Here is a 57,671-nt window from a genome sequence, read left to right on the forward strand (position 1 = left end):
AAGTTTGTTCTGCCAGCTACCCTTCATTGCCATGCTCAGAAGTTTGTTCTGCCAGCTACCCTTCATTGCCATGCTCAGAAGTTTGTTCTGCCAGCTACCCTTCATTGCCATGCTCAAGAGTTTGCTCTGCCAGCTCCCCTTGATTATCATGCTCAGAAGTTTGTTCTGCTAGTTACCCTTCCTTCCTATGCTTAGCAGACCAATCGTCGTGCTAAACATTACTTCTCAATCGGTAAATCGTCGCGGCTGCCCCATTCGCCCCATGAGCCGTCATACAGCGTGACGTCACGCACGCCCAGCGACGTTAGCGCCAGAATCACCACCACCGCCGTCACACCCGAACCACAGCTGGCGACAATGGGCTGATCCAGTTTAATACCTGCTTTTTCAAACAAATCGCGCAGTTCAGCCGCTGGTTTCAGTTCGCCGTTTACCACCAGATTATTCCACGGCATATTCAGGCTATTCGGAATATGTCCGCGCAGCAGACCGGGGCGAGGCTCATCCACTTCAGCATTGAAGCGATTGGCAGCACGGGCATCAACAATTTGTGCGCCGCCTTCATGGCTGATCAACAACACATCGGTCAGACGCTTCACCAGACCCTGGTCGTAATGGGCTTCAAATTCGCCCTCAGGCAGATCAACCGGGCCCGAAGCGTTCTCAAAACCTGCCGCTTTCCAGCCCTGTAAACCGCCCGCCAGAATCGACACATTGACGCAGCCAAAGGCGCGCAGCATCCACCATGCACGGGGCGCGGAGAACAGATTGCCCTCGTCATACACCACCAGATGTTTATCCTGATTGACCCCCAGTTCGCGCATCGCCACGGCAAAAGCTTCCGGGCGCGGCATCATATGTGGATATGCGCTGGTGTGATCGGACAAGCCTTCGATATTGAAGAACGGCGCATCCGGTAAATGCCCTGCCAGATATTCCGCCTGAATATCGCGAACCGCTTCCTGACCTGGCGGCAACATGCGCGCATCTAAAACCTGCAACGTTTCATCGGTGTAATGCTCTTTTAACCAATCGGCAGAGACAAACAGGGGAGCTGTCATCGCAACAACCTCTTCTCAATCATCAGAAAACGGAAAGACCCAGTGTCCGGGAATGTGAACGCTATCTCAAGGGTATCGTTGCTAAAGTGAGTAGGTTGATGTGAAATTGCGCAGCACACTACTTTTAACCTTTTGGGGCTGGTGAGGGACTTACCATGGTAAAACGTGTTGATCGACTGCTGCTCAGCGTGCTGTTCGGCGGGATACTTTTAGGCGGCACATTGCTGCCGGTGCAGGCGGTTGATGCGCCAGCGGTACAACGCGCGCCACAAGCGCTTTCCGTTATTGATCTCTCAGAGTTGCAACTGGATGGCGCTGCGGCGTTAGTGTTGACCTTCAACACCGCTATCGATAACAAGCAGGACTTCAATGCGTTAATCCACATCAGCGATGAAAAAAGCGGCAAAGTGGATGGCGGTTGGGAGCTGGCGCAAAACGGCAAGGCGCTGCGCTTCCGTCATCCTGAACCTGCGCGCAAGCTGACCCTCTCAATTGATTCAGACCTGAAAGCCGCTGATGGTCGCACCTTAGGCAGCCCTTTCAGCCAGACACTTACCACCCGCGATATCCAGCCGATGGTGGGCTTCGCCAGCCGCGGATCGCTGCTGCCGCTGCGCCTGACGCAGGGATTGCCGGTGCTGGCGCTCAATGTGAACAACATTGATGTCGATTTTTTCCGGGTAAAAAGTGCCGCCCTGGCCGATTTTCTCGCCCAGTGGAATTACGGCAACAATCTGTCGTACTGGGAATCACGCGACCTGCTAAAAAATGCCGATCTGGTCTACAGCGGACGTTTTGATCTCAATCCGGCCCGCAACACGCGTGAGAAGATGCAGTTGCCGCTCGGCGACGTTGATGCGCTTAAACAGCCTGGTGTTTATCTGGCGGTGATGAAACAGGCCGGCACTTATAACTACACCCAACCGGCAACCCTGTTCACGCTCAGTGACATTGGTTTATCACTGCACAGCTTTCCGGATCAACTGGAACTCTTTACGCAAAGTCTCGCCAATGGCGCACCGCTGGAAGATGTGAACGTGCGACTGCTGGACGAGAAAGGCCAGCAGCTGGCGAGTGGCGCCAGTGACAGCAATGGCCATCTGCGCCTGCCAGCTAACGCCAAAGGCAAACTGCTGCTGGCAACGCAGAAAGGGCAAACCTCGCTGATCGATCTCAATCGCCCGGCACTGGACCTGGCCGAATTCCCGATTGATGGTCCGCAGGGTTACGATAAACAGTTCTTCCTGTTCGGTCCGCGCGATCTCTATCGCCCTGGTGAAACGGTCATCGTTAATGCGCTGCTGCGTGATGCCGATGGCAAGCCGTTGCCGCCACAACCGGTCAAAGCCGAAGTGGTGCAACCCAATGGTGAAGTCACCCAGACCTTCGTATGGCAGCCAGAAAATGGGGTATACCAGCAGCGCTTTGCTCTTCCGGCTTCAGCCATGACCGGTGAATGGACGCTGCGCATCAACAGCGGTGATAACCAGCCGCGCAGCTGGTCGTTCCACGTAGAAGATTTTCTGCCTGAACGCATGGCGCTGGCGCTAAGCAACAGCGCACAGCCCGTGAAACCTGATGCAGCAGTGACCTTTGATGTTGAGGGTCGTTATCTGTATGGCGCACCGGCCGCCGGCAATGAGTTGCAAGGGCAGCTGTTCCTGCGCCCGGCGCGTGAAGCCGTGGCAGCGCTGCCCGGCTATCAATTTGGCGATATCACTGAAGAACTAAAACGCAGTCTCGATGACGTTGATGACAAGCTGGATGAGAGCGGCAAACTGCAGTTAAACGTGGAAAGCAGCTGGGCAGAAAGCCACTCGCCGCTCAACCTCATTCTGCAAGCCAGCCTGCTGGAAACGGGGGGCCGTCCGGTGACACGCCGCGCGACCCAATCGATCTGGCCCGCGCCCGCGTTGCCGGGGATTCGTCCGCTGTTCAATAGCGAATCGGTGTATGACTATCGCACCGATCGTTATCGTGACGAACCCACCGTCCCGGAGAACGGCCTCGCGGAATTCGATGTGGTGTATGCCAATCCGCAAGGTGAGAAGCTGGCTGCACAGGATCTGGATGTGCGTCTGATTCACGAACGTCGTGACTATTACTGGAGCTTCTCGGACAGCGAAGGCTGGCAGTCACGCTATGACCAAAAGGATCTGCAGGAAGATGAGCAGCGGATCAACATTGCGGCGGGGGGCAGCCAGAAAATCAGCTTCCCGGTGGAGTGGGGTACTTATCGTCTGGAAGTGCATGCGGGTGAGAATATCATTAGCAGCGTGCGCTTTAATGCGGGTTACTGGTGGCAGGACAACACTGATGGCACCGGTGCGTTACGTCCCGATCAGGTCAAACTGAAAATTGATAAAAGCGCCTACCAACCGGGTGATACTGCAAAAGTGCAGGTGGAATCACCGGCTGCCGGTAAAGGCTATTTAATGGTGGAGTCCAGCAGCGGCACGCTGTGGTGGCAGCCGCTCGACGTTCCTGCCGGTGGCACGACCATTGATGTTCCGATTAATGAGAGCTGGAAGCGTCACGATCTCTATCTCAGCGCCATCGTGGTGCGTGACGGCGATAAAGCCAACGGCACCACGCCGAAAAGGGCGGTGGGGCTGCTGCATTTGCCGATGGCGACCGAAGCGCGACGTCTCAATCTGGCGATGGATGCGCCTGAAAAAATCCGCCCTGAGCAGACGATAAAAGTGAAGGTGAAAGCCAGCCGTGAAGGCGGCGAGTTGCCTAAGCAGGTTCAGGTCTTGCTGTCAGCGGTGGACAGTGGCGTGTTGAGCATCACTGATTACCCAACGCCGGATCCGTGGGACGCCTTCTTTGGCCGTAAGCGTTACAACGCCGATCAATATGATGTGTATGGTCAGTTGATCGAAGGCGGCGGCAAGCTGGCGGCACTGCGTTTCGGTGGTGATGGCGACGATGCCGATGCATTGTCACGCGGCGGTAAAAAGCCGGTCACCGATGTGCAGATCGTTGCACAACAACTGCAGCCAGTCACGCTGGATGCCAACGGTGAAGGCACGATCGAACTCCCCATTCCGGCCTTTAATGGCGAGTTACGCTTGATGGCGCAAGTGTGGAGTGCAGACAGCTTCGGCTCAGCAGAACGCAAAATGGTGGTGGCCGCGCCGCTCATCAGTGAACTGGCGACGCCGCGCTTTATGGCCAGCGGTGACCAGTCGACGCTGGCGCTGGATCTCACCAACCTGACCGATCAGCTGCAGACGCTGAAAGTCGATGTGACCACACAGGGGCTGATCGCCCTGAACGGCACAGTCACCTCTAGCGTGCAACTGGCGAAGGGCGCACGCACGACCTTACCAATCCCGGTTAAAGCGCAGGGCGCCTTTGGTGAGGGGGCAGTGCAGGTCAAGGTCTCAGGTATGAGTCTGCCGGGTGAGACGCTGGCGTCGAGCGAGCGTAAATGGACCATCGGCGTGCGTCCGGCTTATCCCGCCCAAACCCTGAGTTTCGACAACGTGATGCAAACTGGCCAAAGCTGGCAGGTGGTGGCAAGTGCCTTTAACGGCCTGCAAAAGGATACGCTGACGGGACAGTTGTCGCTGAGTAATCGTCCACCTCTGAATATCGCCAGCTTTATCAGCCAGCTGTATGCCTATCCCTATGGCTGTCTGGAGCAGACCGCCAGCGGCATCTGGCCATCGGTGTTTACCAACAAAGCGCAGCTGGATGCGCTGGGTATCAAAACCAGCACCGATGAGGCACGCCGGGCATCGATTGCCACGGGTATTGCGCGCCTGGCGGGTATGCAGCGCGGCAATGGCAGCTTTGGTTTGTGGAGTAAAGAGAGTCAGGAAGAGTTCTGGCTGACAGCTTACGTCACCGATTTCCTGCTGCGTGCTAACGAAGCCGGTTACAGCGTGCCGGAAGGGGTAATCGGCCGTGCCGATGAGCGCTTGCTACGTTATCTGCAAGATCCGGCGCAAATCGAAACCAGCTGGAGCAGCGATGCTGATGGATTGCGCTTCAGTGTGCAGGCTTATGCGGGTCTGGTTTTGGCACGTCAGCAGCAGGCGCCGCTCGGTGCGTTGCGTGCGCTGTATGAAAAGCGTGAGCAGGCGAAGTCTGGCCTGGCGCTGGTGCAGTTGGGAGTGGCGCTGAAGCTCATGGGCGATCAGCAGCGTGCGCAGTCAGCGCTGGCGCAAGGCATCGGGCTTGAGCGCAAACCCAACAACTGGTTAGGCGATTACGGCAGCCCGGTGCGTGACCGTGCGTTGATTCTCGCACTCCTCACAGAAAATCAGTTGCTGCCCGATATGCAGGGGCCGCTGTTAATTGATTTGGCAAAAGCGGTGCATGGCCAGCGCTGGTTTTCCACCCAGGAAAACAATGCGCTGTTCCTCGCTGCACGTACCTTGCAGCAGCACAAAGGTGAACAATGGCAGGCCACGCTTCAGGGAAGAGGCGAGCCGCTGAGCAGCAATCAGACGCTCAATATGGGCATCAGCGAAGATCAGCTGCGACAGGGCTTGTTGGTGAAGAGTGACAATGCCTCACCGCTGTACGGCACGCTCAATGTCGTGGGCTATCCGCAAACGGCACCGTCGCCGATCAGCAACGTGCTGAAGATCACCCGTGAGTATTTCACCCTGGACGGTAAGCCTGCCGACCTCACCAACCTGAAAAGTGGTGAATTGCTGGTGGTGCGATTGAAAGTGGCGGCCAGCGAGCGGGTCAGTGATGCGCTGGTGGTGGATCTGCTGCCTGCAGGGCTGGAACTGGAAAACCAGAACCTGAGCGACAGCAGCGCCAGCCTGGGCGACAGTGCTGATGCGCTGAAGGAGAGCATGATGGATATGCAGCAGGCCAACATCAAACACATCGAGTTCCGCGATGACCGCTTTGTCGCCGCACTGGCGCTGGATGGCTACACGCCGGGCACGCTGCTGTATCTGGCGCGAGCCGTGACGCCGGGCAGCTATCGCCTGCCGCCACCGCAGGTTGAGTCAATGTATGTGCCAGAGTGGCGCGCGATTGGCACCACGCCGGAAAAATTAAATGTGCGCTAAGCGGTAATGAAAAAAGGTTACGCATGGAAGCGGTGGCGCTGGCTGCCGCTTTTTTTACTGCTGATGCTCGTCGGTATAGGGCTACTGGATCGACTCGATCCCCTGCCGCTGCAGGAAGTGCAGCCTGCGCGCGTGGTGGTCGCTGAGGATGGCACGCCGCTATGGCGTTTTGCCGACAAGCAAGGCATCTGGCGCTATCCGGTGACGCTTGAAGAGGTTTCGCCCGAGTATATTCAGGCGTTGCTGACTTACGAAGACCGTTGGTTCTGGCACCATCCCGGTATCAATCCGATGGCGATTGTGCGCGCCATCGGGCAAAACCTGTTGCATCACGGCATCGTCTCAGGTGGCAGTACGCTGACCATGCAGGTAGCGCGGTTGATCGATCCACAACCGCGTACGCTGCGTGGCAAGGTGGTGCAGGCCTGGCGAGCGCTACAGCTGGAGTGGCACTTATCCAAGCGCGACATTCTCACACTCTATCTCAATCGTGCGCCGTTTGGCGGCACGGTGGAAGGCATTGGCGCAGCAAGCTGGATGTGGCTGGGTAAGCCGCCATCTCAGCTCACCAAAGGTGAGGCAGCGTTGCTCGCCGTGTTGCCACAGGCACCGAGCCGTCTGCGCCCGGACCGCTGGCCGCAACGTGCGGAAGTGGCGCGCAATAAAGTGCTGGATCGACTGGCAGAGTATCAGGTGTGGTCAGCGCAGGATGTAGCGGAGATCAAACAGGAAGCGGTGTGGCTACCGCCGCGTCAGGTTCCGCAAATGGCACCGTTGCTGGCGCGTCGCCTGTTGTCGCTCTCACCCGACAACAAAATTAGTTCGACCATTGATGTGTCGCTGCAACGCGAGCTGGAAAGTCTGGCGTCATCGCTAAAAAACCAGCTGCCACCGCGCACCTCGCTGGCGTTGCTGGTGGTGGATCACCGCAGCATGAAAGTGCGCGGCTATGTAGGATCAGTGTCCTTCAATGACGACAGTCGCTTTGGGCATGTCGATATGATCTCCAGCGTGCGATCCCCCGGATCGGTGTTGAAACCTTTTGTTTACGGCATGGCGCTGGATGAGGGGCTGATCCACGGTGAATCACTGCTGCAGGATGTGCCACGCCGTTTTGGTGATTATCGTCCCGGTAATTTTGACGCCGGTTTTCACGGCCCGGTAAGTGCCAGCGAGGCGCTGGAGCGTTCACTGAATTTACCTGCAGTCCAACTTCTGGATGCGCTTGGCCCGAAAACGGTGGCGGCGCGTCTGCGTAACGTTGGATTGAATCTGCGCTTTCCGGCAGGGGCCGAACCCAATCTTTCATTGGTGCTCGGCGGCACGGGTGCGCGGCTGGATGAGATTGTCGCCGCATATAGCGCTTTTGCCCGTCAGGGGAGTGCCGCGCAGCTGCGCTGGCTGGCCAATCAGCCATTGCTTGAGCGGCCACTGCTTTCGCCGGGCGCAGCCTGGATTGTGCGGCGCATTCTGGCTGGAGAAGCTCAGCCATCAGGCGCCGTTCCGGATATTGCCCCTCTGGCCTGGAAAACCGGCACCAGTTATGGCTACCGCGATGCATGGACGATTGGCATTACGCCCCGCTATTTAATCGGCGTGTGGGTTGGCAGACCGGATGCCACACCGGTTGCCGGTCAGTTTGGTTTTGCCTCTGCGGTACCGGTGATGAACCAGGTCAATAATCTGCTGGCGGGGCATATGTCAGTGCGCGGTGCGCCGCGCGATCCGCAGCCGGATTCAGTCAGCGCCATGAGCATTTGCTGGCCCGGAGGCCAACCCTTGCCAGTGGGTGACGATAACTGTCGCCAGCGTCGCCAGAGCTGGATACTGAACCGAACCGTGCCACCCACACTGCTGGCACCCGGTCAGGAAGGTGTGAATGGTTTACGTCAACGTTATTGGGTCAACCTTCAGGGCTTACGTGTGGCGGCAGATTGCCCCGGCGCACAGAGCCAGGAGAGTCTGATGTGGCCACTGCCGCTGGAACCCTGGCTGCCGCTGTCTGAGCGCCGCGAGCAGCGCCTGCCGCCGGTCGATTCTCGCTGCCCACCCTTAAATCAGGGCAGCGCGCCACCTCTCTTAATCACGGGCGTGATTGAGGGGCAACGCGTGCAGCCGTTGCCGGGCAAAGTGGTATTGGTGCTGCCGGTTGCCGTACAGGGCGGAAGGGGATCGCAGCGCTGGTGGTTTTTGAACGGGCAGCCGGTCGAACAGCAAGCGGGGCAAAACAGTGCGGCGCTGGTGCTCAGTGAACCGGGCCAGTATCAACTGGTGGTCATGGATGAATCGGGTCAACTGGCATCCGTCTCATTTATTCGGGGGTAAATAGCCGCGTATGCCAGATTCTGCGCGTGTTCGCCCCGACAAAAATCAATTATTTTCGATAATTCCACCAATCGGCAATAGGCAACGCCCGATGATGTCCCTATAATCGGCGCGTTTTCTTACCGGGAGCGAGTTCCCGGTTTCTTCAGGATGCTAACTAGAGGTCATCATGGCAATCGAACGTACTTTCTCAATCGTTAAACCAAACGCCGTCGCTAAGAACGTGATTGGTGCTATCTACAACCGTTTTGAAAGCGCAGGCTTCAAAATCGTTGGCGCGAAAATGCTGCACCTGACCAAAGAGCAGGCTGAAGGTTTCTACGCTGAGCACAAAGGCCGTCCATTCTTCGATGGTCTGGTTGAGTTCATGACTTCTGGTCCCGTTGTTGTTTCTGTTCTGGAAGGCGAAAACGCCGTTCAGCGTCACCGTGACCTGATGGGTGCAACCAACCCAGACAACGCGCTGGCCGGTACTCTGCGTGCTGACTACGCTGACAGCTTCACCGAGAACGCGACCCACGGTTCTGACTCAGCTGAATCTGCTGCACGCGAAATCGCTTACTTCTTCGCTGAAAACGAAGTTTGCCCACGCACTCGCTAAGTGCGTTGCTGCCGATGCGGATAAACGTCTTTACACCTTTTCAACCTCGGTAAAGTCGTTCCCCTGGCATCATGCAGCAGATGTAGTACAATAATGCGCCCTTGTTGAGCCTGTCTCAGCGAGGGCGCTGTTTTTTTCCTATTCTTAACCAGAGCCGTAACGTGTAACAACGAGGCCAGAGAACATTATGTCCGAACAGATTGTGACGCCGTCGTCCGCTTCCCCCGTGGTTGTTTCCCCAAAAAACGAAAAAATTAACCTGCTGGATCTTAACCGTCAGCAGATGCGCGAATTCTTTTTAGAGATGGGTGAAAAGCCGTTCCGCGCCGATCAGGTCATGAAGTGGATGTACCACTACTGCTGTGATGATTTCGAGCAGATGACTGATATCAACAAAGTGCTGCGTGGCAAATTGATGCAACGCGCTGAAATTCGTGCGCCGGAAGTGGCGGAAGAGATGCGTTCCAGCGATGGCACCATCAAGTGGGCGATTCGCGTCGGCGATCAGCTGGTCGAAACCGTGTATATCCCGGAAGCTGACCGTGCAACACTGTGCGTCTCCTCACAGGTAGGCTGTGCGCTGGAGTGCAAATTCTGTTCGACTGCGCAGCAGGGCTTCAACCGTAACCTGCGCGTTTCCGAAATCATTGGTCAGGTATGGCGCGCGGCGAAAATTATCGGCGCGGCGAAAATTACCGGCCAGCGTCCGATCACCAACGTGGTGATGATGGGCATGGGCGAGCCATTGCTCAACCTCAACAACGTGGTGCCAGCGATGGACATCATGCTGGACGACTTCGGTTTTGGTTTGTCTAAACGTCGCGTGACGCTGTCAACCTCGGGTGTCGTGCCGGCGCTGGATAAACTGGGCGATATGATCGACGTGGCGCTGGCGATTTCACTGCATGCGCCGAACGATGCCATCCGTGACGAAATTGTGCCGATCAACAAAAAGTACAACATCGAGACCTTCCTCGGTGCGGTTAAACGTTATATCGGTAAGTCAAACGCCAATCAGGGCCGCGTGACCATTGAGTATGTGATGCTGGATCACATCAATGACAGCACCGACAATGCGCACGAGCTGGCTGCACTGCTGAAAGAAACGCCGTGCAAAATTAACCTGATTCCATGGAACCCGTTCCCAGGCGCGCCTTATGGCCGTAGCTCAAACAGCCGTATCGATCGCTTCTCCAAAGTGCTGATGGATTACGGTTTCACCACCATTGTGCGTAAAACGCGTGGCGACGATATTGATGCGGCTTGTGGTCAGTTAGCGGGTGATGTTATCGACCGTACCAAGCGTACCTTGCGTAAGAAGATGGCTGGTGAAGCCATCTCTGTGAAGGCGCTCTGAAACACAGTGCCTGGTGATACCCACCGGGCGTAAGCCATGCCAGTCTCTCCTCTCGATGTCAGAGGGAGAGACTGAAATGCATAAGGGATTATCGGCAGTGATGTTGGCGGGCTTTGTTGTAACCGGTTGTGTCAATACACCGGTTCAGCAAGGTGCTGCGGATATCAGGCTACAGCTAGGGTTGCACTACCTGGCGGTGAAAGATTTTGCTGCAGCACAGCGTAATTTATTACGCGCTGAGCGGGCAGCACCGCGAGATTATCGTGTGCCGCTGGCGCTTGCGCGGCTGGCACAGGCGCAGCAGAATAGCGCGCAGACCCATTGGCACTACCAACGCGCCCAGCAGTTAGCGCCAGCGAATGGCTACATCGCTAACAATTACGGTGCGTTTCTTTGCGGTTTAAGGCAGTATGGCGAAGCGCATCAACAGTTTAAGCTGGCGATGGCTGCACAGGAAATCGAAGCTCGTCAGGATGCATTTCTGTTTTCGGGCTATTGTTACCTGCAGGCTGGAGAGAGTGCCTCAGCGCGCGAGTCTTTAAGCAACGCGCTGATTGCCGCACCAGAGCAGGGCAGTCAACTGCTTTTGGAAGTGGAAAGGCGGCTTGAACAGCAGGATCGCATGGCGGTTCCGCTGCTATTAGAAGTGTACCACCAGCGTTTGCCCGCAACGGCAGAGAGCCAGTGGTTACAAATACGTTTCGCCGCGCAACAGGGAAACGCTGCTGACGTTACACGTTATGGCGACCGGTTGGCGCGAAGTTTTCCACAATCGATACAGTACCAGCGTTATTTAGCTAATGAATACTGAAGCCACTCAAGAGAATTCTGCAGTACATTCCACAGGTGAACGCCTGCGTCTGGCCCGTGAGCAGATGGGGCTGACTCAGCAAAATGTCGCTGAACGCCTGTGCCTGAAACTTTCTACCGTACGAGACATTGAAGAGGATAAGTCGCCAGCTGATTTAGCTTCGACGTTCTTGCGCGGTTACATTCGTTCTTATGCTCGTCTGGTGCATGTGCCGGAAGATGACCTGTTGCCGATGATGGCGAAGCAGGCTCCCGTGCGCGCGGCCAAAATTGAGCCAATGCAGAGCTTCTCGTTAGGTAAGCGCCGTAAAAAGCGTGATGGCTGGCTGATGATTTTCACCTGGTTGGTGATTTTTGTCGTCATCGGTCTGACCGGCGCGTGGTGGTGGCAAAATCATAAAGCCTCGCAGGCCGATCTGGTCTCAATGGCTGACCAGAATGGCAGCAGCAGCGATAACAGTCAGTCTATTCCGCTGGGTGAAAACAGCACTGACAGCGCGACTGACAGTGATACCAATGCCGCCGGTACGCCGGTGGATAACGGTGCCGGTGCGGTTGCGACACCGAGCACCAGCAACAACGCGATTTCGGCAGCCAACACCACTGCGCCTGCGACCAGCAGCGATAACGCCGTGGTTTCACCGAGCCAGGCACCGATCGATAACGCACCGCCAGCGGCCACCTCTCCGGCACCTGCCAACAGTGTACCGGCAGGTCAAATGCCGACCAGCAACGCGGCGGTCAGTCAGCCTGCGGGCGACCCAAATGCGGTTGTGATGAATTTCAAAGCCGATTGCTGGCTGGAAGTCACCGACGCCACTGGCAAGAAGCTGTTCAGCGGATTGCAACGTAGCGGCGGTAAGCTCAGCTTGTCCGGAACGGCTCCGTATCGTCTGAAAATTGGCGCACCGAGTGCGGTTGACGTGCAATATCAGAATCAGCCCGTTGATTTAAGTCGTTTTATCCGTAATAACCAGGTTGCCCGTCTGACGCTGGGTGCGCAATAACGCGCAGCGCGCTTTCCGGGTAATTGTGGAGAGAGAATATGCATAACGAAGCACCCATTATCCGTCGCAAATCAACACGGATTTACGTCGGCAAGGTGCCGGTTGGTGATGGTGCGCCCATTGCCGTTCAGTCAATGACCAACACCCGCACCACGGATGTGGACGCCACGGTTAACCAGATTCGCCAGCTTGAGCGTGTCGGTGTCGATATCGTGCGCGTCTCTGTTCCAACCATGGATGCGGCGGAAGCGTTCAAACTGATTAAGCAACAGGTCAATGTGCCGCTGGTGGCGGACATTCATTTTGACTATCGTATCGCACTGAAAGTCGCCGAATATGGCGTCGATTGCCTGCGCATCAACCCCGGCAATATCGGCAACAATGAGCGTATCCGCCAGGTAGTGGATTGTGCCCGCCATTACAACATTCCTATCCGTATCGGCGTGAATGCCGGTTCACTGGAAAAAGATCTGCAGGAAAAATACGGTGAGCCAACGCCACAGGCGCTGCTCGAATCCGCGATGCGCCATGTTGATCACCTTGATCGCCTCAACTTTGATCAGTTCAAAGTGAGTGTAAAAGCCTCTGACGTATTCCTTGCCGTTGAATCCTATCGTCTGCTGGCAAAAGCTATCGATCAGCCACTGCATCTCGGTATTACCGAAGCGGGTGGCGCGCGCGCCGGTTCAGTAAAATCAGCGATCGGCCTGGGCTTGCTGCTGGCGGAAGGGATCGGCGATACGCTGCGCATCTCTCTGGCGGCGGATCCGGTGGAAGAAGTCAAGGTTGGTTACGACATTCTGAAATCACTGCGCATTCGCTCTCGCGGCATTAACTTTATTGCCTGCCCAACCTGTTCACGTCAGGAATTTGATGTGATCGGCACGGTGAATGCGCTGGAAGAACGCCTCGAAGACATCATCACGCCAATGGATATCTCGATTATCGGTTGTGTGGTGAACGGTCCTGGCGAAGCCACGGTTTCGACCATGGGCGTGACCGGCGGCAGCCGCAAAAGTGGTTTCTATGAAGACGGCGTGCGCCAGCGCGATCGCCTCGATAACGACAACATGATCGACCAGTTGGAAGCACGTATTCGTGCCAAGGCCAGCATGCTGGATGAAAGCCGCCGCATTAACGTGCAGCAGCTGGAAAAATAAAGGACGGTGCGCGCCCGCCGCGCGCCAGTTTGTGATTGAACCTGTGCGGTTTCATCCTCATAAGGTATGATGCCGGACAGGTTTTTTTGTATTAAGAGATTCTAACGTGGCGAAGAATATTCAAGCGATCCGTGGGATGAACGACTACCTGCCGGCGGATACCGCGATTTGGCAGCGTATTGAGGGCACCCTCAAGCAGGTGCTGGCCAGTTATGGCTTTAGTGAAATCCGTTTGCCGATTGTAGAGCAGACCCCGCTGTTTAAACGCGCTATCGGTGAAGTCACCGATGTGGTTGAAAAAGAGATGTACACCTTTGACGACCGCAACGGTGAAAGTCTGACCCTGCGTCCGGAAGGCACGGCGGGCTGTGTGCGCGCCGGTATTGAGCATGGTCTGCTGTACAATCAGGAACAGCGTCTGTGGTACATCGGTCCGATGTTCCGCTATGAGCGTCCGCAGAAAGGCCGTTACCGCCAGTTCCATCAGATTGGTGCGGAAGTGTTTGGTCTGCAAGGCCCGGACATCGATGCTGAACTGATTATGATGACCGCGCGCTGGTGGAAAGCGTTAGGTATCGCTGAACACGTGAGTCTCGAACTCAACTCTATTGGTTCACTGGAAGCACGCGCAAACTACCGCGATGCGCTGGTGTCCTTCCTTGAGCAGCACAAAGACAAACTGGATGAAGATTGCAAACGTCGTATGTATAGCAATCCGTTGCGTGTACTCGACAGCAAAAATCCTGACATCCAGCTGTTGCTGAACGATGCGCCGACGCTGAATGAATATCTCGATGAAGACTCACGCGCGCACTTCGACGGGCTGTGCAGCCTGCTGAATGACGCGGGTATTGCTTACACCGTGAACCAGCGTCTGGTGCGTGGCCTCGATTACTACAACCGCACCGTGTTTGAGTGGGTGACCAACAGCTTAGGTTCACAGGGCACCGTCTGTGCCGGTGGACGCTACGATGGTCTGGTTGAACAGCTGGGTGGTCGCGCTACGCCAGCGGTCGGTTTTGCAATGGGTCTTGAGCGTTTGGTATTGCTGGTTCAAGCGGTTAATCCAGAATTTGAACCGACGCGCATTGTTGATGTCTATGTTATCGCTTCGGGGCAGGGCGTTCAGTCCGCCGCGATGCAACTGGCGGAAAAACTGCGTGATGCAGATCCGGCGCTGAAGCTGATGACCAACTTCGGTGGTGGTAACTTCAAGAAGCAGTTTGGCCGTGCAGACAAGTGGGGCGCACGCATTGCGCTGGTGCTGGGCGAGGACGAAGTGAAAGCGGGCCAGGTGGTGATTAAAAACCTGAGCACTGGCGATCAACAAACCGTTGCCCAAAGCAAAGCCGCTGCGACATTGCGCACGCTGCTGCAGTAAACGCAGCACTGCAACAGCCATTTAAAGGAGAGGGATTGCGTGGAAGTTTACAGCAACGAAAACGAACAGGTTGACGCACTGCGTCAGTTCTTTGCGAACAACGGCAAAGCGCTGGCTGTGGGTGTGATCATCGGCATTGCTGCACTGGGTGGCTGGCGTTTCTGGACCAGTCATCAGGATGGTGCGGATAAAGCTGCGTCGGCACAGTATCAACAACTGACCACCGCGATGCAGGCGGACAAGCCGCAAACGCTGGAAGCGGTTGCCGCCTTTGCCAATGAAAATAACAACACTTATGGCGCACTGGCTTCGCTCGATTTAGCGAAACAGTACGTTGAAGCGAATCAGTTAGATAAAGCCATTACGCTGCTTCAGAGCGGGCTGAAAGATACCAAAGATGCCAACCTGCAGGCGGTGATTAACCTGCGTCTGGCGCGCATTCAACTGCAGCAAAATCAGGCCGATGCCGCACTTTCAACCCTTAACAATGTTAAGGGTGATGGCTGGACAGCCATTATTGCGGACATTCGTGGCGAAGCACTGCTGAGCAAAGGCGACAAGCAGGGCGCACGTGATGCCTGGAGCAAAGGTGCTGAATCGCAGGCCTCTCCTGCGTTGAAGCAAATGCTGCAGATGAAGATGAATAACTTAAGTTAAGCCAGTCAAGAGAGCGCACATGGAATTACGTAAATACCTGCTGCCAGGGCTGATTTCAGTCACTCTGCTCAGCGGTTGCTCGCTGTTCAGCGGCGAAGAAGATGTAGTAAAAATGGCTCCGCTGCCGAAAGTGGAAAACCAGTTTACGCCACAGACTGCCTGGAGCACCTCTGTGGGTGATGGCGTTGGTGATTTCTATTCCAATCTGCATCCGGCCTGGCAGGACGGCACCGTCTATGCGGCCGACCGCTTTGGCGTAGTAAAAGCCCTGGATGCCAGCAACGGTAAAGAGAAATGGAAAGTCGATCTCTCTGAGAAAACCGGCTTCTTCTCGAAAAACATCTCAGCTCTTCTCTCTGGCGGCATTACCGCTACCAGCGATCGCATCTATATCGGCAGCGAGCGCGGCCAGGTCTTTGCACTGAACAATAGCGATGGCAGCATCGCCTGGCAGACGAAAGTCGCCGGTGAAGCGATGTCGCGTCCAGTCGTGAGCGATGGCCTGGTGCTGATCCACACCAGCAACGGTATGTTGCAGGGGCTGGACCAGAGCACTGGCGCGATCAAGTGGAGCGTCAACCTCGATATGCCTGCGCTGTCACTGCGCGGTGAATCTGCGCCGACCGTGGCATTCGGTGGTGCGATTGTCGGTGGTGACAATGGCCGCGTGAGCGCAGTGATCATGAACCAGGGGCAGTTGATTTGGCAGCAGCGTATTTCGCAGCCAAGTGGCGCCACAGAAATTGATCGTCTGAGCGATGTGGATACGACGCCGGTTGTGGTTAACGGTGTGATCTATGCGCTGGCTTACAACGGCAATCTGACCGCGCTGGAACTGCGTTCAGGCCAGATTCTGTGGAAACGCGAAATCGGCGGCGTGAAAGACATGGTGGTTGATGCGGGGCGTATTTACCTGGTCGATCAGGATGACCGCGTGATTGCCCTCAATGCCGACGGTGGCGTGGCCATTTGGCGTCAGAGCGATCTGCTGCATCGCAACCTGACTTCACCAGCGCTGTTTAACGGTTATCTGGTGGTCGGCGATAGCGAAGGCTATGTGCACTGGATCAACACCCTGGACGGGCGCTTTGTTGCGCAGCAGAAACTGGACAGCGATGGCTTCCAGACTGACCCGGTGGTTGCGGGTGACAAGCTGCTGATCCAGGCGAAGGGCGGCGAAGTTTACGCCATCACTCGTTAAGATTGGGCTTTGCAGGAACCGGCTTCCTGCTCGCTAATACGGCTCCTGATTCGTCAGGGGCCGTTTCGTTTTTAGTCAGGCATGGTATTCTTAGCGCCTTCAGCCTGACGCCTTCTGGCAAATGTCGTTATAATCACGCCATTCGGGCGATTTATTTTTAAAACTGAGGCAAGTGTTATGGTACCTGTGGTCGCGCTGGTTGGGCGTCCCAATGTGGGAAAATCTACGCTATTTAACCGCTTAACGCGCACTCGTGATGCGCTGGTAGCGGATTTTCCTGGACTGACTCGCGATCGCAAATATGGTCGCGCCGAAGTGGAAGGGCGCGAATTCATTGTTATTGATACCGGCGGTATTGATGGCACCGAGGAAGGCGTCGAAAACCGCATGGCAGAACAATCGCTGCTGGCGATTGAAGAAGCGGATGTGGTGCTGTTCCTGGTGGATGCGCGTGCGGGTGTGATGCCGGCCGATCAACAGATCGCCAATCACCTGCGTTCGCGCGAGAAAGCCACCTTCCTGGTAGCGAACAAAACTGACGGTCTCGATCCTGATGCCGCCGTGCTGGATTTCTATGCGCTGGGCTTGGGTGAGATTCACCCGATTGCGGCTTCGCACGGTCGCGGTGTGAACAACCTGCTTGAAGCTGCGTTGCTGCCATGGATGGAAGAAGCCGTTCCAGAAGTGGAGTTGACGGAAGAAGAAGAAAACGCCGCTTACTGGGCCGCGTTAGAAGAAGAAGAGGACGAGAAGGCGCTGGCGGAAGAGGAAGAAGAAAACTTCGACCCGACCACATTGCCGATCAAGCTGGCTATCGTTGGCCGTCCTAACGTCGGCAAGTCAACGCTGACTAACCGCATTCTGGGTGAAGACCGCGTCGTGGTCTTCGACATGCCGGGCACCACACGTGACAGCATCTACATTCCAATGGAACGTGACGAGCGCGAGTATGTGTTGATTGATACCGCTGGTGTGCGTAAACGCGGAAAAATCACCGAAACCGTAGAGAAATTCTCTGTCATCAAAACGCTGCAGGCCATTGAAGATGCCAACGTGGTGATGCTGGTGATTGATGCACGTGAAGGCATTTCCGATCAGGATCTCTCACTGCTCGGCTTTATCCTGAACAGCGGTCGCTCATTGGTGATCGTGGTCAACAAGTGGGATGGCATGACGCAGGAAGCGCGTGATGAAGTGAAAGAGATGCTGGACTTCCGTCTGGGCTTTATCGATTTCGCGCGCATTCACTTTATTTCGGCGCTGCACGGCAGTGGCGTAGGTAACCTGTTCGAATCCGTGACCGAAGCTTACGACTGCTCGACCAAACGTGTCGGCACCGCTATGCTGACGCGCATCATGACTATGGCTTCTGACGACCATCAGCCGCCGCTGGTGCGTGGTCGCCGCGTGAAGCTGAAGTATGCCCATGCCGGTGGTTACAACCCGCCGATCGTGGTGATTCACGGTAATCAGGTGAAGGACCTGCCCGATTCCTACAAACGTTACCTGATGAACTACTTCCGTCGTTCACTCAACGTGATGGGTACACCGATTCGCATTCAGTTTAAAGAAGGCGACAACCCGTACGCGGGCAAACGTAACCTGCTGACACCGACGCAGCAGCGCAAACGCCAGCGACTGATGTCGCATCTGAAAAAGAATAAGCGTTAAAGTGAAGAGGGCCCTGATGGGGCCCTTTTTTTCGCCCCCACCGCACGACTCCTACGACATCTCCCACTCTGACTTCTTCTTAACATCAAAAATTACACTTTGATTCAGCCTCATATTTATTAATAACTTATGACTGGTTTTGTAGCAAAAATGCTATTGCCCAGTAACTCCTTCGTTATGGATGTTCACTTTCTAATGAACCAGGTGGTACAATCCTGCCGCCTTGTAGCGAGAATCACTCTCACCTGCGATGTGTCCTTGCTCACAAGCGCCGAATTACGGGCATTGCACCCGTACCAATAGATATAAAATAAAGCGTAACGGATTGGTTCCTGTCCCCCATCGTTGGCAGGAGCATTGTTACCGGCTACAGCCTGTTAGCCGGCACCAGCGCGTTATTTTTTCAGGAGAGTTTTTGTTATGGCAGAAAATTCCGCTCGTCCCTGCAAAGGGTTGAGTATCTGGTCTGTATTGTTCGGGCTGGTCCTGCTGGCTGTCGGTCTGTTCTTTGCGATCGGCGGTGGCAAGTTGGTCGCTCTGGGCGGCAGCTGGTACTTCCTCATTTCCGGTATTGTGATGTTGCTGTCGGCGATTCAGTTCTTCCGCCGCAAATCATCCGCCGTGACCCTGTTTATTCTGGTCTTTGTTGGCACCCTGATTTGGGCGCTGTTCGATGCGGGCTTCCATTTCTGGCAGTTGGTTTCACGCCTGATGGTACCTGCGGGCCTGATGCTGCTGGCCTTCCTGACCTGGCCAGCGCTGCGTAAACGCGAAGGCAAAAACCCTCTGGCCAAAGTTTCTTATGTGCTCTCAGCGGTCATTGCCGTCAGCATGGTGGTCACTTTCGTGCAGATGTTCCAGCCGCATCCAACCGTCGCGTTCGACGGCAAACAGCTGCCGCTGATTCCTGTCGACAAGTCTAAGCCACAGCAGGACTGGAGCAGCTACGGCCGTACGCCTGAAGGTGACCGTTTTGCGGCGATCGACCAGATCACCCGTGACAACGTCAAAGATCTCCAGGTTGCCTGGACCTTCCACACTGGCGATACCCCAATCAGCCCAACCGGTAACGGCGCGGAAGATCAGGAAACCCCGCTGCAGGTGGGCAACACCCTGTACCTTTGCACCCCGCACAACAACGTGATTGCGGTTGCAGCGGATACCGGTAAGCAGATCTGGAAGCGTGAAATCAACGCACAGGCTGAAGTGTGGAACCGCTGTCGTGGTCTGGCGTATTTCGATGCGACCAAGCCGGTACAGCAGCCAAGTCAGCCGGGTTCAACACCGGTTCCTGCGCCAGTGCTGGCGGCAGGTGATACCTGTCAGCGTCGTATTCTGATGAACACCATCGATGCGCGTCTGATTGCGATCAACGCTGACAACGGTGAGTTCTGTGAAAACTTCGGCGACCACGGTGTGGTTGACCTGAAAAAAGGTCTGGGTAAAGCGCCCGATCCACAGTATCAGCTGACGTCTGCACCACAGCTGGCCGGTACCACCGTGGTGGTTGGCGGTCGTGTGGCAGATAACGTCCAGACCGATATGCCTGGCGGCGTTCTGCGCGGCTTTGACGTCATCACCGGTCAGATGCGTTGGGCGTTTGACCCAGGCAATGATGATCCGAATGCCATCCTGATGCCGGGCAAAGACTACACCCGTAGTACCCCGAACTCATGGGCACCGATGTCATACGACCCGGCGATGAACACTGTGTTCCTGCCAATGGGTAGCTCGTCGGTGGATCTGTGGGGTGCGAATCGTACCAAACTGGATCACACCTACGGCGCATCAATTCTGGCGCTGGATGCAACTACCGGTAAGCAAAAATGGGTTTATCAGACCGTACATAACGATCTGTGGGACTTCGACCTGCCAATGCAGCCGAGCCTGGTCGACTTCCCAATGAAGGATGGCACCACTAAGCCTGCCGTCGTTATCGGTGCAAAAACCGGTATGATTTGGGTGTTGGACCGTCTGACCGGCAAGCCTTTGACCAAAGTTGAAGAGCAGCCAATGCCGCAGGGTCACATCCCGAACGAGCAGTACACCAAAACGCAGCCGCACTCAGTGGAAATGCCAAACATTGGCAATCAGAAACTGACCGAGTCTGACATGTGGGGTGCAACGCCGTTCGATCAGCTGGTGTGCCGTATTGCCTTCAAAGGCATGCGTTACGATGGCCTGTTCACCGTTCCGGATACTGACAAGTCACTCAGCTTCCCAGGTTCACTGGGTGGTATGAACTGGGGCAGCATCTCGTTTGACCCGAACAACCAGTACATGTTCGTCAACGACATGCGTCTGGGCCTGTGGGTGCAGATGATCCCTCAGGACACCAGCAAAGATGCAGCCAGCAATGGCGGTGAAGCGATCAACACGGGTATGGGCGCCGTTCCGCTGAAAGGCACCCCTTACGCTGTTAACAAAAACCGCTTCATGTCTCCGCTGGGCATTCCGTGCCAGGCGCCGCCGTTCGGTACCTTGTCAGCCATCGACATGAAAACCCGTCAGATCGTATGGCAGGTGCCAGTTGGTACCGTGCAGGATACGGGTCCATTCGGTATTAAGATGCGTGCGCAAATGCCAATCGGCATGCCAACGCTGGGTGGCACCTTAGCAACTCAGGGTGGCCTGGTGTTCATCGCCGGTACGCAGGATTACTATCTGCGCGCCTTCGATAGCTCAACCGGTAAAGAAGTGTGGAAAGCACGTCTGCCAGTGGGTAGTCAGGGCGGTCCAATCAGCTACGTTTCGCCGAAGAATGGCAAACAGTACATCCTGATCTCCGCAGGTGGCGCACGTCAGTCACCAGACCGTGGTGATTACGTGATTGCTTACGCGCTGCCAGACAGCAAGTAAGCCTCAGTAAGAAGAAAGGCCGACATCATGATGTCGGCCTTTTTTATTAACCTTCCGTGGCGTACTTCACTCCTTAAGGTACCTTATTCACTGCTGCTTGGAGGGGCGACGGCTTTTTTGACCTCCTTTTCTTCCAGCTTCCCTGGCTCTTTCAGGATCGTTTCTGAAATTACCCCCACTGACTTTGCCGCCAGCACTGCCGGCTTCCCTGGCACGCTCCGGGTCCTCTGCAAAGTTCCCGGCACCACCTCGTTGCTTTTTTTGTGTCATAGCAGAGACCTCATCTAAGGGTGTTTTCTTCGACGTGGACTAGCTAGCCACATTAATGATTATAGTCAGTAAGTTACAGGTTGCCTTGGGAGATCTCCGAGTTCTTCACTGGCCGTCGCGCCAAAGTGCCTCTAATTCAGGCGAGGCTGCGGTTTCAGGAATCAAAATCACGATAGAGCCCGCTTCATGATGGGTGGCATAGGTGATTTGAATACGAAAATAACGCTGATCGCCGCGTCCCAGATTCGCCGCCTGATCTTCCGGTTCACCCAGCGGTAATGCCTGCTCCAGCACGTTACACACCCGCTGTTTTTGCGGTTCTGGCAGTTGTGCCAGAGCAAAGCGGCGCTCGCCTCGCAAGTTGGGGATAAAAGCAATGCCGCCTTCACGCGCCAGTTCGATAATGGCGTCATCAGTCAGTTTAATATTCACGTTACGCCTACCTGTTGCCAGGCGGATTGAATTGCTTCCGCCACCGAGCGGTTAAATCGCTTGCCACCATGTTCAATGGTGAAACGGGCAAAGGTACTGAAGTCGGCATCCTGCGGCAGCGTCTTGTCGCAGAGAGTGTCATACCAGGCATGACCCGCCAGCTCCCAGGCAAAGCCGCCTAATGCTTTAGCGGCAAGGTAAAACGCACGGTTAGGAATGCCAGAATTGAGATGGACACCGCCGTTGTCATCACGCGTGTCGATATAGTGATCCATATCCGCCGGTTGCGGGTCTTTGCCGAGTTTCGGATCATCGTAAGCCGTGCCTGGTGCGGACATCGAGCGCAGCCCACGACCTTTAATGCCGGCGGCTAACAAGCCCTCACCAATCAACCAGTCAGCCTGATCGGCCGTTTGCTGCAGGTGGAACTGCTTCACCAGCGAGCCAAACACATCAGACATCGATTCATTCAATGCACCGGACTGCTGGAAGTAAACCAGTCCCGCTTCGTTTTCCGTCACGCCATGGGTGAGTTCATGCGCCACCACATCCAGCGCAACGGTGAAGCGATTAAAGATCTCGCCATCGCCGTCACCAAATACCATCTGCTGACCGTTCCAGAAGGCGTTCTGATACTCCTTGCCATAATGCACGGTGCCATCCAGCTTCAGGCCTTTGTTATCCAGTGAGTTGCGCTTGAAGATCTGCCAGTAGAAATCGTAGGTGATGCCGAGATAATTCCAGGCTTCTTCAGCCGCCACATCGCCATTGCCCGGCTGGCCTTCATCGCGGATTAGGGTGCCGGGCAGATTTTGCGTATTTTCAGCATCATAGATGGCACGCAGTACGGTTCCGGGCTGGGCGGTGGCCGAGCTGGCCGCTTTATGGTTATGTTCAGCCATCAGTTGCTGAACATGGGTTAGGGTGCGGCGAGCAGACTCCTGCGGCGCACCCGAACAATGGTCAATAATATTGCGAAGAATATACGGAGGAATAACGCTGTAGGTCATAGTAACTCCTGGCCGTGAGGGAACATGCCAGAAGTATAGTTTTTCAGCTAGGAGCGTGCTTTACGGGGGCGTGATTTCTGCGGTTCAAGTGCGGTCACCTGGCTTTCCACCCAGCCGTCATCGAGGCGGGTGCGCAGTAAATCGCCTTTATGCAATTGCTGGGTTTTCTTCACCAGTTGACCTTGCGTATCCGTGGTCACGCTAAACCCGCGAGCCAGTGTGGCAAGCGGACTGACGCCCTCCAGTTGCGCGGCCAGATTACCAAAGCGCTGACGATTGTGATTCAGCTGCTTCTCCATGCCCTGTTGCAGGCGATACTGCCATTGCTGCATCTGCTGCTGTGCACGCAGAATACGCCCCTGCGGCTGCTGAATATTGAGGCGCTGTAACACGCGATCCTGCTGGCGATTAGCCACACGCAGACGTTGATCCATTGCCTCGCCGAGGCGACGTTGCAACTGGAACAGTGTGGTTTGCTGGCGTGCCAGACGCAATTGTGGATGTTGCTGCTGCAAACGATGTTGTATACGGGTAAAACGGCGTTGCTGCTCTGCAATGTAGAAATCCATTGCCATTTCCATACGCTGCTGTTGTGACTGCAAACGGCGCAGCAGTTCGATCTGATTACGGCTCACGACTTCTGCCGCCGCAGATGGGGTAGGGGCGCGCAGATCGGCGACAAAGTCAGCGATGGTGACGTCCGTTTCATGGCCCACGGCACTGACGATGGGCAGGCGGCTGGCAAAGATAGCTCGCGCCACGCGCTCGTCGTTAAAGCTCCACAAATCCTCTAGCGAGCCGCCGCCACGGCCGACAATCAGCACGTCACACTCATCACGCTGGTTCGCCAGTTCAATGGCACGCACGATGGCTGCGGGCGCATCGACACCTTGCACTGGCGTGGGATAGATGATCACAGGCAGCGAGGGATCTCGACGATGCAATACGCGCAGCACATCATGCAGCGCAGCACCGGTTGCCGAGGTAATCACCCCCACCTGACGCGCCGGGTCGGGCAGCGGCTGTTTGAACTGCTGATCGAATAACCCCTCTGCCGCCAAACGTGCTTTTAACTGTTCAAACTGCTGCTGCAGAAGACCTTCACCGGCCGGATGCATGCTTTCGATAATCAGTTGGTAATCACCACGCGGTTCATACAGCGTAATGCTGGCGCGCACCAAAACTTGCTGGCCATGCTGTGGACGGAAGGTGACTCGACGGTTGCTGTTGCGGAACATTGCACAGCGCACCTGAGCGCCATCATCCTTTAAGGTGAAGTACCAGTGACCGGAAGAGGGCTGGCTAAAATTGGAGATCTCAGCGCTGAGCCACACCAGGCCCATCTCATTTTCCAGCAGTTGGCGCACCGTGGTATTCAGGCGGCTGACAGTAAAAATATTGGCGGTTGGCGGTAGCGACATGTGATGTAGATCAAATTTTAAATCAGAGGGTTAATCAACCGATACTACATTGCTCACCCGAAGGATCAAGACTTTTTCCTAAAAAACACTGGAGGCAATCGATTTCGGCCTGTATAATGCCGCGGCAATATTTTATCTGTTTTAATCGCCCCCAGGTGGAGATATTGCAATGCTAAGAATCACTAAAGAAGCCCTCACTTTTGACGACGTTCTGCTCGTTCCTGCTCACTCCACTGTTCTACCAAACACTGCTGATCTCAGCACCCAACTGACGAAAAACATCCGTCTGAACATCCCTATGCTGTCTGCTGCCATGGACACCGTGACCGAAGCGGGTCTGGCGATTGCACTGGCACAGGAAGGTGGTCTGGGCTTTATCCACAAAAACATGTCGATTGAGCGCCAGGCGGACGAAGTTCGCAAAGTTAAAAAACACGAAAGTGGTGTTGTGACCGATCCTCAGACCGTTCTGCCAACCACCACGCTGGCGGCAGTGCAAGAGTTGACCGAGCGCAACGGCTTTGCCGGCTACCCAGTGGTAAACGCAGACAATGAACTGGTCGGCATCATCACCGGTCGTGACGTGCGTTTCGTGACGGATTTAAGCCAGCCAGTTTCCGCAGTGATGACGCCGAAAGAGCGTCTGGTCACTGTTAAAGAGGGTGAAGCACGCGACATCGTACTGCAGAAAATGCACGAAAAACGTGTTGAGAAAGCGCTGGTTGTTGATGACAGCTTCCACCTGCTGGGCATGATTACCGTTAAAGATTTCCAGAAAGCAGAACGTAAACCTAACGCCTGTAAAGATGCGGAAGGCCGTCTGCGTGTCGGCGCTGCAGTTGGCGCGGGTGCGGGTAACGAAGAGCGTGTTGACGCGCTGGTCGCTGCGGGCGTTGACGTTCTGCTGATCGACTCCTCACACGGTCACTCTGAAGGTGTACTGCAACGTATCCGTGAAACCCGTGCTAAATACCCAGACCTCGAGATCATCGGTGGCAACGTGGCAACCGGTGCAGGCGCACTGGCGCTGGCGAAAGCGGGCGTGAGCGCAGTGAAAGTAGGTATCGGTCCTGGCTCTATCTGTACCACACGTATCGTCACTGGCGTAGGTGTTCCACAGATCACTGCTGTTTCTGATGCGGTTGAAGCGCTGGAAGGCACCGGTATCCCGGTTGTGGCTGATGGCGGTATCCGCTTCTCAGGTGACATTGCTAAAGCGATCGCTGCGGGCGCTGCTGCGGTAATGGTCGGTTCTATGCTGGCGGGTACTGAAGAATCCCCAGGCGAGATCGAGCTGTATCAGGGCCGTGCTTTCAAATCTTACCGTGGCATGGGTTCACTGGGCGCGATGTCTAAAGGTTCTTCTGACCGTTACTTCCAGACTGATAACGCCGCTGACAAATTGGTACCAGAAGGTATCGAAGGTCGCGTAGCTTATAAAGGCCGTCTGAAAGAGATCGTGCATCAGCAAATGGGCGGTCTGCGCTCTTGCATGGGCCTGACCGGTTGCCCAACCATCGACGATCTGCGCACTAAAGCGGAGTTCGTGCGTATCAGTGGCGCAGGCATCACTGAAAGCCACGTGCACGATGTGACCATCACCAAAGAGTCACCGAACTACCGCATGGGTTCATAATCCCGTAAGATTCAACGCCCGGCACCCGCCGGGCGCTTTTATTATTAAGTCCATCCCAATGGAAACGCCTCAATGACGACTGAAAATATTCATAAACATCGCATTTTGATCCTCGATTTTGGTTCTCAGTATACGCAGCTGGTCGCGCGCCGCGTGCGTGAGCTGGGCGTCTACTGCGAACTCTGGGCGTGGGATGTCACCGAAGAGCAGATTCGTAGCTTCAATCCAAACGGCATCATCCTTTCTGGTGGCCCGGAAAGCACCACTGAGCTGAACAGCCCACGTGCACCAGAATACGTGTTCAATGCTGGCGTACCAGTGCTGGGCGTGTGCTACGGCATGCAGACCATGGCAATGCAGCTGGGCGGCAAGGTTGAAGGCTCCAACGAGCGTGAGTTTGGATATGCGCAGGTTGAAGTGCTGACCCAGAGCGCACTGGTGCGTGACATCGAAGATGCCATCAGCGCTGCCGGCAAACCGTTGCTGGACGTGTGGATGAGCCACGGTGACAAAGTGACCGCCATCCCAGCAGGTTTTGAAACGGTTGCCAGCACCGAAACCTGTCCGTTCGCCATCATGGCTAACGAAGAGAAGAAATTCTACGGCGTGCAGTTCCACCCAGAAGTGACGCATACCCGTCAGGGCCTGCGCATGCTGGAGCGCTTCATCCGTGACATCTGCGGCTGTGAAGCACTGTGGACGCCAGCTAAGATCATCGAAGATGCGGTAGAGCGTATTCGTGAGCAGGTTGGTCAGGACAAAGTGATCCTGGGCCTGTCAGGTGGCGTGGATTCCTCTGTCACCGCGATGCTGCTGCACCGCGCTATCGGCGATCGTCTGACCTGTGTGTTCGTGGACAACGGCCTGCTGCGTCTGAATGAAGCTGAGCAGGTCATGGAAATGTTTGGCGACCACTTTGGTCTGAACATCGTTCACGTTGCCGCTGAGAATCGTTTCCTTGACGCACTGGCGGGCGAGAACGATCCAGAAGCCAAGCGTAAGATTATCGGCCGCGTGTTCGTTGAAGTGTTCGACGAAGAAGCGCTGAAGTTGACTGACGTGAAATGGCTGGCACAGGGCACCATCTATCCAGACGTGATCGAGTCTGCTGCTTCTGCTACCGGCAAGGCGCACGTGATCAAATCTCACCACAACGTGGGCGGTCTGCCGAAAGAGATGAAGATGGGCCTGGTTGAGCCGCTGAAAGAGCTGTTCAAAGACGAAGTGCGTAAGATCGGTCTGGAACTGGGTCTGCCATACGCCATGCTGTATCGCCATCCGTTCCCAGGTCCAGGTTTGGGCGTGCGTGTCCTCGGCGAAGTGAAGAAAGAGTACTGCGACCTGCTGCGTCGTGCGGATGCGATCTTCATCGAAGAACTGCATAAAGCTGATCTGTACAACAAAGTTAGCCAGGCCTTCACCGTGTTCCTGCCAGTGCGCTCTGTTGGCGTGATGGGCGACGGTCGTAAATATGATTGGGTTGTTTCACTGCGTGCAGTAGAAACCATCGACTTCATGACCGCGCACTGGGCGCACCTGCCGTACGATTTCCTCGGCCGCGTCTCCAACCGCATCATCAACGAAGTGAACGGCATCTCTCGCGTGGTTTACGATATCTCTGGTAAACCACCGGCCACGATTGAGTGGGAATGATTTCCGCGTTAGGAATTGTCTAGCTAAAAATACCCAAAAGCCCGCTTAGTTGCGGGCTTTTGCGGTTTTGACTTAAGATTATTTGGCAATTTTTTGCATCACATAGTCTAAGTAGTACATCTACTTAATTCTCAACTGAATACGAACCTTAAACCAATTAAAGTCAATAAGATTAAGCATGCTTTTCCATGATCTCTCTTAACTCTCTTAAAGAATATGGGGGGACTCGAGTATGCGCAATTCGATGACATGTAGGACATAACGAAATTAGATCTTCTATTTTTGTTTTTCTTTTCCCTAAATTGATTGGATTTAAATGATGACAGTCGATAATATACTTGTTATTTACAAAGTATTGGTTGTTACATGACTGACAAGTGTAATTATCATTTTTTTTCCTCGCGTCAGCTAATTTTCTATCTCTAACACTCGTCATTCGGTTAAAGTCTTTTTTATATCCCTCTTCGGCTTCAATAGAGTCGGGATCTAGATATTTAGGCTTTTTCTGCCCTTCGTTTTCCAAATAAATCCGCTCGAAACCACCATTGTTTTTTCCTACGAAAGAGGTCCATGTTGTATTTGTTTTGAGAGCAAGCTTTATATTTTTAATGAAAATTCGATAGCGGGGATATCTTTTTCCTTGCCGCTCGGTATATTCTTCAGCGTTTTTACCGACAAACTCACCAATGTAGACGTAATTATCGGTGTTAGTTTGATGAAAAACGATTACATAATCATCGACCCTATCATTTGATACAACCTAACAACCAGTAGATGATATCCCCTCATTATCAATGAAGAAGTTGTGTCCTTTTGTTTTCACTGCAACTGCTGTAGAACCTTTAGGTAAAATATCTAAATATGAATCCATTGCAACTCCATATGAATACACTAAACAGCGATTTATTGTAGGTGCTGACTTTAAGTTCGCTAGAAATGTAGGTTTGTTTATATTACTTAATGCTTTTGTAAATAATTTTCAATACGGCTTTGGGTATATTTAATGACATATTCTATAACTCTTGAATCACAACTAGGATTATAACCCTCTTGACCTACTTTCCGGTGATGAAGCGTCACTTCGCTGGTAATGGTGGGCAAGAAATGAGCCGCATTGATATAGATTACAACCTGTATTCTTAACTAAAATGAATCGTTATAAGTGCCACTATCAGGGCAAAGATAGCAACAAGTAGTGATACTCCGGTCAGCAGCATCGTTGCTGTGTTAATCATCCGCTGATAGTAAAAATTCCGCATGTTATCAATGTATTTTTCGACAGCGTCACCGTCCTTTAAACCATGAGGGTGAAGGGCGTGATAGCCTTCGAACACTTTGCGTTCAATTGAATTGTGCATAGCCATGTTCCATTCATGCGTATAGTTCACAAATACATTGACTATTTTCTGTTTGATCTTCATGGGCCCTCTGAGTTACAAATCAGTCATTCTTTAGCTTATCACTGTGAAATAATTCTGTTCCGACTCCCATTGATTCAATCATTAATGGATGTGAGGGAATCTTATTTTCTTCCAGCAATGATTTGTAATATTGCATTTCCCTGTTAATGCTAAAAATATCTTCTTGTAAGTCTGCACAACGTTCTTCAACTTTCTTTCTGGCAGAAACTTCTTGCATAAGAGAGTTCTTGATATCTTCATAATCAACGACTAATTTCGCGCTCATTTCGAAATCTTTCTGAGCTTTAGAATACTGGCTTCTTAAATCTGAAAGCTTAGATAATGCTACATCTCTTTCTTGCGTCATTTCGCCCGTTCTATTGGTTGAAAGGGTGATCTCTTCCTTCATCGATTGAAGTTCTTTTTCTGCTCCTACTTTGTAACGTTCATAGGCAACATCCTTCTTAGCTCTAAATCTTTCCACTGAAATATCAGCTGTCAGCATTTTCTTTTTTCTTATTGCCAACAAAGAAGAAGTTCGACTAAGTGATTTTGACTGAAAGAAAGTGATTTTCTCGGTACACCAGGGAAGTATAAAAGTTAAAATGACAGATGCTATGAAAGGTGGAACATACATCAATGGATAAGCTGAGTTTATAAACCTGACTCTTTCTTGCATGTGAAGGTCGCTGAATAACAGAATGGCAACAGCTTCCCAGTTAAATGCCAACCAAGCAAAAATAAATACACCATAAAACGGGTTGCTTATTCTTTCCGTAGAAGTTTTTTTGAGAGATGCCAGCAACTCTTTGATGAAATCGATCATGGTATAAGAAGATTGGTAATGGGTGATTCGATAATAACCAGGAATGTAAACTAAGAAAAGTCTTGGTTCGGAATAAATACCCGCAAGGAGCGGGTAACCAGAATCAATACTCAGGGAAATGCACCTCCTCGGGCACAGTGAAAATTGAGTTAAACACTGAGCCGCCTTAAGGCTACACAGCAATGGATGGAACGGTCCAATGGCACGTCGTTGATGAAACTTACCGTCTCTAAAGCGTCTGAAAACACCCGGCAAATGCTATCATCGATATGGCGTAGTGCCGGGTGCCTCCCGCTGCTCTGGCTGGCTGATAAACTATAGAGCGGTAGCTTAGACTTGTAGCTCCAACTGATCGACTAATTGTTGGTGCCAGTTCTCCGCGAGCGCACAGCACTCACGCAGGATCAGCGCAGCATTGAAATAACCCGCTAGGCTAATATTCTTCAGATAAAAAATAGATGCTGATGAGGAGACACTTAAAGCTGATGCTGCCCGCGCTGCTGTTCAGCGTTAGGAATAAGGGCAACGATCGCCAGACTTCAGCAGCGAAACCGTAATTGTCACCAGCGGAAAGACAGGGGCCAATTCAGGATAATTGCACGGCGAACTGTACCAGTAAATTTGCGCAGCGGAGGAATATTATGCAGTCGAAGCTGACTGACGCGGGCGTGTTACCATTACGTGTGAGAAAGCATACGATGCAGTCCGCAATTCACGTACTGATCCCATCATAAATAAGCTCAATAAATAGTTACTTCCCACTGATAACGGTACGGCAGACAGTATCGAATGATGATAAAACTACTCGCAGCATACTTTTCATTAAATTAGGTTGGTAGTAAGCGATTGATTGTAAATGATTTTCGCTAATTGAATCGCCTATCAAGCCCGCTTAAATGCGGGCTTTTTCTTTAGGGGTGAGGGATAAGCCTCACCCCAGCTGCACGGGTAATCTCTGTAAGGGTAGTGAGCGTTGGATTTCCTTTTTCAGAGAGTGTCTTGTACAACTGCTGGCGCGACAACCCGGACTTGCGAGATATTTCGCTAATGCCACCTCGGGCTTCAACAACCCGGCGAAGGGCGATCAGAAAGGCAGCAATCCCGCCTTCTTCGTAGATGTCTTCCAATGCTGTTTGCAGGTAGATTTCAGCGTAATCAGGGTTTGCTCGTAGCTCTGCTACCATCGCATCGTCGTGACTGACTGCTGTTTTCTTTGGTACAGATTGATTGATGATAGTCATGCTGTTACCTCGGTGTGTTGCATAGCGTCCTCGCAAGCATTCAATCCAGCAAAAATTGTCTTTTATAAGCGACATTGACGCAAGGCAAGGGCACAAAGTAGAGTGCGCAACTGCGAGATGCATTCCAATCTCTTGTGGCCAACCAACATCAGTTTTCACAACGATTTGCCCTATCGCATAGTTAGTGAATACAAACTCACCTGAACCCATGCATGATGACGGGTGAATGATTACTCATCAGGATGCCGTCGATGCTGCCATTGAAAGCCTTTCTACTTTCTTTCCTCTGTATTGTATTGCTCTCGCTGGCAGCCAGCCTGGCGCAGGCCACCCGCACCGGTGAGTTGACCAGCGAGCGTGGTGGTTGGGCGACGGCGCGACGGGATTCGGCCGGGTTAGCGCCGGACCCACACCAATATGCCAATCTGGCTATTGTGCAGGTCTATGCCGCGCCCACTTATGGTTGGAAGGGCGCTGTCGCGGTACATCCGTGGATCATTTTTAAGCGTGCAGGGGAGACGCAGTACAACCGCTACGAAGTGATCAGCTGGGGCAGCGGGGATAAGGTGCGTCGTAACGCAAACCTGCCGGATGGATACTGGTACGGCGCAAAGCCGCGCTTGCTGGTGGAGCATCGTGGTAAGGAAGCCGAAGCGATGATTCCGCAGATCGAAGCGGCGATAAAATCTTACCCATGGCCAACGACCTATCACGCGTGGCCGGGACCGAACAGTAACACCTTTATGGCGCACATTGGCCGGGAAGTGCCTGCGTTGAAGCTGGATTTGCCTGCCAATGCTTTGGGCAAAGATTATCGCTCTCTGCTTCATCCAATTGGATTACCACCGTCGGGGCGCGGGTTACAGGTGTCCTTGCTGGGTGTGTTAGGCGTCACCCTGGGGGCGGAAGAAGGGCTGGAAGTGAATGTGCTGGGATTGAATCTGGGGCTGGACTTCACGCCATTAAAACTGCGCTTGCCGTTTATTGGCGGGATTGGGCAAGATAATCTGCAAAAGGACAATCCGTGATTGTCTGCGTTCACGTCGTGCAATAAATTGCTTAATGCCATTCACTTAAGTCAGTGAGTGCGTAGTTAACCCGGTACGCATGAATGCGCACTCTACGAAAACTGCACCGAGCAATGTAGGGCGTCATTCATGGCGATCAAAACCAGGCATTACACAATAAATTACGCCGCTATGGCAGGGTGCACTGACCAGAAGCGGCGCTATTTATCGCGGAACGGAAGCATCAGCACACGCCGAAATCGCCCTCTTCATGATACAAATTCACGCTATCTGCTCTGACCTCGATCTCACGTTTGATGGGATCGTCAATACGCGCGCACCATAGCAACTCACCTTCAACCCGTGTGACCTGCATCTTTGGGCCACCGGTCTTCGACTGCACAAAATCATCAACTTTAAACATACTGTTTCTCCCTCAGGTCAGTGATAGCGCTAAGTGTATATGGGCTTGAACTCAGGCGCGCTCGATTTTGTGCGCTGTTTTCCAACAACAATATAAGTATGGATTCCCAAGACACTTCTTGTTTTTTATCGCCTTAAATACTGCTGACATAACCTCTGAATATTCGTGATGGTTGTCCATTGACAACCATAAAATCAAAGTATAAGGTGGCTTGCAATGTCAGAACGGAAGCGACACCCGCACAAAGAGATTGAGAGCGTTTTACGTTATGCGGAAGTTCAGGGATGGAAAATTGTGCAAGGTGGGCATCATGCGTGGGGCAAAATGTATTGTCCGGAGAATTCGGCAGAGTGTCGATGCGGTGATTTCTGTATTACCTGTATCTGGAGCACGCCTAAGAGCCCTGAAAATCACGCCAGGATGTTAAAGCGAGTGGTGGATAACTGCTCAAGAGTGAAACGATAAGGATGAAAAAATGGAATTTGAATTCACGTTGCGTTTTCAGTTGAGTGAGGCCGTTTCTGATGACGAAGCCCTGGAACGACTCGGCGCTGCCGGTTGCACTGATGCGCTGGTGGGCAACGGCGTAGCAGGCAAATTGAGTCTGATGTACTGCCGGGAAGCGGAGAGTGCGCAGCAAGCGATTCGCGATGCCTTAGCTGAAGTCGCTCAGGCTTTACCCGATGCTGAACTGATTGAAGCGGCCCCCGATCTGGTGGGCCTCACGGATATTGCTGAGTTGATTGGCGTGTCGCGCCAGAATATGCGTAAGTTAATGCTCACTCACAGCCCGCAGTTCCCACGCCCGATTCATGATGGTAAAACCGCGCTGTGGCACCTTGTCGATGTGGTCGAGTGGTTAAATCAACGCGGCTCTTCCCGCGTAACACCAGGCATCAGCGAACTGGCACGCGCAACGTTACAACTCAATTTGCAGCAAGCGCTGCAACGTTACGCGCACTGTCTTTGATTTAATGGTGCAGCAAAAACACCGTCGCCAATCCAAGGAAAATAAAGAAACCGCCGGTGTCGGTGATGGCGGTGATCAGCACGCTGGAGCCTACCGCCGGGTCGCGTTTCATCTTGGTCATGATCAACGGAATCAGCACGCCCATTAGTGCCGCCAGCAGCAGGTTAAGCACCATTGCCAGCATCATCACGCCACCGAGTTGCAGGTTGTCATACATCAACCAGGTGATGCTGCCCATGATTCCGCCCCAGAACAGCCCGTTGATCAGGGCAACGCCGAGTTCGCGTACCACCAGGAAGGAGAAGTTACCGGGTTCCACCTGATGCAGCGCCAGGGCGCGCACAATCATGGTGATGGTCTGGTTGCCGGTGTTACCACCAATACCGGCCACGATGGGCATCAGTGCCGCCAACGCCACCAGTTGGGATATCGTCTCTTCAAACAGGCCAATCACACGTGAAGCGATAAATGCAGTACACAGATTGATGGCGAGCCAAGCCCAGCGCTTGCCAACCGCTTTGCGCACGGGCGCGAACACATCTTCGCCCTGACTGATCCCCCCCATCTTACGGATGTTGCTTTCGTTCTCCTCATTGACCAGATCGATTACGTCTTCCACGGTGATACGCCCAATCAGCTTGCCTTTAGCATCAATAACGGCGGCGGAGATCAGGTTATAACGTTCAAAGGCACTGGCCGCTTCTTCGGCTTTGTCATCAAGCTGAAAGGTGGTCGGGCGCGCATTCATCACATCAGAAACCAGCGTTTTAGGCTTGTTGAGCAAAATGTCGGTAAGTGATAACTCACCCAGCAGCTGGTTCTGTTCGTCGGTAATAAAGATTTTATCGGTGCCATCCGGCATGCTTTTGCGCTTACGTAGGAAACGCTGCACGGTAGCGAGGGTAACGTCAGAGCGGACGGTCAGAATATTGAAATCCATCACCTGGCCCACGCGGTCGCGATCAAGCTCGATCACTTCCAGCAGGCGTGCACGCAGGTTTGGCTCCAGCGTGGTGAGCAAACGTCCGGTTAAGTCGCGCGGCAGATAGCGCGCCAGATATACCTGATCGTCGATGTCCAGCGGCTCAATAGCGTGCAGAATCTCGCGATCAGTCATACCTTCCGTCAGGCTGGCCCAGACGGTTTCTGAAGCTTCGACCAGCACGCGACCGCGCTGCTCGGAGGGCACAAGGCGCCATAATGCCAGACGTTCTTGTTCGGGGAGCGCTTCGAGGATATCCGCTAAGTCAGCAGCATGCAGCTGCTGCAGCTCTTCTTCCAGCTGATGGCGCCAGTCGGTGATCTCCCGCAGCTCGGCGGCATTGAGATCGATAGATTTATCCAGCAGCACATCAACGAGATCGTCCTCGCTAAGGAGCAGATGCAAGATGCGCTGGCGGATTTCTGTTAATTGTTGTGCATACGGAGCAGACATAACGCGTCCCTTGTGTCTGTAAAGTCAGGTCAAAGTGTAGCGCGTTGCGGGTAATCAGGGCGTATTTAGCGGCATTGTCACAAACGGGCAATGTGCAGCGGCAAGCAACGATGACCCGCAAGTTCCTTAGCGCGAATCGCTGGTGCTCAGTGTGGTGACCGGCTCAGGTGCGGCTTTTTTTTGCTGATGGTGCTCAATCGCACCGGGGATGATGAAAATCAGACGGCCAACCAAAATAAAGAAACTGATCAGCAAAATAATGCGAGTCATGGTACCGGTTTTGGGACGTCTTCGTGCAGGGATGGCGCTGTTCACGCGGGGTGGTTCCTGTAAATGCCCGGCTGGGCGATGGCAACATTTAGTCACAGTTAGATCGTCAGGTCAATCGCTGTGCGAAAAATGAGCAGCAACGGTTAAAGTTGCGTTGATCAGAATCAGATTAGGCCGCATCTCGCGGCCTGGTCATCAATAGCTGGCTTTTTGCGCCAGTAGCGTGGCGAAACGGTATTTGATGCGATCGCCGTTTTCATCCCGACGATGCAGTTCACCGATATCTTCGTTGTATTTCACGATGTGCCAGTTGCGATAGTAATGGCTCAGCTCACCGGATTTGAACGTGAACGGGAAGTTCTGCGAGTTGGGATAATCATCCGTACTCATCGCCGCCACAATCAGGTTGTAGCCATATTTCACCGTACTGGCTTGCATATCGGCGATCAGCTGTGGGATGGATTCCGGTTGCAGGAACATCATCACCACCGTGGAGAGCACGAACTGATAGCCGCCATTGAAACGTACCTGGTTGAGATCGCACAGCTCAGTGCGAATGTTCTCCAGATTCTCTTCCTGAATAATGCTATTCAGACGCTCAAGGCTCACGGGATTGCTGTCCCAGGCCGTCACATCAAAGCCGTGCTGATTCAGGAACAGGCTGTTACGGCCCTGGCCGCAACCGAGATCTAACGCTTTGCCCACTTCCAGTTTTGGCAGTGCAGCCAGCACTTCGGAGTGGGTCGGCGTCAGACCATATTTTTCCGCGAAATAGTTATCGGGGCGTATTGTCATAGTGATACAGCGGGCCAGTAGCCCGCATTACTCCTCTTCCAGCGTCAGTTTCCAGCCGGTAACATCATTCCAGTAAGCTTGCTCGCGCTCCAGATCCAGCTGCACCAGCGTATTCTGGCTCAGATAGCCACGCGGGAAAGTCAGCGTCCAGTTGCTGTCATCGGCCTTAAGCTTGAGCGAGTCCGGCCTGGTTGTTGCCTGGCGCTGATTATTCAGCAGCGTGCCCAGACGCAACAGGAACACCATCGGCAGGAACTGTTTCTTTTTGAACAAGGTGAAACGGGGCATTTCATCCTGCTTCACCGCTTTACGGTGATAGCGTACCAGCATGGCCAACAACATCTGTTGATCCTGATTAAAACCAGGCATGTTGGAGTTCTGCAGGATGTAAGCTGAATGGCGCTGCATGCCGCTGTGATTGATGGTCAATCCGACTTCATGCAGCAGTGCAGCCCATTTCAGCAGCGCGGAAAGCTGTGGATTTGCCAGCTTAGGATTTTGATCCAGCCACTGCAGATACAGCTGCTCGGTGGTTTCCAGCACACGACGCGCCTGATCGCTATCGATGGCGTAATGGTTTGCCAGACTTTGTGCGGTGCGGCTGCGAATATCCTGATGACGGAAACGGCCTTCCATCTCATACAGCACACCTTCACGCAGTGCGCCATCAGACAGGCGCAGCTCACGAATTGCCAGCGCATCAAATACGCCACACAGAATCGCTAACCCCGGCACAAACACCGCTTTCCGCTCTTCTGACAAGCCCGGCAGGCTCAACGCATTAAACGACTTGTGCTTCAGCACTTCAGAGACCAGCATCTCCAGCGTTTCCGGCGTGATCAGCTTCTCTTTTTCACCCATTGCCAGCAGCACTTCGCAGGCCGCTTTGATCGAGCCTGAAGCGCCGAGCGCATACTGCCAGCCGTGCAGACGATATTGCCAGGCCATGGTTTCCAGCTTCTGCGCTGCGGACAAACGCGCGCGACGGAAGTGTTCAGGCGAAATTTCCCCTTTCGGGAAATAGAGATTGGCAAAGCTGACACAACCCATGCGGCGGCTTTCCACCAGCTGCGGTTCAAAATCCTCACCGATCACCAACTCGGTTGAACCGCCGCCGATATCGATCACCAGCTTGCGGCCTTTCTCCGGCTGCGTGTGCTCCACGCCCATGAAAATCAAACGCGCTTCTTCGTTGCCAGAGATGACTTCAATCGGATAAGGGATCACCTCCGCCGCACGCTGCAGGAACTCTTCGGCATTGGTGGCGATACGCAGCGTGTGCGTACCGACGATAGTGACGTTTGCCGGGCTGAACCCCTGTAAACGCTCCGCAAACAGCGCCAGGCAGCTCAAGCCACGCTCCATCGCCTCATCGCTCAGGCGATTTTGCGCATCTAACCCATCGGCCAGATGCACGCGCTGTTTCAACCGCCCCAACACTTGCATGGCGCCATCGACCACACGGGCAATCACCATGTGAAAGCTGTTTGAGCCCAGATCGATGGCAGCAAATTCCTGCGGTTTCGGCGTACTTTTATGGGAAATTGGCATAGGCGTTATTCGGGTTGTTCCAGTTTCTTGATGTAATCGTAAATCGCCAGCTGCGAGCGCACCTTCTTGCGATTGCCGCGCGGAACATAACGGTTACTCAGTTCTTTGTCCACGATGCGCGCTTTTACGGTATCACTCAACAGAATGGCAATGATATCCAGAATGCGCTGCTTCACGCGGGGATCGAGGATCGCCACGGCCACCTCAATGCGGTGATCGATATTACGCGTCATCCAGTCTGCGGAAGAGAGATAAACCTTTTTCTCGCCGCCGCTCTCAAAAATATAGACGCGGTCGTGCTCAAGATAACGGTCAACGATGCTGGTAATGCGAATATTTTCACTGATGCCCGGTAAATCAGGGATCAGAGAGCACATGCCGCGCACCAGCAAATTGATCTTCACGCCCGCAGATGACGCGGCATAAAGGCGATCCACCAAGCCGTTATCAACGAGGTTATTGATTTTCAGCGTAATGCCGGCCGGTTTTTTCTGCTGAGCATTGGCGATCTCGGCATCGATCAACTTATACAGCATGTCGCGCGAGTTTTGCGGCGACACCAGTAAGTGCTCGAACGTCACCGGGCGATACGGGTTTTCAATAAAGTTAAACACGCGACGCACTTCATTGGTAATACGCGCATCGGCAGTCAGCAATGAATAGTCAGTATAAATGCGTGCGGTTTTTTCGTTGAAGTTGCCGGTACCGATATGCGCATAACGCACGATTTCATCGCCTTCACGACGTGAAATCAGGAACAGCTTGGCGTGAATTTTCAGGCCTGGCGCGGAGAAGATCACGTGCACGCCCGCTTCGGTCAGGCGTTTCGCCCAGCGAATGTTGGCTTCTTCATCAAAGCGCGCCTGCAGCTCAACCACCACCGTGACTTTTTTACCGTTGTAGGCGGCGTGGATCATCGCATCCATGATGCGTGAGTTTTTGGCCACGCGATAAATGTTGATCTTAATCGCCAGCACGCTTGGGTCGAATGACGCCTGGCGAAGCAGCTCCAGCACGTGCTCAAAGGTGTGATACGGATAGTAGAGCAGCACATCACGATTACGGATGGCATCGAAACCGTTGCGGAAGCCATCAAAGCCGATGTGGCGAATTTGCGGCAGCGGACGGTTTTCCAGGTTGGCTTTGCCGACATTCGGGAAGCCGATAAAGTCTTTAAAGTTGTGGTAACGACCGCCCGGCACAATCGAATCGTAGTTCGAAATCGACAGCTTGTGGCGCAGCATTTCCACCATCGCATCCGGCATATCACGCTGATACACAAAGCGCACCGGTTCTGCGTTGAGACGCTGCTTCAGGCTGGAGGACATCAATTCCAGCAGGCTCGATTCCATCTCAGTAACCAGATCGTACTCAGCATCGCGCGTCATCTTCATTGAATAAGCATTCAGCGCATCGTAATCGAAGAAGCCTTTGAAGATTTCATCCAGGCAATAGCGCAGGATGTTATCCAGCAGAATCATTGGTTTGCGACGGCGTGGCGATTCAGCCGGCAAGTTGACGAAACGGGGAACTTTGTCGGACGGGATTTCCAGCAGAGCATAACGAATATCGTCGCCGCGAATGATCTCGACCGCCAGATAGGTGTAGTCGTCTTTAAGGAACTCAATCAGATCGGTGTCGTGATTGATCAGAATCGGCGTGACGTGCTGGCGTAATTGATGTTTGAAGTAATAGCGCAGCCACTCTTGCTGATTCGGCGACAGCTGGCGTTCGTTAATCAGGAAGATCTGATTACGGGCCATTTCCAGCAGCAGGTCGTTATACAGTGCATCGAATTCCTGATCCGATTTCTGCACCCGCAGCTGAATTTTTTTCAAGATATGACGAAGGGTCGTCGGCGTGCCCTGTTCCTCACCAATCAGAATGCGACGTTTCAGATCGGCGAAGCGCACTTTGTAGAACTCTTCGAGGTTGTTGGAATAGATTCCCAGGAAGCGCATGCGCTCAATCAGCGGGTTAGTCTTGTCCGCTGCTTCCTGTAATACACGTTCGTTGAAGCTTAACCAGCTTATTTCTTTTTCTATATACAGCTTTTCCTGACCCATTCTGACTCCGTGATGCTGTTGCTGGACGGATTGTCCGGCGGGAAAATCGCAAAAATGCGCCTCCGCTCAGTGTCCGTCACCATTATGGCGAGAGTATGGCAAGCTTGTCCAACGCCAAAGGTTGTCTTATCAATCAGCTACGGGCAACATAGCGACGTGTTTTCACCTGTAACCTGGCCTGCATGAGCATAAATCGTATCCCTGTCCATTTCAGCGACCGCCGTCGCCGCGCTGTCGATCAGTTGGTTCGTCGCGTGGTGACAGGCTGCGGCGTGGGCATTTTACTGCTGATGCTGCTGCTTTTCTTCTGGCTGATTTGGGTGGTGTTACCCCTTTTCAGCGCGCCGGGCATGCAAGCCACCACCAATATCCAACTTTGGGATAAAGCCCCGGTGCTGGCGATGGGCAGTGATGGGCACCTCGGCTGGCGTATCAGCCGCAATGAGGCGCGCTTTATTCCACTCGATGGACAGCCCGCCGCTGAGGCACTGGCGCTGCAACAGCATCCTGATGCGGCGGTCAACAGCAGCAATAGCAGTAGCGTATTACTCAATATGCAGGGCGCGCTGCTGCTGATGCAACCGCTGATCCACGAAAATCATGGCCAGTGGTTCTTCCCGTTTGGCGATCGTCCACTGCGTCTGGCGCAGGGAGCAGTGACCACCATGGCGCTGACCTCGCTGAGCGATCACCAGTGGCGGATTGCCGCCCAAACGCCTGCGGGCATCAGCGTGATGACGCTGGAGAACCAGCAAACCGTCAATCAGATTTTGTTGCCGCAGCAGCAAGCCGAGCATCTACTGTTATCCCCCGACGGCACACTGCTGTACGCCAGTGAAGGGCGCTTGCTGCGTGTGTGGCAAATCACACCAGAAGGCGCACAACTGCGTGAAACGCAGACCCTCAACCAGCGTCCGCAAAGCCTGCATATCCTCACCGGCGGCCGCACGCTGCTGAATCAGGATGCACAGGGGGTGAAACAGTGGTTTGCTATTGCGAGCGATAAAGGGCCACGGCTGCAGGAAATACATACCTTTGAGCACAGCCAGGATGCGGTGAAGATCGTACCTGAGGCGCAACGACGTGTGTTTGCCACCTTTAATGCTGCGGGGGAAATCAAACTGTTCGCCAGTAAGCAGCAAGGGCCAATTTTGACGCGGCAGTTAGCTCCCGGTATTCAGGCGCTGGCATTTTCACCCCGCGGTGATGCGCTGATTGTGGAGCGGGAAGGGCAGTGGCAACAGTTTGCTCTGGATAATCCCTGGCCCGATTTCACCTGGCGCAATCTGTGGCAAAAAATCTGGTACGAAAACTATCCGCAGCCGGATTGGGTATGGCAATCCACTGCGGCTGGCGACAGCTATCAGGCCAAATTCAGTCTGATACCGATGGTGCTGGGCACACTCAAAGCCGCCTCGCTGGCGCTGCTGTTTGCCACGCCGCTGGCTCTGGCGGCGGCAATGTACACCGCATGGTTTATGTCGCCGGGGTTACGCCGCTGGGTGAAGCCGGGCATTGAGATGATGGGTGCGTTGCCGAGCGTAGTGATTGGATTGATTGCCGGGGTTTGGCTGGCACCCCATGTGAGTACTGCGCTGGTCGGCGTGCTGCTGTTGCCGCTGGTGCTGGCGGTTACTTTATTGCTGTGTGGCGTGCTCAGTCCGCACTTGCCCTTGCGTTGGCGTCGGCCCGGTTTTGAAGTGATTCTACTGCTGCCGGTATTGCTGGCCGTGACCCTGTTAACGCTGTGGTTGTCCACGCAGCTGTGGCCGGATATCGGCGAGCGGCTGGCGCATTATGAGCAACGCAACTTATTGGTCGCAGCGCTGGCGATGGGCTTTGCGTTGGTTCCGCTGATTTTCACGTTGTCTGAAGATGCCCTATTCAGCGTGCCAGGCGCACTGGGACAAGGTTCACTGGCGCTGGGCGCCACGCCGTGGCAAACCCTGACGCGTGTGGTGCTGCCAGGCGCATCGGCGGGGATTTTTGCTGCCCTGATGATCGGTTTTGGCCGCGCAGTAGGTGAAACCATGATTGTGCTGATGGCCACCGGTAACACACCGGTCAGTGAAGGCGGCTTGTTTGCAGGGCTACGTGCGCTTTCGGCCAATATCGCCATTGAGATGCCTGAAGCGGCAGCGGGCAGTGCGCATTACCGAATTCTTTTCCTGAGTGCGCTGTTGTTACTGATATTCACTTTAGTGATCAACACCGTCGCGGAGTTGATTCGTCAGCGTCTGCGCCAGCGCTATAGCCAGCATGAGGGACAGGGATGAAAGCGATGCGTCAAAACGATCGCTGGCGCTGGCTAACAGCCGGTGCGGTGGCCGTGTGTTTACTGGCGTTTACCTTGCTGATTGGCCTGCTGGCATGGCAGGGCATGCGCGCCTTCTGGCCACAACCGGTGGATCAATACCTGTTCCAGCCACCGGAAGGCTCGGCGGTGATGGTGCTGGGCGAAACGCTGCACAAACAGCCGCAGGGCGAGCAGTGGCGCTATGTGGTGAAAACCGGCAATCGCGATTTTTCCGCACCGGATTTCCGTGTGCTGTATAGCCAGGGGGCGGCGAAAACGCGCCGTCCAGCAGATGCGATTGTGTTGCAGCGCCGCAGCGGCGGCAATGCTTACGGCTGGCTGATTGAGTTGCGGGAAGACAACGAAGTGCTGACCGCACGCGATCGTGATGCGCTGTTGCACCAGCGGTTGGTACAGGTGCATGAGCAGTTACGTCAGGCCAGCCATATTCGTCGTGTGCAAATGGCACGCCTTAATGCACAGCTGGAAAGCCTGCAGCAGCAAGCTGATGAGCAACGTCAGCGCGGCACGTTCACCCTGCAGGATCAATCGGAATTCGATGCCAACAGCGTGGCGCTGCAGCGGCGCTTTAGCGCACTAGCGCAACAGCTGACCCATCTGCAACATGAGAGCGAACGCGACACGTTGGTGCTGCGCGATGTGCAGGGGCAGGATCACATTATTCCGCTGGCGCAGGTGGTGGATGCCTGGTATCCAAATGCGATGTCGTTTGGGCAGAAGTTGCAGCACTTCTTCAGTCAGATCTGGCAGTTTGTCAGCGATTCACCCACATCAGGCGGCGGTGAGAGCGGGGCGTTCCCGGCGATTTTTGGCACCGTGTTGATGGTGTTGCTCATGTCGATCATTGTGATGCCATTGGGCGTGGTCGCGGCGGTGTGGCTGCACGAATATGCCGGACGTCATACGTTAACGCGTCTGGTGCGCATCGCGGTGGTGAATCTCGCCGGTGTACCGTCGATTGTGTATGGCGTGTTTGGTCTGGGCTTCTTTGTCTGGTTGATCGGCGGCACTATCGACCAGCTGTTTTTCTCACGCGCACTGCCGAATCCAACGTATGGCACGCCGGGCCTGCTGTGGGCGGCACTGACGCTGGCGTTGCTGACATTACCCGTGGTGATTGTCGCCACCGAAGAGGGGCTGTCACGCATCCCGGATAATCTGCGCCAGGGCTCGCTGGCGCTGGGTGCCACGCAGGCGGAAACGCTGTGGCGCGTGGTGTTACCGCTGGCGGTACCGGCGATGCTCACCGGCCTGATTCTGGCAGTGGCGCGTGCGGCCGGGGAAACCGCCCCGCTGATGCTGGTGGGGGTGGTGAAAATGGCCCCGGAGCTACCGGTGGATGCGGTGTTCCCGTATCTGCACCTCGACCGCAAATTTATGCACCTCGGTTTTCAGATTTACGATTTGGCCTTCCAGAGCCCGAATATCGACGCTGACCGACCGCTGGTTTACGCCACCGCCTTGCTGCTGGTGGTGATTATCCTGTCGCTCAATCTGCTGGCGATGGCGCTGCGGCATCGGCTGCGCGAGCGTTACCGCCTCATGACGCACTAGAAAGGTTTTTAGATGACGCCCGATTACGACATCGCGTTAACCGTTAACCAGCTGTCGCTGTGGTACGGCGAACGCCAGGCGCTGAACAATATCGATCTGCACATCCCCAAAAACCGCATCACAGCGCTGATTGGCCCGTCCGGTTGTGGTAAGTCGACGCTGCTGCGCTGCTTTAATCGCATGAATGATGTGATTGATCGTTGCCGCATAGAGGGCGAAATTCTGTTGGATCAGCATGCGGTGATGCAGGCCAATCAGGATCTGCCCGCGCTGCGTCGCCGCATTGGCATGGTGTTTCAGCGGCCGAATCCGTTCCCGAAATCGATCTATGAGAACGTGGTGTACGGTTTGCGGCTGCAAGGGGTGCGCGATCGTCGCGTGCTGAATGAAGCTTGTGAACGTGCGCTGCGTGCGGCGGCACTGTGGAGTGAAGTGAAGGATCAGCTGGCGCAGAATGCGTTGACGCTCTCCAGCGGTCAGCAGCAGCGTCTGGTGATTGCGCGCGCCATTGCCATTGAGCCGGAAGTATTGCTGCTGGATGAGCCAACATCGGCACTCGATCCGATCTCCACGCTAGTGATCGAAGAGTTAATGACCACGTTAAAACAGCATTTCACGCTGGTGCTGGTGACGCACAACATGCAGCAGGCGGCGCGTGTGTCAGATTACACGGCGTTCATGCATAACGGGCAACTGGTGGAGTTTGATGAAACCGATCGTATCTTCACCTCGCCAAAAGCGCGTAAAACCGAAGATTACATTACGGGTAGATTTGGTTAAGGGATAAGCCACTTGCTCTACGTTTTCAGGGGGTAGAAAGGCAGCAGGTTTTAGCAGCCCCAGGCGCTGACATCAGCCAGTGACTGGGGTGAATTAAGCGGGGTAACGTGTCTGCAAGCGGCTGAATAAGGTGAAAATCAGTCGTGCGCGTAACCCTGCGGTGGCAGCGGTTGCCCATCCAGCCAGGCTTTTCCATCACGCATCTGCAAGCGTCCATCGACAAACCAGCTGATCACCAGCGGATAAATCGCATGCTCCTGATGCTGCACGCGTGAGGTGATCTCTTCTTCATCATCTTCAGCAAATACCGGAACGCGCGCCTGCAAAATCACCGGTCCGCCATCCAGTTCGTCAGTAACAAAGTGCACCGACGTACCGTGTTCCTCATCACCATTGTCTAGCGCCTGACGATGGGTATGCAGTCCGGGATATTTCGGCAGCAGCGACGGATGGATGTTCACCAACCGGTCGTGATAATGCGCGACAAACGCCTGACTGAGAATGCGCATGTAACCGGCCAGCACCACCAGGTCGGGTGCATAGGCATCGATTTCCTGCATCAGTTGGCGGTCAAATGCATCGCGGTCGGCAAAGTCACTGGCGGCGAGGCTATGACCCGGTACGCTGGCTTCCTGCGCACGCGTCAAACCAAACGCTGAGGCTTTATTACTGAAAACGGCAGCGACGCTGCCGTTGATACGCCCGCTTGCGCAGGCGTCGAGGATGGACTGAAGATTGCTTCCGTTACCGGAGATCAGTACAACCAGTTTTTTCATGGATTAATAACCACTCGCTCTTCTGAGTCAGAGGCTTTAATCACGCCGATTTTCCACGCCTGTTCGCCAGCGTCGGTCATCAGCTGTACCGCTTTATCGGCATCGGCCGGGCTCAGCGCGATGATCATGCCCACGCCGCAGTTAAAGGTGCGGTACATTTCATGACGGCTGACGTTGCCTGCCTGCTGTAACCAGCTGAACACGGACGGCCACTGCCAGCTCTTCTCGTCAATCACCGCCTGAGTATTGTCTGGCAGCACGCGTGGGATGTTTTCCCAGAAGCCGCCACCGGTCAGGTGAGAAATCGCGTGCACATCCACCTGTTCGATCAGGCTGAGGATGTTTTTCACGTAGATGCGAGTCGGTGCCAGCAGGTGATCGGCCAGTGGTTTGCCATCCAGCTGTTTGGTTTCTGGATCAGTCTGGCTGACTTCCAGAATCTTACGCACCAGCGAATAACCGTTCGAATGCGGGCCGCTTGAGCCCAGGGCGATCAGCACGTCGCCGTCCTGCACTTTCGAACCGTCAATGATTTCTGATTTTTCCACCACGCCGACGCAGAAACCGGCCACGTCGTAGTCTTCACCGTGGTACATGCCTGGCATCTCAGCGGTTTCACCGCCGACCAGCGAACAACCTGACTGCAGGCAACCTTCGGCGATGCCGGTGATCACCGCAGAAGCGGTATCCACATCCAGTTTGCCGGTCGCGTAGTAGTCGAGGAAGAACAGCGGCTCAGCGCCTTGCACAATCAGGTCGTTCACACACATCGCAACCAGATCGATGCCGATGCTGTCATGACGTTTGAGATCCATCGCCAGACGCAGCTTGGTGCCGACGCCATCGGTTCCGGAGACCAGCACAGGCTCGCGGTATTTCTGCGGCAGCGCACAGAGCGCGCCAAAGCCACCCAGTCCACCCATGACTTCCGGGCGACGAGTTTTCTTTACTACGCCTTTAATACGGTCAACCAGATCGTTACCAGCATCGATATCAACACCGGCGTCTTTGTAGCTGAGAGAGGTTTTGTCGGTCACTGCGGAATCCCCACGCGAATTGCGGTTGGTGGCAAAAATTAAGCGCGCTAATTCTACCAGTGCAGGCAAACGTTTGCGAGTCCCATCTCATGCCGCTTTGCACAGCGCTGATTTTTCGCCAATCCTTATGATCACGCGGATCGCGCTAAGCCATTGACCAATGACAAGTGGCGCAGCGGCAAAAAGGCGGTATAATCCGGCGATTTTTTTTTAGCTCAACTCAATTCCGGGAGAACAATCATGAAGATCGTGGAAGTCAAACACCCGCTGGTCAAACATAAACTGGGCCTGATGCGTGAGCATGATATCAGCACCAAACGCTTCCGCGAGCTGGCCTCGGAAGTCGGCAGCCTGCTGACTTATGAAGCCACCGCCGATCTGGCCACCGAGCGCGTCACCATCGAAGGCTGGAACGGCCCGGTTGATGTCGATCAAATCAAAGGCAAAAAAATCACCGTGGTGCCGATCCTGCGTGCCGGCCTCGGCATGATGGAAGGCGTGCTGGAACACGTGCCAAGCGCGCGCATCAGTGTCGTTGGTGTTTATCGTGACGAAGAGACGCTGGAGCCGGTTCCTTATTTCCAGAAGCTGGTGTCAAACATCGAAGAGCGCCTGGCGCTGGTGGTTGACCCGATGCTGGCGACCGGTGGTTCGATGATCGCAACCATCGACCTGCTGAAAAAAGCGGGCTGTAACAGCATTAAAGTACTGGTGCTGGTGGCGGCGCCAGAAGGGATTGCAGCGCTGGAAAAAGCGCATCCAGACGTTGAGCTTTATACCGCGTCAATCGATCAGGGATTGAACGAGAAGGGCTATATCATCCCGGGCCTCGGCGACGCCGGCGATAAGATCTTCGGTACCAAGTAATGACCGCTCCGGGCTATTTTGCTTGTCACTTTGCCCCCGGGCAGTGCTCGAAATCCTCACGTACTTCAGTACGCTGCGGTTTCTCCGCGCTGGCCGTGAACAAATTGCCTGCGCCAATAACGCCCGGTCTGCCAATGTGGGCAGAATATGCATTCGCATTATTGAATGAAAAGTAGTTAAGCAGCCGGCCGAAGAGTCGGCTTTTTTTTGGCAAAAACACAACAACCATCCCCAAGTCATTCGAGCCATGGCAAGGCGGCAATCGAGATCATCCCGATGAGCTTACTCCAGTAAGTGATTCGGGTGAACGAGAGCAGCCAACGCAGCCATGGTTTGAAGGACGAAGGGGAGAGGGGATAAATGATGACTCGTAGGGCTATTGGTGTCGACGAACGTCCACCGCTGCTGCAAACCATTCCACTCAGCCTGCAACACCTGTTCGCCATGTTTGGTGCCACAGTGCTGGTGCCAATTCTGTTCCATATCAACCCGGCCACCGTGCTGCTGTTCAACGGTGTCGGTACGTTGCTGTATCTGTTTATCTGTAAAGGCAAAATCCCGGCGTATTTGGGTTCGAGCTTTGCGTTTATTTCACCGGTGCTGCTGCTGTTGCCACTGGGTTATGAAGTGGCGCTCGGCGGCTTTATTCTCTGTGGTTTCCTGTTCTGCGTGGTGGCGTTGATTGTCAAAAAAGCCGGCACCGGCTGGCTTGACGTGATGTTCCCCCCCGCCGCGATGGGCGCGATTGTTGCGGTGATCGGTTTGGAACTGGCGGGTGTGGCGGCCAATATGGCCGGTCTGCTGCCAGCCGATGGCACCTCACCTGACAGTAAAACCATCATCATTTCCATGGTGACGCTGGCGGTCACGGTGTTTGGTTCCGTGCTGTTCCGCGGCTTCCTCGCCATCATCCCGATTCTGATTGGTGTGCTGGCAGGCTACGCGCTCTCATCCTTTATGGGCATTGTGAACTGGCAATCGGTCGCCGATGCGCCGTGGTTTGCACTACCAACCTTCTACACGCCGCGCTTCGAATGGGCCGCGATGTTGACCATCCTGCCTGCGGCGCTCGTGGTGATCGCTGAGCACGTTGGCCACTTAGTCGTTACCGCCAATATCGTGAAAAAAGATCTGATTCGCGATCCCGGCCTGCATCGCTCGATGTTTGCTAACGGCTTGTCCACCATGATCTCCGGTTTCTTCGGTTCCACGCCAAACACCACTTACGGTGAGAACATCGGCGTGATGGCGATTACCCGCGTATACAGCACCTGGGTGATTGGCGGGGCGGCGATCTTCGCGATTCTGCTCTCTTGCGTCGGTAAACTGGCGGCCGCGATTCAGGCGATCCCGGTACCGGTAATGGGGGGTGTTTCTCTGCTGTTGTACGGGGTGATCGGGGCTTCCGGTATTCGCGTATTAATTGAATCTAAAGTGGATTACAACAAAGCGCAGAATCTGATCCTGACCTCGGTGATCCTGATCATCGGCGTCAGCGGCGCGAAAGTGCATATCGGCGCTGCAGAACTGAAAGGCATGGCGCTGGCCACCATCGTTGGCGTCGCGTTGGCACTGATTTTCCGTGTAATCAATCTGTTACGGCCTGAGGAAGTGGTACTGGATGCCGAAGAAAAGCGCGAAAGTTAATGCGCTTTGCCGGGCAGGGAAGCCTGGTTCATCTCTTGCAAGGATCGTGATAAACTTGCGCCGTTTTCTGCCTGCTCATCCGTTGAGGTACTTCTGAACACGCCGGCACAGCTTTCACTGCCACTCTATTTACCCGATGATGAAACCTTTGCCAGTTTCTGGCCGGGGGAAAATCCGTCTTTGCTGGCGGCGCTGCAAGGCGCACTTTCTCAGCAGCACGGCAGCTATCTCTATTTCTGGTCACGCGAAGGCGGCGGCCGCAGCCACCTGTTACACGCGGCCTGCGCAGAGATGTCGGCGCGTGGCGAAGCGGTAGGTTATGTTCCGCTGGATAAGCGCACCTGGTTCGTGCCGGAAGTGTTGGATGGCATGGAGAATCTGGCGCTGGTGTGTATCGATAATATCGAATGCATTGCCGGTGATGCGGAATGGGAGATGGCGATTTTCGATCTCTACAACCGCATTCTTGAAATCGGCAAAACGCGTTTGTTGATCACTGGCGATCGTCCTCCGCGTCAGCTCAATCTTGCACTGCCCGATCTTGCATCACGTCTCGACTGGGGCCAGATTTATCGCTTACAGCCGCTGTCTGATGAAGACAAACTCCAGGCGATGCAGTTGCGTGCGGGGCTGCGTGGTTTTGAGTTACCGGAAGATGTCGGGCGCTTCCTGCTGAAACGCCTCGACCGCGAAATGCGCACGCTGTTTGATACGCTTGATCGATTGGATCGCGCCTCTATCAGCGCGCAACGCAAGCTCACCATTCCCTTTGTGAAAGAAGCGCTGGGGCTTTAAATAATCTCCAGCACCGCTTCAGGTGGACGACCAATACGCGCCTGGTCACCGTTGATCACGATGGGGCGTTCAATCAGTTTGGGATTGTCCACCATCGCCTGGAGCAACTGCCCTTCACTCAACTGCATGTCGGCCAAATTCAGCTCTTTATAGAGGTCTTCTTTACGGCGCATCAGATCGCGCGCACTGCTCATTCCTAGCTGCCGCAGCACTTTTTTCAGCGCCTGTACGTCAGGCGGTGTCTCAAGATACAGCACCACTTCAGGTTCAATGCCTTTATCCTGCAACAGCGCCAGGGTTTCGCGGCTCTTGCTGCAACGCGGGTTGTGATAAATGCTCACCATTATTTTTATCCTTTCTGATACTGACGGAACCGCTTCTGCAGTTCGCGGAACTGATCGATGCGTGCATCGTAACGTGCCTGTTTCAGGCTGCCGAGCGGCACCTGGGCGCTGGCACTGCTCAGGGTGGTGATCGCCTGATCGAGCTGGCCATTGAGTGCTAATCCTTCCGCTCGTGCCGACAGCTCCTCATCCCGTAATCCCTGTGCTGCCGAGGCTTGTGCCAGCAAATCCCAGGCATTGACGTCATCGGGATGGGCAAAGGTATAACGATTGAGGATGCGCGTGGCGTTAGCGGGCTGTTTCGCTTCGACATAAGCGTTAGCGAGGTTGAGCTGTAGCACCGGATTGGTGCTGCTACCTTTGGCACTGGTTAGCATGTTGATCGCCTGCTGAGGCTGGTTCAGACCGATGTCGATATCCGTCATGATATCCAGCAACCAGACGTTATCCGGCTGTTTCGCCAGCATCGGGGTGATGATTTTTTTCGCACTGTCGAAGCTTTTCGCCTGCAGGAACTGCACTGCTTTGCCATATTGCGACGCCATCTGCTCACGCGAATTCCCTTTAGCGTATTCATTTAACAGGTCATCGGTCAGCTGATTACGGCCCGTGGCATACATACCCAACGAGCGCACCTTCGCCATATAGAAGCCTTCAGATGACTGAACCACCACCGGGCGCATCTGGTTGGCACGGTTACGCGCATCGGCTAAACGGCTATCCGGTAAGGGGTGAGTGAGCAAAATTTCCGGGGGTTTAGAAGAGAAGCGGCTTTGATCGGCGAGCTTTTGCAGGAAACTCGGCATCGCCTGCGGATCGAAACCGGCGCGTTGCAGCACCTGAATGCCGATGCGGTCGGCTTCCTGCTCGTTGGCCTGAGTGAAGCTGATCATGCCCTGTTGCGTGCCCGCCAATGTACCGGTCAATGCTGCCATCCCGGCTTGTGGGCTGGCAATGGCGAGCAGAATCGACCCCAATGCACCCACCCAGGTGAGTGGCGCATTACGCTTCTGCTCTTCCATCGCACGTGCCAGATGACGTTGGGTGACGTGGGAAATTTCGTGCGCCATCACCGACGCCAGTTGGCTTTCGTTATCGGTGTAGCGGAACAATGATGAATGCAGCACTACGTTGCCGCCGAAAAAGGCGAAAGCGTTAAGTTCGTCATTCTGAATGAGAAAGAAGTGAAACGGCGTGCGCACCGAATTGGCATGCGCCACCAGGCGCTGCCCTAACTCATTGATGTATTGATTTAATAGCGGATCGTTAATCAGCGGCGCACTGGCGCGCAGTTGGCGCACGTAGAAGTCGCCAATTTGTAATTCCTGATTAATGGATAGCGTCGAACCCGCTGTGGTTCCCATATCGGGCAGATTATCACTCACGTCCGCGCGCACGGAGAGCGCGGGCGTCAGCAGCAGCGTAGGAATAAGGGCCGCCAGCACTGATTTTTTCAACCGGTTAAACATGCCTTGATCCTGTAAAAGTCACCTGCAATTGGACAGGTAAGTCGTTCAAATGTTCTGCGCGTTCTTTCCTTTGACGCAGCGCTTCTATCTTAACCAGCGCGTGGTAACAAGCAAATGAAGAAGCGACACAGACTTAAAATGAAAAAATGGCTGCAGCGGGTGCTGATTGCAGCAAAAAATTGAATAGTCCGCCACGACCAGGTTAGCGCTTTTACAGGTTCAGAAGTTAAAGTTACGTAAAGTTGCTCAAAATAATTGAATCTGGCATGAACTTTTCCAGGTTTACTCTGAAAAACAAACGTCAAAACAGTGAACTGGCCTGTTTTATCCATCAGTGATTTTAATGGTGATTTTTTATTGGGTCGCCGAAATTTTAGTTAAGTATGGTCATATTTTCAGCGCCACTGGCTTGATAAAACCTAAACAGCTGGCAGTCGATTCAAGCCAGTTATTTTTTTAGGCATCTCTTCGGCTCAATCGAAAGCATTATTCAATTAGCCTGACTAATTATTATTTCCGCAATGAAAACCCCGGACAGGCCAAAACTGCAGGACTTTTGCCCTGCTCACGCTGTGATATAGATAAGGCACTTTATTCAAACGGACTGTGAATTAGCGCAGTGCATGCCGGAGAGTTTTTATGCGTTCTGTTGTCTCTTACGCCCTGATTGCGATCGTGGGTGGGTTTGTTGGCGCCACCGTCAGCAAAAGTGATGATATTTATCAGCGAGTAGTGAGCCATTTTTCTGCCGAGCCAACCGATCCGGACGGGTTCTGGAGCACGCCTGCTGTCGATGGTTACGGCAAAATCCATTACGAATCTGATGCCGCCTTTAAACCGGTCGTCGGGCTGAGCAACAAAGTGGTGTTTCAAATCACCAAAAGCGAAGGGGACATGAGGCGGCCTAATCTTGGGCTGGAGCGCGTCGCCCGCGTAGTCAACCTCTACATCGCTTCAGGCGTGCCGGCCGATCAGTTGCACTTTGTGGTCTCTGTGACCGGAGATGCCACGCCTGCCATGCTGGATAACGCGCATTTCCAGCAATTCTACAAAGCTGACAACCCCAACCTGGCGCTGATCGGCGAGCTCAACAAATTAGGTGTCAAAGTGTCGGTGTGCGATCAGTCAGTGGCGTTCCATCACTTCCCGAAAGACTGGATTGATCAATCGGTTATTCATGCGTTGTCCAGTCCGACCACAGTGTCGACGCTGGAAAATCAGGGTTATGCCTTCCTGCAAATGTAATTGGGCTTAGGGTCTTCTATCGAGGAGAAGTGAAATGCGTCCAGCGTCCTATATTGTCATCGCCGCACTGGCGGGTTTCGTGGGCGGTAATGTGTTACAGCTTCCAGAGCTGGTGGATAAGGTCAGCAGCAAGTTTGCTGACAACAAAAGCGAGCCAGCGGACTTCTGGAGCACGCCAGCCATCGCGGGCTACGGCAAAATCCATTTTGTGAATACGCCGGATTACAACCCCGCGAATACGCCAGGCCTGAGCAATAAGATCGTTTTTCAGATCAACCGCACGGAAGGGGATGTGCGTCAACCTAACCTCGGACTGGAACGCGTGGCGCGTGTCACCAACCTTTATTACGCTGCCGGGGTGCCGCTCAATCAGCTGAATTTTGTGGTGTCAATCAACAGCGATGCCGTGCCTGCCGCGCTGAATAACGATCAATTCCGCAAAGCTTACGGCACAGATAACCCGAACCTGAAATTGATCGATGAGTTAAAGCAGGCGGGTGTGAAGGTGACCATCTGCGATCAGTCGGTGGCCTTCCATCAGCTACAGCGGGACTGGATCGACACCCGCGTGACGCACACCCTCTCCAGCGGTACCACGGTTGCCACGTTGCAAAACGAAGGTTACGCCTTCCTGATGTTGTAATTCCTGCCTGACAGCAGTTCGCGCTGCTGTCATTTTTTCGTCATCTCTCCGCGATGTTGCTGTCACAGTTCGCCGCTACTTTAAGCGCCAATGAGATCGATCTCATTGCTCATTCACGAGGCGAACATGTCCGATTTAATCAGTGTGGCAAAGCTGGCTGGCGTATCTCGCGCTACCGCCGCACGCGCATTTTCTGATCCCCATCTGTTGCGGCCTGACACGCTGGAAAAGGTGTTGGCGGCATCAGAGCAACTCGGATTTCGCCCCAATCACATTGCACGTCAACTGCGTACGCAAAGCTCCACCACGCTGGGTGTGCTGCTGCCTTCGCTGCTTAACCCGATTTTCTCACGCCAGTTACAGGCGATGGAGCGTCAGGCGCGCGCGGCAGGATACGGTTTGCTGGTAGCGACCAGTGATTACCAGCCAGAGCGTGAAGCGGCGATTGTCGAACATATGCTGCGCCAGCGCGTGGCGGGATTGGTGCTGACCGTGGCCGATGCGGATAACAGTGCGGTCCTGACTACGTTGCATGAAGCCAGTATGCCGTTTGTGTTGGCGCACAACGTCCCTCAGCAAAGTCACTGGCCCGCCATTTGCGTCGATAACCGCCAGGCGATGCGTGAAGCCACAGAACATTTGCTGTCTCTCGGCCATCGCCATATCGGTATGGTCGCCGGGCCGATGCTGCAATCGGATCGTGCGCGCCTGCGTTATCAGGGCTATTGCGACGCTATGCACAGCGCCGGGCTGTCTGCACTACCGGTGATTGAGATGACCAGCCATACCCATTCTGATTTCGCGCTGCTGCAACCGCAGTTGCAGGGCGCAGCACCGCTGACGGCGGTGATATGTACTAATGATTTGCTCGCCATCAGCCTGATTGGTGCGGCGGCGCGTGCCGGTGTACGCATCCCGCAGCAACTTTCGGTGATGGGCTTCGACGGCATCGATATTGGCGAGCAGATTGCGCCGTCACTGGCGAGCGTCACTCAGCCAGCCGACATGCTCGGTGCCTGTGCCATCGATATGTTGTTACAACAAGCCAGTCGCGGCACCCGCGTGCTGGCCCATCGGTTGCGGAGCGGTGAGAGTATCGCCGCACCAGCCACCGCTTTTTGATACCAACACCAGGGAACCACCATGAAATTCCAACGAAAAATGAAAATTTTTGCAGGAGCGATCGCGCTGACCGCCGGTTCGCTGTTCAGTATGATGTCGCAGGCCGCCGAAACCGCGATCTGCTACAACTGTCCGCCTGAGTGGGCTGACTGGGGCACACAGCTCAAAGCCATTGCCAAAGATACCGGCATCACCGTGCCACAAGACAACAAAAACTCCGGCCAGGCGCTGGCGCAAATGGTGGCGGAGAAGGGTAATCCGGTGGCAGATGTGGTGTATTACGGCGTCAGTTTCGGCATCCAGGCCGACAGCGCGGGCGTCATCACCGGCTATAAGCCCGCACACTGGGATGACATCCCAGCCGGAATGAAAGATCCGAACGGTAAATGGGTCGCGCTGCACTCGGGCACCATGGGCTTTATGGTCAACGTGGATGCGCTCGGCGGCGCGCCAGTGCCACAATCCTGGGATGACCTGCTGAAACCAGAGTACAAAGGGATGATTGGCTACCTCGACCCGGCCAGTGCCTTTGTCGGCTATGTGGCGGCGGTAGCGGTCAACCAGGCGAAAGGCGGCAACATGCAGGACTTCACGCCAGCGCTGAACTGGTTCAGGAAACTGCAGGCTAACCAACCGATCGTGCCAAAGCAGACGGCCTACGCGCGTCTCATCTCAGGCGAAATCCCGATTCTGCTCGACTACGACTTCAACGCTTATCGCGCCAAATATAAAGATCACGCCAACGTCGCGTTTGTGATCCCGAAAGAGGGCACGGTGACGGTTCCTTATGTCATCAGCCTGGTGAAGAACGCGCCACACGAAGCCAACGGCAAGAAAGTGATCGATTATGTGCTGTCGGACAAAGGTCAGGCGATCTGGGCCAATGCCTTCCTGCGCCCGGTGCGTACTTCAGCGATGTCACCCGAAGCGAAAAAATTCTTCCTGCCGGATAGCGACTACGCCCGCGCCCAAACTGTCGACTATCAGCAGATGGCCGATGCGCAGAAAGCCTTCTCTGCTAAGTACCTGAGCGAGATCCACTGATCATGTCGATTTCCGACACCCTGGCGGCTTCACGCCGCCAGGCTCGCACTTTGCCGGGCAGCCGCTGGCTGTGGCTGACGCTGCCCGCACTGCTATTTTTCTGTGCCTTCTGGCTGCTGCCGTTTGCCCGTCTGCTGCAAATCGGTATGCAGAACGATCGCACCACACAGCACAGTGGCTACTGGACGGTGATCAGTCAGCCCAATTACCTGTTCAGTCTGTTAAATACCGTGTTGTTGTCATTGGCTGTCACGCTCGTGACGCTGGTGATTGCCGCTGTTGTCGGCTGTTTTCTGGCGCGTCAACGCTTTGCGGGACGTGGCACTTTGCTCGCCTTATTGACCTTCCCGCTGGCCTTTCCCGGCGTCGTGGTCGGTTTTCTGGTGGTGATGCTGGCTGGCCGTCAGGGCTTGCTGGCGCAAATTAGCATGAGCCTGGTGCACGAGCGCTGGACGCTGGCTTACTCTCTGACCGGCCTGTTTATTGGCTATCTCTATTTCTCGCTGCCGCGCGCCATCGTCACGCTTGTTGCGGCCAGTGAAAAACTTGACCGTTCGCTGGAAGAGGCGGCACGTTCACTCGGTGCCAGCCAGTGGCGCATTACCTGGGATGTGATTGTGCCGGGTTTGCAGCCGGCGTTGCTCTCGACCGGCGCACTCTGTTTCGCCACCAGCATGGGCGCGTTTGGCACCGCTTTCACCCTTGGCACCGATTTGGCGGTGTTACCGCTGACCATTTATGGCGAATTTACTAACTACGCTAACTTCGCTACGGCGGCGGCGCTGTCAGTGGTCATGGGCGCGGTCGCCTGGCTGGCGCTCATGCTGGCGCGCCGTCTGGCACACAAGGGGGCAGCATGAATCGTCGCGGATTGTTTAGCCTGCAGCTGCTGGTCACCACGCTCACCGCGCTGTTTATGATCGTGCCGGTGGTGCTGTCGATGCTGGCAGGTGTCACCAATAACTACTTTATCGGCCTGCGCAGCGGTTTGACCCTGAAATGGGTTGAGCAAGTGTGGGAAATGTATGCCGACACCTTTTGGCTGTCGTTGCTGATAGCGCTGTTCTGCTTGCTGGTCACTCTGGTGATTGGCGTGCCAGCCGCGTGGGGTTTATTGAAAGCGCCCGGCCGCTGGGCAGCACGTATTGAAGAGTGCCTGATGTTGCCCGTGGCGCTGCCCGGCTTAGCCACCGCGCTCGGCATCATTCTGCTTTACGGCCAGTTTTCCGGCCTGCGTGACAGTTGGGTGTTTATTCTGATTGGTCACGTGCTGTTCACGCTGCCGTTTATGATGCGACCGGTGCTGGCGGTGATGCAGGCGATCGATATGCCGCGTCTGGAAGAAGCTTCCGCCAGCCTCGGTGCCAGCCTGTGGCAGCGCTTCTTTACCGTGGTGGTGCCCAACTGCCGCAACGGCATTCTGGCCGGTGCCTTTATGGTGATCACCCTGTCGGTAGGGGAGTTCAACATCACCTGGATGCTGCATACGCCGCTGACCAAAACCCTGCCGGTTGGCCTCGCGGACAGTTACGCCTCGATGCGACTGGAAGTGGGTTCCGCGTATACGTTGATTTTCATTCTGATGATCTTGCCGCTGCTGCTGATGCTGAATGCGGTGAATCACTGGCTTAACCGCGCGGTATCGCGCCAAAACAAGGAGGCGGCATGAATCCTGCGGCCGTTACCGTGACGCTGCGCGGTTGTTCACGTCACTTCAATCACCAACTGGCACTGCATCCACTCGATCTGACCGTGAATCCCGGGGAAACCCTGGTGTTGCTCGGGCCTTCTGGCTGCGGAAAAACCACCACCTTGCGCATCATCAGCGGGCTTGAGCGCTGCGATGCGGGCGGCGAGGTGTGGTTCGACGATCGTAACGTCACCGCGTTGCCGATTGAGAAACGCAACGTTGGCATGGTGTTCCAGAACTATGCGCTGTTTCCCAATCTTAACGTTGCCGAGAACGTGGCTTACGGCTTGAAAGTGCAGGGCGTGGCGCGTGCAGAGCGTGAAGCGCGCGTGCAGGAGATGCTGGAGCTGGTGGATCTCAGCGCCTTGTCGCAGCGCAGCATTGATAAGCTTTCCGGCGGACAGAAACAGCGTGTGGCGCTGGCGCGTGCGCTGGCAGCCAGACCCAAAGTACTGCTGTTTGATGAGCCGCTGGCTGCGCTGGATGCACGTTTGCGCGATCGCCTGCGCCTGGAAATCGGCACCTTGTTGAAGAAGCTGGCGATCACCGCCGTATACGTCACGCACGATCAGCAAGAAGCCATGGCGCTCGGCGATCGCATCGCGGTGATGGAGCAGGGGCGTCTGGTGCAGATCGATACGCCACAAAATATCTATCAGCATCCTGCTTCGAAGTTTGTCGCGGATTTTGTCGGGGCGATTAACTGCGTCGATGTGGATAAGCGCGGCAATCCTCAGCGCTTCTGTCGTCCGGAAGATGTGCTACTCGCCGATGATAATCGCTACGCACGCCAGGGCTTTAT

Annotated in this window: 49 protein-coding genes (1 of these 49 running past the window's edge); 30 read left to right on the top strand and 19 right to left on the bottom strand. The window is 54.5% G+C overall.

Translation table 11 applies throughout. The features are described 5' to 3' along the window. Nucleotides 1-218: 218 nt before the first annotated feature. A complete protein-coding gene (gene sseA, locus ACCW76_RS14585; RefSeq protein WP_436338948.1) occupies nucleotides 219-1,061 on the bottom strand; it encodes a 3-mercaptopyruvate sulfurtransferase in 843 nt (280 codons plus the stop codon). Between the two features lie 155 nt (nucleotides 1,062-1,216). On the opposite strand from sseA, the gene ACCW76_RS14590 reads away from it, so the two are divergent. The 12 genes from ACCW76_RS14590 (at nucleotide 1,217) to ACCW76_RS14645 (ending at nucleotide 21,132) form a co-directional block, all read left to right on the top strand. Then, nucleotides 1,217-6,103 carry an alpha-2-macroglobulin family protein gene (locus ACCW76_RS14590; protein ID WP_436338949.1) on the top strand — a complete coding sequence of 1,629 codons (4,887 nt, stop codon included), beginning with the start codon at nucleotides 1,217-1,219 and terminating at the stop codon, nucleotides 6,101-6,103. A gap of 6 nt (nucleotides 6,104-6,109) precedes the next feature. Then, nucleotides 6,110-8,428, top strand: coding sequence for a peptidoglycan glycosyltransferase PbpC (gene pbpC, locus ACCW76_RS14595; protein ID WP_436338951.1), 2,319 nt, complete (start codon nucleotides 6,110-6,112; stop codon nucleotides 8,426-8,428). A 169-nt stretch (nucleotides 8,429-8,597) separates the two neighbouring features. Continuing rightward, the gene (gene ndk / locus ACCW76_RS14600) at nucleotides 8,598-9,029 is read left to right on the top strand and encodes a nucleoside-diphosphate kinase (RefSeq protein ID WP_007884899.1); all 432 of its coding nucleotides are present in this window, start codon (nucleotides 8,598-8,600) and stop codon (nucleotides 9,027-9,029) included. 187 nt (nucleotides 9,030-9,216) lie between these two features. Next, a complete protein-coding gene (locus ACCW76_RS14605) occupies nucleotides 9,217-10,386 on the top strand; it encodes a bifunctional tRNA (adenosine(37)-C2)-methyltransferase TrmG/ribosomal RNA large subunit methyltransferase RlmN (protein ID WP_038645409.1) in 1,170 nt (389 codons plus the stop codon). Between the two features lie 76 nt (nucleotides 10,387-10,462). Then, nucleotides 10,463-11,197, top strand: a complete 735-nt coding sequence (pilW, locus tag ACCW76_RS14610; protein ID WP_436338953.1) for a type IV pilus biogenesis/stability protein PilW — start codon at nucleotides 10,463-10,465, stop codon at nucleotides 11,195-11,197. After that, nucleotides 11,187-12,203, top strand: coding sequence for a cytoskeleton protein RodZ (rodZ, locus tag ACCW76_RS14615; protein WP_436338955.1), 1,017 nt, complete (start codon nucleotides 11,187-11,189; stop codon nucleotides 12,201-12,203). The genes pilW and rodZ overlap by 11 nt, the downstream gene beginning before the upstream one ends. Before the next feature lie 38 nt (nucleotides 12,204-12,241). Continuing rightward, nucleotides 12,242-13,363 carry a flavodoxin-dependent (E)-4-hydroxy-3-methylbut-2-enyl-diphosphate synthase gene (gene ispG, locus ACCW76_RS14620; RefSeq protein ID WP_034825671.1) on the top strand — a complete coding sequence of 374 codons (1,122 nt, stop codon included), beginning with the start codon at nucleotides 12,242-12,244 and terminating at the stop codon, nucleotides 13,361-13,363. 106 nt (nucleotides 13,364-13,469) lie between these two features. After that, nucleotides 13,470-14,744: a histidine--tRNA ligase gene (gene hisS, locus ACCW76_RS14625; RefSeq protein ID WP_436338957.1), complete on the top strand. Its 1,275-nt coding sequence runs from the start codon at nucleotides 13,470-13,472 to the stop codon at nucleotides 14,742-14,744. A 39-nt stretch (nucleotides 14,745-14,783) separates the two neighbouring features. After that, nucleotides 14,784-15,401: a YfgM family protein gene (locus ACCW76_RS14630; RefSeq protein WP_045814917.1), complete on the top strand. Its 618-nt coding sequence runs from the start codon at nucleotides 14,784-14,786 to the stop codon at nucleotides 15,399-15,401. A gap of 19 nt (nucleotides 15,402-15,420) precedes the next feature. Beyond that, a complete protein-coding gene (gene bamB, locus ACCW76_RS14635; protein WP_436338958.1) occupies nucleotides 15,421-16,602 on the top strand; it encodes an outer membrane protein assembly factor BamB in 1,182 nt (393 codons plus the stop codon). Between the two features lie 177 nt (nucleotides 16,603-16,779). After that, nucleotides 16,780-18,273 carry a ribosome biogenesis GTPase Der gene (gene der, locus ACCW76_RS14640; protein ID WP_436338960.1) on the top strand — a complete coding sequence of 498 codons (1,494 nt, stop codon included), beginning with the start codon at nucleotides 16,780-16,782 and terminating at the stop codon, nucleotides 18,271-18,273. 420 nt (nucleotides 18,274-18,693) lie between these two features. After that, nucleotides 18,694-21,132 carry a glucose/quinate/shikimate family membrane-bound PQQ-dependent dehydrogenase gene (locus tag ACCW76_RS14645; protein WP_436338962.1) on the top strand — a complete coding sequence of 813 codons (2,439 nt, stop codon included), beginning with the start codon at nucleotides 18,694-18,696 and terminating at the stop codon, nucleotides 21,130-21,132. Between the two features lie 87 nt (nucleotides 21,133-21,219). On the opposite strand, the gene ACCW76_RS14650 is transcribed toward ACCW76_RS14645, so the two are convergent. The 4 genes from ACCW76_RS14650 to xseA form a co-directional block, all read right to left on the bottom strand. After that, nucleotides 21,220-21,402, bottom strand: coding sequence for a general stress protein (locus tag ACCW76_RS14650; RefSeq protein WP_045814915.1), 183 nt, complete (start codon nucleotides 21,400-21,402; stop codon nucleotides 21,220-21,222). A gap of 105 nt (nucleotides 21,403-21,507) precedes the next feature. After that, nucleotides 21,508-21,834: a protealysin inhibitor emfourin gene (locus tag ACCW76_RS14655; protein ID WP_038645423.1), complete on the bottom strand. Its 327-nt coding sequence runs from the start codon at nucleotides 21,832-21,834 to the stop codon at nucleotides 21,508-21,510. Continuing rightward, complete coding sequence (locus ACCW76_RS14660; protein ID WP_436338963.1) at nucleotides 21,831-22,844, bottom strand: M4 family metallopeptidase; 1,014 nt, start codon at nucleotides 22,842-22,844, stop codon at nucleotides 21,831-21,833. The genes ACCW76_RS14655 and ACCW76_RS14660 overlap by 4 nt, the downstream gene beginning before the upstream one ends. Nucleotides 22,845-22,891: 47 nt before the next feature. Beyond that, complete coding sequence (gene xseA, locus ACCW76_RS14665; RefSeq protein ID WP_038645427.1) at nucleotides 22,892-24,265, bottom strand: exodeoxyribonuclease VII large subunit; 1,374 nt, start codon at nucleotides 24,263-24,265, stop codon at nucleotides 22,892-22,894. Nucleotides 24,266-24,434: 169 nt separating this feature from the next. Between xseA and guaB the strand changes: the two genes are divergently transcribed. Continuing rightward, entirely contained in the window at nucleotides 24,435-25,901 is a 1,467-nt protein-coding gene (gene guaB, locus ACCW76_RS14670; RefSeq protein WP_436338964.1) for an IMP dehydrogenase, read from the top strand. Nucleotides 25,902-25,973: 72 nt separating this feature from the next. Then, nucleotides 25,974-27,554, top strand: coding sequence for a glutamine-hydrolyzing GMP synthase (gene guaA / locus ACCW76_RS14675; RefSeq protein WP_436338965.1), 1,581 nt, complete (start codon nucleotides 25,974-25,976; stop codon nucleotides 27,552-27,554). 172 nt (nucleotides 27,555-27,726) lie between these two features. On the opposite strand, the gene ACCW76_RS14680 is transcribed toward guaA, so the two are convergent. From ACCW76_RS14680 to ACCW76_RS14695, 4 genes are all read right to left on the bottom strand, one after another. Next, nucleotides 27,727-27,990 carry an HNH endonuclease gene (locus ACCW76_RS14680; RefSeq protein ID WP_436339029.1) on the bottom strand — a complete coding sequence of 88 codons (264 nt, stop codon included), beginning with the start codon at nucleotides 27,988-27,990 and terminating at the stop codon, nucleotides 27,727-27,729. Between the two features lie 703 nt (nucleotides 27,991-28,693). Then, the gene (locus ACCW76_RS14685) at nucleotides 28,694-28,975 is read right to left on the bottom strand and encodes a hypothetical protein (RefSeq protein WP_436338966.1); all 282 of its coding nucleotides are present in this window, start codon (nucleotides 28,973-28,975) and stop codon (nucleotides 28,694-28,696) included. 19 nt (nucleotides 28,976-28,994) lie between these two features. Next, a complete protein-coding gene (locus ACCW76_RS14690) occupies nucleotides 28,995-29,780 on the bottom strand; it encodes a hypothetical protein (protein ID WP_436338967.1) in 786 nt (261 codons plus the stop codon). Between the two features lie 911 nt (nucleotides 29,781-30,691). Further along, entirely contained in the window at nucleotides 30,692-31,021 is a 330-nt protein-coding gene (locus ACCW76_RS14695; RefSeq protein WP_045814909.1) for an addiction module antidote protein, read from the bottom strand. Between the two features lie 251 nt (nucleotides 31,022-31,272). On the opposite strand from ACCW76_RS14695, the gene ACCW76_RS14700 reads away from it, so the two are divergent. Next, entirely contained in the window at nucleotides 31,273-32,049 is a 777-nt protein-coding gene (locus ACCW76_RS14700; protein WP_283215480.1) for a DUF3750 domain-containing protein, read from the top strand. Between the two features lie 223 nt (nucleotides 32,050-32,272). Here the strand turns inward: ACCW76_RS14700 and ACCW76_RS14705 are convergent, their stop codons facing one another. After that, nucleotides 32,273-32,452 (bottom strand): hypothetical protein, encoded by a 180-nt coding sequence (locus ACCW76_RS14705; RefSeq protein ID WP_034825711.1) that lies wholly within the window; start codon nucleotides 32,450-32,452, stop codon nucleotides 32,273-32,275. A 216-nt stretch (nucleotides 32,453-32,668) separates the two neighbouring features. Here ACCW76_RS14705 and ACCW76_RS14710 point away from each other — a divergent pair, with 216 nt between their 5' ends. Together ACCW76_RS14710 and ACCW76_RS14715 are read left to right on the top strand one after the other, a co-directional pair. Continuing rightward, complete coding sequence (locus tag ACCW76_RS14710) at nucleotides 32,669-32,917, top strand: hypothetical protein (protein ID WP_071845604.1); 249 nt, start codon at nucleotides 32,669-32,671, stop codon at nucleotides 32,915-32,917. A 10-nt stretch (nucleotides 32,918-32,927) separates the two neighbouring features. Further along, nucleotides 32,928-33,422 (top strand): helix-turn-helix transcriptional regulator, encoded by a 495-nt coding sequence (locus ACCW76_RS14715; protein WP_436338969.1) that lies wholly within the window; start codon nucleotides 32,928-32,930, stop codon nucleotides 33,420-33,422. 1 nt (nucleotide 33,423) lies between these two features. Here the strand turns inward: ACCW76_RS14715 and mgtE are convergent, their stop codons facing one another. The 5 genes from mgtE to ppk1 form a co-directional block, all read right to left on the bottom strand. Then, the gene (gene mgtE / locus ACCW76_RS14720; RefSeq protein WP_038645445.1) at nucleotides 33,424-34,857 is read right to left on the bottom strand and encodes a magnesium transporter; all 1,434 of its coding nucleotides are present in this window, start codon (nucleotides 34,855-34,857) and stop codon (nucleotides 33,424-33,426) included. A gap of 126 nt (nucleotides 34,858-34,983) precedes the next feature. Then, nucleotides 34,984-35,172, bottom strand: coding sequence for a YfgG family protein (locus ACCW76_RS14725; RefSeq protein ID WP_034825717.1), 189 nt, complete (start codon nucleotides 35,170-35,172; stop codon nucleotides 34,984-34,986). A 150-nt stretch (nucleotides 35,173-35,322) separates the two neighbouring features. After that, nucleotides 35,323-35,922 carry a tellurite resistance methyltransferase TehB gene (gene tehB / locus ACCW76_RS14730; protein ID WP_200681103.1) on the bottom strand — a complete coding sequence of 200 codons (600 nt, stop codon included), beginning with the start codon at nucleotides 35,920-35,922 and terminating at the stop codon, nucleotides 35,323-35,325. Between the two features lie 27 nt (nucleotides 35,923-35,949). Further along, nucleotides 35,950-37,473 carry an exopolyphosphatase gene (gene ppx, locus ACCW76_RS14735; RefSeq protein WP_436338970.1) on the bottom strand — a complete coding sequence of 508 codons (1,524 nt, stop codon included), beginning with the start codon at nucleotides 37,471-37,473 and terminating at the stop codon, nucleotides 35,950-35,952. Between the two features lie 5 nt (nucleotides 37,474-37,478). Next, nucleotides 37,479-39,539 carry a polyphosphate kinase 1 gene (ppk1, locus tag ACCW76_RS14740; protein WP_034825724.1) on the bottom strand — a complete coding sequence of 687 codons (2,061 nt, stop codon included), beginning with the start codon at nucleotides 39,537-39,539 and terminating at the stop codon, nucleotides 37,479-37,481. Between the two features lie 182 nt (nucleotides 39,540-39,721). Here ppk1 and ACCW76_RS14745 point away from each other — a divergent pair, with 182 nt between their 5' ends. The 3 genes from ACCW76_RS14745 to pstB are packed head-to-tail and all read left to right on the top strand — an operon-like array spanning nucleotide 39,722 to nucleotide 44,190. Continuing rightward, complete coding sequence (locus tag ACCW76_RS14745; protein ID WP_436338972.1) at nucleotides 39,722-41,815, top strand: ABC transporter permease subunit; 2,094 nt, start codon at nucleotides 39,722-39,724, stop codon at nucleotides 41,813-41,815. After that, nucleotides 41,812-43,410: a phosphate ABC transporter permease PstA gene (gene pstA / locus ACCW76_RS14750; RefSeq protein WP_436338974.1), complete on the top strand. Its 1,599-nt coding sequence runs from the start codon at nucleotides 41,812-41,814 to the stop codon at nucleotides 43,408-43,410. The genes ACCW76_RS14745 and pstA overlap by 4 nt, the downstream gene beginning before the upstream one ends. Before the next feature lie 12 nt (nucleotides 43,411-43,422). Continuing rightward, on the top strand, nucleotides 43,423-44,190 hold the full coding sequence (gene pstB, locus ACCW76_RS14755) for a phosphate ABC transporter ATP-binding protein PstB (protein WP_038645455.1): 768 nt from the start codon (nucleotides 43,423-43,425) through the stop codon (nucleotides 44,188-44,190). Nucleotides 44,191-44,327: 137 nt separating this feature from the next. On the opposite strand, the gene purN is transcribed toward pstB, so the two are convergent. Further along, entirely contained in the window at nucleotides 44,328-44,966 is a 639-nt protein-coding gene (purN, locus tag ACCW76_RS14760) for a phosphoribosylglycinamide formyltransferase (protein ID WP_436338975.1), read from the bottom strand. Beyond that, on the bottom strand, nucleotides 44,963-46,003 hold the full coding sequence (gene purM / locus ACCW76_RS14765) for a phosphoribosylformylglycinamidine cyclo-ligase (protein ID WP_436338976.1): 1,041 nt from the start codon (nucleotides 46,001-46,003) through the stop codon (nucleotides 44,963-44,965). The genes purN and purM overlap by 4 nt, the downstream gene beginning before the upstream one ends. Before the next feature lie 240 nt (nucleotides 46,004-46,243). On the opposite strand from purM, the gene upp reads away from it, so the two are divergent. The 3 genes from upp to hda all read left to right on the top strand — a co-directional run bounded on the left by upp (nucleotide 46,244) and on the right by hda (nucleotide 49,312). Then, complete coding sequence (upp, locus tag ACCW76_RS14770; protein ID WP_034825735.1) at nucleotides 46,244-46,870, top strand: uracil phosphoribosyltransferase; 627 nt, start codon at nucleotides 46,244-46,246, stop codon at nucleotides 46,868-46,870. 363 nt (nucleotides 46,871-47,233) lie between these two features. Continuing rightward, nucleotides 47,234-48,517: a uracil permease gene (uraA, locus tag ACCW76_RS14775; RefSeq protein WP_038645460.1), complete on the top strand. Its 1,284-nt coding sequence runs from the start codon at nucleotides 47,234-47,236 to the stop codon at nucleotides 48,515-48,517. Nucleotides 48,518-48,610: 93 nt separating this feature from the next. Continuing rightward, nucleotides 48,611-49,312, top strand: a complete 702-nt coding sequence (gene hda, locus ACCW76_RS14780; protein ID WP_034825971.1) for a DnaA inactivator Hda — start codon at nucleotides 48,611-48,613, stop codon at nucleotides 49,310-49,312. Here hda and arsC read toward each other — a convergent pair. Further along, entirely contained in the window at nucleotides 49,309-49,656 is a 348-nt protein-coding gene (gene arsC, locus ACCW76_RS14785) for an arsenate reductase (glutaredoxin) (RefSeq protein WP_436338977.1), read from the bottom strand. The genes hda and arsC overlap by 4 nt on opposite strands. A 5-nt stretch (nucleotides 49,657-49,661) precedes the next feature. Then, nucleotides 49,662-51,125, bottom strand: coding sequence for a beta-barrel assembly-enhancing protease (locus tag ACCW76_RS14790; RefSeq protein WP_038645466.1), 1,464 nt, complete (start codon nucleotides 51,123-51,125; stop codon nucleotides 49,662-49,664). A gap of 639 nt (nucleotides 51,126-51,764) precedes the next feature. Between ACCW76_RS14790 and ACCW76_RS14795 the strand changes: the two genes are divergently transcribed. The 7 genes from ACCW76_RS14795 to ACCW76_RS14825 form a co-directional block, all read left to right on the top strand. Next, the gene (locus tag ACCW76_RS14795; RefSeq protein ID WP_436338979.1) at nucleotides 51,765-52,370 is read left to right on the top strand and encodes a DsrE family protein; all 606 of its coding nucleotides are present in this window, start codon (nucleotides 51,765-51,767) and stop codon (nucleotides 52,368-52,370) included. Between the two features lie 34 nt (nucleotides 52,371-52,404). Further along, nucleotides 52,405-53,013: a DsrE family protein gene (locus ACCW76_RS14800; protein WP_436338980.1), complete on the top strand. Its 609-nt coding sequence runs from the start codon at nucleotides 52,405-52,407 to the stop codon at nucleotides 53,011-53,013. A 126-nt stretch (nucleotides 53,014-53,139) separates the two neighbouring features. Beyond that, the gene (locus tag ACCW76_RS14805) at nucleotides 53,140-54,135 is read left to right on the top strand and encodes a substrate-binding domain-containing protein (RefSeq protein WP_436338982.1); all 996 of its coding nucleotides are present in this window, start codon (nucleotides 53,140-53,142) and stop codon (nucleotides 54,133-54,135) included. Nucleotides 54,136-54,174: 39 nt separating this feature from the next. Beyond that, a complete protein-coding gene (locus ACCW76_RS14810; RefSeq protein ID WP_436339030.1) occupies nucleotides 54,175-55,179 on the top strand; it encodes an ABC transporter substrate-binding protein in 1,005 nt (334 codons plus the stop codon). A gap of 2 nt (nucleotides 55,180-55,181) precedes the next feature. Then, on the top strand, nucleotides 55,182-56,039 hold the full coding sequence (locus ACCW76_RS14815) for an ABC transporter permease (protein WP_436338983.1): 858 nt from the start codon (nucleotides 55,182-55,184) through the stop codon (nucleotides 56,037-56,039). After that, on the top strand, nucleotides 56,036-56,848 hold the full coding sequence (locus ACCW76_RS14820) for an ABC transporter permease (protein ID WP_034825754.1): 813 nt from the start codon (nucleotides 56,036-56,038) through the stop codon (nucleotides 56,846-56,848). The genes ACCW76_RS14815 and ACCW76_RS14820 overlap by 4 nt, the downstream gene beginning before the upstream one ends. Then, a protein-coding gene (locus ACCW76_RS14825; RefSeq protein ID WP_045814894.1) for an ABC transporter ATP-binding protein crosses the window boundary here: on the top strand, nucleotides 56,845-57,671 show its 5' portion. The gene runs 163 nt beyond the window's last position; only the first 827 of its 990 coding nucleotides appear in the window; the start codon lies at nucleotides 56,845-56,847; the stop codon falls past the right edge of the window. The genes ACCW76_RS14820 and ACCW76_RS14825 overlap by 4 nt, the downstream gene beginning before the upstream one ends.

The sequence above is a fragment of the Pantoea sp. C8B4 genome (assembly GCF_051336905.1).
Classification (GTDB): domain Bacteria; phylum Pseudomonadota; class Gammaproteobacteria; order Enterobacterales; family Enterobacteriaceae; genus Pantoea; species Pantoea rwandensis_B.

What these genes read in the sequence shown, in the direction of transcription:
- sseA (WP_436338948.1), bottom strand. Translation starts at nt 1,061, where the DNA reads ATGACAGCTCCCCTGTTTGTCTCTGCCGATTGGTTAAAAGAGCATTAC.
- ACCW76_RS14590 (WP_436338949.1), top strand. Translation starts at nt 1,217, where the DNA reads ATGGTAAAACGTGTTGATCGACTGCTGCTCAGCGTGCTGTTCGGCGGG.
- pbpC (WP_436338951.1), top strand. Translation starts at nt 6,110, where the DNA reads ATGAAAAAAGGTTACGCATGGAAGCGGTGGCGCTGGCTGCCGCTTTTT.
- ndk (WP_007884899.1), top strand. Translation starts at nt 8,598, where the DNA reads ATGGCAATCGAACGTACTTTCTCAATCGTTAAACCAAACGCCGTCGCT.
- ACCW76_RS14605 (WP_038645409.1), top strand. Translation starts at nt 9,217, where the DNA reads ATGTCCGAACAGATTGTGACGCCGTCGTCCGCTTCCCCCGTGGTTGTT.
- pilW (WP_436338953.1), top strand. Translation starts at nt 10,463, where the DNA reads ATGCATAAGGGATTATCGGCAGTGATGTTGGCGGGCTTTGTTGTAACC.
- rodZ (WP_436338955.1), top strand. Translation starts at nt 11,187, where the DNA reads ATGAATACTGAAGCCACTCAAGAGAATTCTGCAGTACATTCCACAGGT.
- ispG (WP_034825671.1), top strand. Translation starts at nt 12,242, where the DNA reads ATGCATAACGAAGCACCCATTATCCGTCGCAAATCAACACGGATTTAC.
- bamB (WP_436338958.1), top strand. Translation starts at nt 15,421, where the DNA reads ATGGAATTACGTAAATACCTGCTGCCAGGGCTGATTTCAGTCACTCTG.
- der (WP_436338960.1), top strand. Translation starts at nt 16,780, where the DNA reads ATGGTACCTGTGGTCGCGCTGGTTGGGCGTCCCAATGTGGGAAAATCT.
- ACCW76_RS14645 (WP_436338962.1), top strand. Translation starts at nt 18,694, where the DNA reads ATGGCAGAAAATTCCGCTCGTCCCTGCAAAGGGTTGAGTATCTGGTCT.
- ACCW76_RS14650 (WP_045814915.1), bottom strand. Translation starts at nt 21,402, where the DNA reads ATGACACAAAAAAAGCAACGAGGTGGTGCCGGGAACTTTGCAGAGGAC.
- ACCW76_RS14660 (WP_436338963.1), bottom strand. Translation starts at nt 22,844, where the DNA reads ATGACCTACAGCGTTATTCCTCCGTATATTCTTCGCAATATTATTGAC.
- xseA (WP_038645427.1), bottom strand. Translation starts at nt 24,265, where the DNA reads ATGTCGCTACCGCCAACCGCCAATATTTTTACTGTCAGCCGCCTGAAT.
- guaB (WP_436338964.1), top strand. Translation starts at nt 24,435, where the DNA reads ATGCTAAGAATCACTAAAGAAGCCCTCACTTTTGACGACGTTCTGCTC.
- guaA (WP_436338965.1), top strand. Translation starts at nt 25,974, where the DNA reads ATGACGACTGAAAATATTCATAAACATCGCATTTTGATCCTCGATTTT.
- ACCW76_RS14680 (WP_436339029.1), bottom strand. Translation starts at nt 27,990, where the DNA reads ATGACGAGTGTTAGAGATAGAAAATTAGCTGACGCGAGGAAAAAAAAT.
- ACCW76_RS14685 (WP_436338966.1), bottom strand. Translation starts at nt 28,975, where the DNA reads ATGAAGATCAAACAGAAAATAGTCAATGTATTTGTGAACTATACGCAT.
- ACCW76_RS14690 (WP_436338967.1), bottom strand. Translation starts at nt 29,780, where the DNA reads ATGATCGATTTCATCAAAGAGTTGCTGGCATCTCTCAAAAAAACTTCT.
- ACCW76_RS14695 (WP_045814909.1), bottom strand. Translation starts at nt 31,021, where the DNA reads ATGACTATCATCAATCAATCTGTACCAAAGAAAACAGCAGTCAGTCAC.
- ACCW76_RS14700 (WP_283215480.1), top strand. Translation starts at nt 31,273, where the DNA reads ATGCTGCCATTGAAAGCCTTTCTACTTTCTTTCCTCTGTATTGTATTG.
- ACCW76_RS14705 (WP_034825711.1), bottom strand. Translation starts at nt 32,452, where the DNA reads ATGTTTAAAGTTGATGATTTTGTGCAGTCGAAGACCGGTGGCCCAAAG.
- ACCW76_RS14710 (WP_071845604.1), top strand. Translation starts at nt 32,669, where the DNA reads ATGTCAGAACGGAAGCGACACCCGCACAAAGAGATTGAGAGCGTTTTA.
- ACCW76_RS14715 (WP_436338969.1), top strand. Translation starts at nt 32,928, where the DNA reads ATGGAATTTGAATTCACGTTGCGTTTTCAGTTGAGTGAGGCCGTTTCT.
- mgtE (WP_038645445.1), bottom strand. Translation starts at nt 34,857, where the DNA reads ATGTCTGCTCCGTATGCACAACAATTAACAGAAATCCGCCAGCGCATC.
- tehB (WP_200681103.1), bottom strand. Translation starts at nt 35,922, where the DNA reads ATGACAATACGCCCCGATAACTATTTCGCGGAAAAATATGGTCTGACG.
- ppx (WP_436338970.1), bottom strand. Translation starts at nt 37,473, where the DNA reads ATGCCAATTTCCCATAAAAGTACGCCGAAACCGCAGGAATTTGCTGCC.
- ppk1 (WP_034825724.1), bottom strand. Translation starts at nt 39,539, where the DNA reads ATGGGTCAGGAAAAGCTGTATATAGAAAAAGAAATAAGCTGGTTAAGC.
- ACCW76_RS14745 (WP_436338972.1), top strand. Translation starts at nt 39,722, where the DNA reads ATGAGCATAAATCGTATCCCTGTCCATTTCAGCGACCGCCGTCGCCGC.
- pstA (WP_436338974.1), top strand. Translation starts at nt 41,812, where the DNA reads ATGAAAGCGATGCGTCAAAACGATCGCTGGCGCTGGCTAACAGCCGGT.
- pstB (WP_038645455.1), top strand. Translation starts at nt 43,423, where the DNA reads ATGACGCCCGATTACGACATCGCGTTAACCGTTAACCAGCTGTCGCTG.
- purN (WP_436338975.1), bottom strand. Translation starts at nt 44,966, where the DNA reads ATGAAAAAACTGGTTGTACTGATCTCCGGTAACGGAAGCAATCTTCAG.
- upp (WP_034825735.1), top strand. Translation starts at nt 46,244, where the DNA reads ATGAAGATCGTGGAAGTCAAACACCCGCTGGTCAAACATAAACTGGGC.
- uraA (WP_038645460.1), top strand. Translation starts at nt 47,234, where the DNA reads ATGACTCGTAGGGCTATTGGTGTCGACGAACGTCCACCGCTGCTGCAA.
- arsC (WP_436338977.1), bottom strand. Translation starts at nt 49,656, where the DNA reads ATGGTGAGCATTTATCACAACCCGCGTTGCAGCAAGAGCCGCGAAACC.
- ACCW76_RS14790 (WP_038645466.1), bottom strand. Translation starts at nt 51,125, where the DNA reads ATGTTTAACCGGTTGAAAAAATCAGTGCTGGCGGCCCTTATTCCTACG.
- ACCW76_RS14795 (WP_436338979.1), top strand. Translation starts at nt 51,765, where the DNA reads ATGCGTTCTGTTGTCTCTTACGCCCTGATTGCGATCGTGGGTGGGTTT.
- ACCW76_RS14800 (WP_436338980.1), top strand. Translation starts at nt 52,405, where the DNA reads ATGCGTCCAGCGTCCTATATTGTCATCGCCGCACTGGCGGGTTTCGTG.
- ACCW76_RS14805 (WP_436338982.1), top strand. Translation starts at nt 53,140, where the DNA reads ATGTCCGATTTAATCAGTGTGGCAAAGCTGGCTGGCGTATCTCGCGCT.
- ACCW76_RS14810 (WP_436339030.1), top strand. Translation starts at nt 54,175, where the DNA reads ATGAAAATTTTTGCAGGAGCGATCGCGCTGACCGCCGGTTCGCTGTTC.
- ACCW76_RS14815 (WP_436338983.1), top strand. Translation starts at nt 55,182, where the DNA reads ATGTCGATTTCCGACACCCTGGCGGCTTCACGCCGCCAGGCTCGCACT.
- ACCW76_RS14820 (WP_034825754.1), top strand. Translation starts at nt 56,036, where the DNA reads ATGAATCGTCGCGGATTGTTTAGCCTGCAGCTGCTGGTCACCACGCTC.